Source organism: Rhodococcus sp. DT1 (assembly GCF_049844875.1).
Taxonomy (GTDB): Bacteria; Actinomycetota; Actinomycetes; order Mycobacteriales; family Mycobacteriaceae; genus Rhodococcus.
The window spans coordinates 114,397-172,067 of the sequence record NZ_JBNCLW010000001.1 but is presented as its reverse complement, the minus strand read 5'-3'; the positions used below and the strand labels follow the sequence as shown (position 1 = coordinate 172,067).

Sequence of the window (57,671 nt, the reverse complement as noted above, 5' to 3'; positions counted from 1 at the left end):
TGGCCCTGATCCTTCAGCCACTTCGCCAGCTTGCCGGCGAGGGTCGTCTTACCGGCACCCTGCAGACCGGCGAGCATGATGACCGTCGGAGGGGTCTTCGCGAAGCGCAGCCGGCGCGTCTCACCGCCGAGGATCGTGACGAGTTCCTCGTTGACGATCTTGACGACCTGCTGCGCGGGGTTGAGCGCGCCGTGCACCTCGGCACCCTTGGCGCGTTCCTTGATCTTCTTGATGAACTCGCGCACAACGGGAAGGGCGACGTCGGCCTCGAGAAGCGCGAGGCGGATCTCGCGGCACGTGGCGTCGATGTCTGCGTCGGACAGGCGTCCCTTGCCCCGCAGGTCCTTCAGGACCCCTGTCAACCTGTCGGAAAGGGATTCGAACACCGAATGCGCTCCTGGGCTATGACGAAGATGCGGACAATTCTGCGAACCAGGGTAGCCGCTCCCGATCCACAAGCATCGAGTGCGGCCACCCAGCCGGCAGGATCACGGTCGTTCAGGACTCCGTTGCGGGCTTCTTCGGCTCGGCCGTAGGCAGGACGGCGAGGAGCTCACGCTCGAGGCGCTCACGCGACGCTCGTGTGTCGAGCCCGGTCAGGTCCACTCCGAAGGCGTCGACCACGGTCGTGCCGAGCGTGGTCACCCGCGCCCAGCGCACATCGGCGCCGACCCGTTCGAACACATCGGCCAGCCGGCACAACAGTCCGAGGCGGTCCTCCGCGCGCAGTTCGAGCACCACCTGTCCGGGCTCGGACGCGTCGAACCAGATCAGGCGCGGTGGCGCCTGCGCGTACATGCCGGGCACGGCGTGCTCGGCCCGCTCCGGAGTCCGGCCTTCCCGCGCGGCGCGGTCTTTCGCGTCGAGTTCGGAGAGCAGGTCCAGGTCTCCGGATCGAGCTCGGCCGAGTTCCTGCCGGAGCAGGCTCGCCTCCGGTGGTGCACCGAATCGGGGCACCACCACGAAGGTGTTGACCGTGCTGCCGGCATGGCTGCCGATCGACGCGGACAGCACCCGGAGTCCGTGCAGGGCAAGGACACCCGCCTCGTCCGACAACACGCCTCGTTCGTCGGGAGCGATGAAGGTGGCCGAGTAGCTGCGGCCGTCCTCGCGGGGATCGAGCGCGACATGCGTGGCGCCCTCCGCGGCGAGCGCCGCCAGTTCCGGATCGATGGGGTCGGGAACGGGAAGCTCCTCACCGGCCATCATCATGCGGCACCGCCGCACCAGTTCCCGCATCAGCGACGCCTTCCAGTCACCCCACACCCCGGGGCCGGTGGCCTGTGAATCGGCTTCCGCGAGCGCGTGGAGCAGTTCGAGCAGGACGGGGTCACCGTCGAGCGCCTCGACCACCGACGCCACCGTCTCGGGGTCGTCGAGGTCGCGCCGGGTCGCGGTGTGCGGCAGCAGCAGGTGGTGGCGCACCATCGCGGTGAGCATGCCGAGATCCGACGGCCACAGTCCCATGCGCCTGCCGATCTGCTGGGCCAGTTCGGCCCCGACGACGCTGTGGTCTCCGCCCCTTCCCTTGCCGATGTCGTGCAGGAGCGCGCCCAGGACGAGCAGGTCGGGGCGTGCGACGCGCGTCGTCAGTTCGCTCGCATACACCGCGGTTTCGACGAGGTGCCGGTCGACGGTCCACGTGTGGATGGCGTCGCGCGGCGGCAGGTCGCGCACCGCACCCCATTCGGGTAGGAGTCGGCCCCACAGGCCCGTCCGGTCGAGCGACTCGATCACGTCCACTGCGCGTCGCCCGGAACCGAGCAGCACGAGCAGGTCGTTGAGCGCTTCCCGCGGCCACGGTTCCCGGAGTTCGGGTGCGTTGTCCGCGAGCCTGGTCAGGGTGGCCGCGGAGATCGGCAGGCCGGACTGCGCTGCGGCGGCAGCGACCCGCGTGATCAGTCCCGGGTCGCGTCGCGGATGTGCGTCCCGCGCGAGAGCGACCTCTCCCCCGTGCTCGACGACGCCCTCGTCGAGTGGCCTGCGCACCGGTCCGCGCCGCAACCTCGACAGGCCCTTGCGTGGAAGCGAGTTCGCGGCGGTCCGGAGCCCGACGTCCACCGAATAGCTCACTGTTCGCGCGGATTCGGTGAGCACGCGCGCGAGGTCGAAGCGGTCGCCGATGCGGAGCGCCGCCCCGATCTCGTCGGCATCCTGCGCACGGAGCTGGTCGCGGCCGCGTGCCGCGACGCGGTGGAGTTCGGTACGCACGTCGAGGAGCCGGCGGTGCGCGGCGGCGAGACCGCCACCGGGCACGTCCGGACCGAGTCCCGGCATGCCGTCGGTGAGCTGCGCGACGGACAGGGCATTGAGCAGCTGTACGTCCCGCAGCCCTCCGCGGCCGCTCTTGAGGTCGGGTTCGGCGCGGTGCGCGATCTGCCCGCTGCGCCGCCATCGGGTCTCTGTCATCTCGAGCAGTTCGTCGAAGCGGGAGCGGATCCCGGTACGCCACTGGCGCCGCACCCCGCCGATCAGCAGGTTGCTCAGCTCCACGTCACCGGCGATGTGCCGGGCTTCGAGCATCCCCAGCGCCGCCGTGAGGTCCGAGGAGAACACCTGCAGCGCCTGCGGGACCGTGCGCACACTGTGGTCGAGTTTGATGTGGGCGTCCCACAGCGGGTACCAGAGCTTGTCGGCGACCTGGGACACCACGGCGCTGTCCATGTCGTCGTGAAGGAGGATCAGGTCCAGATCCGAGTACGGCAGCATCTCGCGACGGCCCAGACCACCCACCGCGACGATCGCGAATCCACAGTCGTGCTTGATGCCGAGCTCGGCACCCTTCGTGGTCAACCAGAATTCGTGCAGGTCGACCAGTGCGTGCCGGAGTGCGGGCGTATCGAGGCGCCGGTTTCGGGAGGTGCCGGCCAGGAGGGCATCGCGGGCGGCGGCGAGGTCGGCCGCTCCGGAGTGTGCGGTGTTGTGGCCCGAAGACACCGAGGGCCCCGGTCCCGCCGCCGAAGCGGCGGGGCCAGGGCCTCGAGTTCCGGACCCGTGGGGGTCAGAGTGCATCCGTTCCTCGTTCTCCGGTACGAACTCGGACCACCGACTCGACGGGGGTGATCCACACCTTGCCGTCGCCGATCTTGCCGGTGCGGGAAGCCTCGACGATGGTCTCGACGACCTTCTCGACCGCCGAGTCGTCCACGACGACCTCGACGCGCACCTTGGGCACGAAATCGACGGAGTACTCGGCGCCGCGGTACACCTCGGTGTGACCCTTCTGGCGCCCGTAGCCCTGCACCTCGCTGACGGTCATGCCGAGCACGCCCGCCTGTTCGAGACCCGCTTTGACATCCTCGAGCGTGAACGGCTTGATGATTGCCGTGATCAGCTTCATATCCTCATCCTTCCCAGTGCCCACTGGCTACTGCGATCACTGCCCGCTGTCTTGGTCTTCTTATCACTTCGGTGCGTTGGAGAAGTCGTTCACTTCAACGCGGTGGCGAAGTCGTATGCGGATTCCGCATGCTCGGCTTCGTCGATTCCGCGGGCTTCTTCCTCGTCCGTCACACGCCAGCCGAGCGGCTTGAGGGCGTATGCGATCACGAGCGTGACGACACCGGTGAACACCAGGGCGACGACCGCGATGACGATCTGGACCACGAGCTGCTTGTAGTCGCCGCCGTAGAACAGGCCGGTCTCGGTTCCCAGGAACCCGATGGCGACGGTGCCCCACAGGCCGGAGACGAGGTGCACGCCGACGACGTCGAGCGAGTCGTCGTAGCCGAACTTGTACTTCAGGCCGACGGCCAGGGCGGACAGCACACCGGCGATGACACCGAGGGCGATCGAGCCGACCGGGCTCAGCGAGCCGGCTGCCGGAGTGATGGCGACCAGGCCGGCGACGGCACCCGACGCGGCACCGAGGCTGGTGGCCTTGCCGTCACGCAGTCGTTCGGTGAGGAGCCAGCCGAGGATCGCGGCGGCGGTTGCGGTGGTGGTGTTGACCCAGGCGAGACCCGCGGTTCCGTCTGCGGCGAATGCCGAACCGGCGTTGAAGCCGAACCAGCCGAACCACAGCAGGGCGGCGCCGAGCATGACGAACGGGAGGTTGTGCGGGCGGAACGCGGTGCGTCCGAAGCCGGCGCGCTTGCCGACCACCAGCGCCAGCACGAGGGCTGCGACACCGGCGTTGATGTGGACCACGGTGCCACCGGCGAAGTCGATCGGTGAGACCGTGGCAACGAGCCCACCTTCACCGTCGTCCGACGTGCCGAACAGCTTGGCCGCGAGTCCGTCTTCCGAACCGGAGAGCAGGCCGCCACCCCACACCATGTGGGCGAGCGGGAAGTAGGCGCAGGTGACCCAGATCGCCGCGAACGCCATCCAGGTTCCGAACTTGACGCGCTCCGACAGAGCACCGCTGATCAGCGCGGTGGTGATGATCGCGAAGGTCACCTGGAAGCCGATGTCGATGATCTGCGGGTAGTTTCCGAGACCGGGCAGGAACTCGCCGCTCTCGTCGTAGATCGCACCCTGCAGACCGAAGTGCTGGAACGGGTTCGCGAAGATGCCGGCGATGTCTTGCGAGCCGTAGGACATCGACCAGCCCCACAGGACGTAGACGACGCCGATCACGGCCATCGCCCCGAACGACATCATCATCATGTTCAGGACGGATTTCGCCCGGGACATTCCGCCGTAGAAGAACGCCAGGCCCGGTGTCATCAACAGCACGAGCGACGCTGCCATCAGCATCCATGCTGCGTCCCCGGTGTTCACCACTTCCTCCACTTGCAACCTCCCTGTTGGTCGCGCCGGACGGCGCGTCGTCATCGAGGGAAAGCTTGGCGGCGTCATGTTTCATCGGAAGCGCCGCACTGTTTCGGAGGTGTGAACGACGAACCGGACTGTGTTTCGTCTGTGTTTCGCCTGTGGAGAACAACGGCGCGCGCACGGCGTATTCGCCGATTTCGCCCGATTCATGCGAGGCCCGACATGCGAGTGGCCGCTCCCCTCTGTGGAGGGAAGCGGCCACATCGAGCGTGTCGCAGCGGGACTGTCAGCCGAGCAGAGCGTCCACGAATGCCTCCGGCTCGAACGGCGCGAGGTCGTCGGCGCCTTCTCCGAGACCGACGAGCTTGACCGGCACACCGAGCTCGTGCTGAACCTGGAACACGATGCCACCCTTGGCGGTGCCGTCGAGCTTGGTGAGGACGACACCGGTGATGTCGACGACGTCGGCGAACACCCGGGCCTGCATGAGACCGTTCTGGCCGATGGTCGCGTCGAGCACGAGCAGTACCTCGTCGACCGCGGCCTTCTTCTCCACGACGCGCTTGACCTTGCCGAGTTCGTCCATCAGGCCGATCTTGGTGTGCAGGCGCCCCGCGGTGTCGATCAGGACCGCGTCGACACCGTTCTCGATCCCCTTCGCCACCGCATCGAATGCGACGGCGGCCGGGTCGGCGGAATCCTTGCCGCGCACCACTTCGGCGCCCACGCGTTCCGCCCAGGTCTGCAACTGATCTGCCGCAGCGGCACGGAAGGTGTCTGCGGCGCCGAGGAGCACCCGGCGGCCGTCGGCGACGAGCACGCGGGCGAGCTTGCCGGTGGTGGTCGTCTTTCCGGTGCCGTTGACGCCCACCACGAGCAGCACGGCCGGATGGTCCTTGTGCGGCAATGCGCGGATCGAACGGTCGAGTTCGGGTCGCAACTCGTCGACGAGGACGCTGCGCAGCAGGGCGCGCGCCTCCGCCTCGGTACGGACCGTGTTCAGTGCGATCTGCTCACGCAGACGATCGACGATCTTGGTCGTGGTCGCGGCACCGAGGTCTGCGACGAGCAGCGTGTCCTCGATCTCCTCCCACGAGTCCTCGTCGAGGTCGCCGCCGCCGAGCAGCCCGAGCAGGCTCTTGCCGACCGCGGACTGCGAGCGGGCGAGGCGCCCGCGCAGGCGCACGAGCCGGCCGGCTGTGGGGTCGATCTCGTCCAGGTCGGGCGCGGCCGGTGCGGCAGGCTCGACCGGTGCCGGCGCCAATTCCGTCTCGACGGTCGTCTCGGTCGTCGGCTGCGTCACGACGACGGGCTCGACGGGCTCCGTGGTCTCGGGAACTGCCTCGGGTTCGACGGTCTCCGGCGCCGTCTCGGGTGCAGGAGCGGTCTCGGGAGCGGTCTCGGGAGCGGTCTCGGGAGCGGTCTCAGGTGCGGGAGCGGTCTCGGGAGCTGCTGCGGGCTCGGCCGGACCGGTTTTCGGCGGGGTCGGCGTGGTCGGCGGCGCCGGAGCCTCCGTGACCTCCTCCGGCAACGGCACCGTGGGCGGTGCGGGCGCCTTGTCGGGCACCGGCCGCTCGACAGGCTGCGGCGGCGCCGTGGCGGTGGGCCCCTGGGTGAAACTGAACCCGCTCTGCGCCGTGTAACCGCCGGAGCGGTCCTTGGTGTCGGCGGCGTCGAGCTCAGGCGTGTCCTTCACCTGGAGCGACACCTGTCGGCGCCGGTACAGCGTCAGACCGACGACGAGCGCAACGAGAACAACCGCCAGGGCGGCCGCGATGATTATCCAAGCTCCGGTACTCACGCCCCCATACTGTCAGGCTTGCGCCTCTTCCTCCGGCCCGGGGACGGGTGTCGGGACGTTCTGGCCGCGCATGCGCTGGGAGATGACACGGGTGATGCCGTCGCCGCGCATGCTGACCCCGTAGAGCGCGTCGGCCACTTCCATCGTGGCCTTCTGGTGCGTGATCACGATCAGCTGGGATTTTTCCCGCAACTGCTCGAACAGTCCGATCAACCGCCGGAGATTGGTGTCGTCCAGTGCGGCCTCGACCTCGTCCATGACGTAGAACGGGGACGGCCGGGCCCGGAAGATCGCGACGAGCATCGCCACTGCGGTCAGCGACTTCTCGCCACCGGACAGCAACGACAACCGCTTGACCTTCTTGCCCGGGGGCCGGGCCTCGACCTCGATGCCTGTGGTGAGCATGTTGCCGGGCTCGGTGAGCACCAGCCGGCCTTCACCACCGGGAAACAGCTTCGCGAACACCTGCTCGAACTCGCGTTCGACGTCGACCCACGCCTCGGTGAAGATCTGCAGGATCCGGGCGTCCACTTCGTCGACGACGGCCAGGAGGTCCTTGCGGGCATTCTTGACGTCCTCGAGCTGCGTGGCCAGGAAGTTGTACCGCTCTTCGAGGGCTGCGAACTCTTCGAGTGCGAGGGGATTGACCTTGCCCAGCGTGGTGAGATCCTTCTCGGCGCGCTTGGCTCGCCGCTCCTGGGTCGTCCGGTCGTAGGGCATGGGTTGAGGCGCGACCACCTGCTCCCCCCGCTCACGAGCTTGCTCGTACTCCGCGATCTCGACGTCGCTCGGAGGCAGCGGCACATCGGGTCCGTATTCCGCGACCAGATCCTCGAGCGCGATGCCGTACTGCTCGAGAATCGTCTGCTCGAGCTGCTCGATTCGCAGCGCCGCCTGAGCACGGGCCACCTCGTCGCGGTGAACGGAGTCGGTGAGCTGGTCGCGCTGCGTGGTGAGTTCCCGCACGAGTGCACGCGCGTGTTCCAGTTTCTCGGTGCATTCGGTGCGCAGGCGCGTGAGTTCCTCGCGGTGGGCGAGTGCCTCTGCGACAACCGTTTCGAGATGCGCCGAGACCCGGCCTCCTGCTTCCGCGACCGCCGCGGCGACCGCAGCGGCCTGTCGCCGGCTGCGGCGGGCACGCTCGGCCCGGGCGCGGGCCTCCCGCTCGGCCTGGGCGGCGCGCCGCAGAGAATCTGCTTTACCGCGAAGGGATTCCGCGCGTTCCTCTGCCGTACGGGCCGCGAGCCTGGCTTCGACCTCGACTGCGCGCACTTCGGCGAGGGCCGCTGCGGTCATCTCCCGCTCGGCCGCGGTCGAGTCGGTGCCGCTGCCGTCTCCGGTGCCGGACTGTTCGTCTTCCGCGAGCCGCAGCCGCTCTTCGAGCTCGACGAGCTTCTCCCGCGCGGTGTCGCGTTCCTTCTCTGCCGCCGAACGCTGAGCGGCGAGCCGTTCCGATTCGGCGTGGGCGTTTCGCGCCACCTGCCCGAGCCGCCCCAGCTGCTCGTACACCGCCGACATCGCGGCATCCGACTCGTTGAGAGCGGCGAGGGTCTGCTCGACGTGCTCGGCGCGATCCTTCTGTTCGGTGAGCGCGCCGGCGAGCGCCGCCGCGAGTTCTTCGGACCGCCGGACCGCGCGGTCGAGACCGTCGCGCGACGTATCGATCGCGGCCTGGATCTCGAGGGTGCTCGGTGCACGATCCGATCCGCCGATCACCCAGCCGGAACCGGCGAGATCTCCCCCACGGGTCACCGCACGCAGGTCGGGGCGCTGGGCACACACGTGTGCCGCCGCGTCGAGATCGTCGACGACGACGGTGCGGGCAAGCAGGGCGTCGAGCGCTCCACGTAGGTCCGGGGGGCAGTCGACGACGTCCCGGACCCAGCGCGCGCCGCTCGGTGGATCGCCCGCGTCGCCGGGGCCGGACGCGTCGGCGGCGACGAACGCGACCCGCCCTTGGTCGGCTGCCGCGAGTGCGGCCACCGCGTCGTTCGCGGACCGCACCGACGCCACCGCGAGGGCATCGGCGGCGGGGCCGAGCGCGGCCGCGACCGTGGCCTCGTACCCGGGTGTCACCCGCAAGCGCTCGGCGAGGGATCCGAGCAGTGCTCCTCCGGTGTCGTTGCCGAGCAACCAGGCAGCGCCGTCCTTACGTTCGAGTCCCATCGACAGTGCGTCGATGCGGGCCTCGAGCGAGGCGACCTCCTTGCCGGCCGCACGTTCGGCTTCCTGCAGTTCGGTGACCCGCGCGTCGGCGAGGCGCTGCGCAGCGACTGCCCGTTCGTGTTGCGCGTCCGCGTCGATCTCCCCGGCGTCGAGGTCGGCGATGCTGCGTTGCGCGGTTTCGAACTCAGCCTGGGCCTCGACGCCGCGCAGGCGTGCTTCTTCGATCGCGACGGTCAGGCGCGCGATCTCCGAGTCGACGGAGTCCGCCCGGGTGCGGAACGTGTCGACCTGCCCGGCGAGGCGTGCGAGCCCCTCGCGTCGGTCGGCGATGGCACGCACCGCCGCCATGTGTGCCCGTTCGGCGGCAACTGCGAGTTCTTCCTGCGCGGCGAGTTGTTCCCGTGCGGCCTCGAGCGTTCCGTGCGCGATCTCGACGGCTTCGACGAGTTCGGCTTCCTCGGCGGCGATCCGGTCGGCGCGGGCCTCCATCTCGTCGGGGTCCTGCCCGGAGCGGTCCTCGGGTTCACTGTGCAGGTGGCGGGCGCGTTCCTGCGCGACCCGCACTGTCGCCGACACCCGTTCGGCGAGCGCGGACAGCCGGAACCACGCCTGCGACGCGGCCTCCGCGCCCGGAGTGAGCTGGGCGAGCGACTGCTCGAAGTGGGCAAGTTCGATGTTGGCGTCGTCGAGGGCGGACAGGATGTGGTCGAGGCGCTCCCGGATGGTGCGTTCCTGCTCGTCTTGGCCGGCGAGTTCCGCGCGCCGGGTGACGAGGTCGTCGGCGGCGAGCCGCAGCCGCGCGTCGCGCAGGTCGGCCTGGATGCTCTGTGCACGGCGCGCGACCTCCGCCTGCCGGCCCAGCGGTTTGAGCTGGCGGCGCAGTTCCGCGGTGAGGTCGGTGAGCCGGGCGAGGTTGGCCTGCATCGAGTCGAGCTTGCGGACGGCCTTTTCCTTGCGGCGGCGGTGTTTGAGAACCCCGGCAGCCTCTTCGATGAAGGCGCGGCGATCTTCCGGGCGCGATTCGAGGATGGCGGCGAGGCGTCCCTGGCCGACGATGACGTGCATCTCACGGCCGATGCCGGAGTCGGAGAGCAGTTCCTGCACGTCCATGAGCCGGCACGAACTGCCGTTGATCTCGTATTCGCCGGCGCCGTCGCGGAACATGCGCCGGGTGATGGAGACTTCGGAGTATTCGATGGGCAGTGCGCCGTCGGCGTTGTCGATCGTGAGGGTCACTTCGGCGCGGCCGAGTGCCTGCCTGCCCGCGGTGCCCGCGAAGATGACGTCCTGCATCTTGCCGCCGCGCAGAGCTTTGGCGCCCTGCTCCCCCATGACCCAGGTGAGGGCATCGACAACGTTGGATTTGCCGGAGCCGTTCGGTCCGACGACACAAGTGATACCGGGCTCGAAGCGCAGAGTCGTCGACGACGCGAAAGACTTGAAGCCCTTCAGCGTCAGACTCTTCAAGTGCATGGGAGAGAACCTTACCGGCGACTCAGCGCTCGACGAACCCGGTCAGGCCGCCCCGTGCAGGTTCCCAGCTCTCGACGACGAGCCGGACCTCGCCCGGCGTCCCCGGCGAGCGGAGCAGGTCGAGGAGCCGTTCCAGGTCGGCGAGCGGACCCTCGGCGATGACGAGGACCCGCCCGTCGGGGTGGTTGGTGGCGTGACCGACCAGACCGAGTTCGAGTGCGCGCGCCCGCGTCCACCAGCGGAATCCGACGCCTTGCACGCGTCCGTGCACCCACGCGGTCAGGCGCTGCGGTGTCTCGGTCACGGTATCCCTACGCGTCCGGGGTGACGGTCAGCGTCACCTGGGTGCCGCGCTCGAGAGTGCGTCCGACGGTGCACACCTTGGCGATGGAACGCTCGACGAGTGCGATGAGGCGTTGCTGCGCGTCGGCGTCGAGTTCGGACATGTCGACCTCGAGGTTCTCGGCCAGGTGCGGGTAGACCTCGTTCTCACGATCGGCGGCACCCGCGACGCGGATGGTCGCGTCGTAATCGTCGCCGAGCCTGCGGGAGAGCGGAAAGTCCGAGCTCATCCCCGAGCATGCGGCGAGTGCGATCTTGAGCAGTTCTCCGGGGGTGAACACCCCTTCGACGCCCTCGGAACCGATGGCCACTTCGGCGCCGCGTGAACTGCGGCCGGTGTAGCGACGAGTGCCGGTGCGCTCCACCCACAACTCGGTGGGCGCGGTATCAGGAGTCGGGTCAGCCATACGGAGAATCCTGCCATGCGCGGCCGACACGGACCGCACGCAGGACCTCGGATCCGCTCACCGCCCGGCGCGCGGCCGCGGCTGGCACTTGGGGCAACTGTACGAGGAGCGGTTCATGAACTTCTCACGCCGGATGGGAGCCCCGCACCGCCTGCACGGCAGGTTCTCCTGGCCGTACACGTTGAGCGACCGCTCGAAGTAGCCCGATTCACCGTTCACGTTGACATACAACGCATCGAACGAGGTGCCGCCCTGGTCGAGCGCCTCCCCCATCACCTCTCGCGCTGCCTCGAGGACCGATTTCAGTTTCGGTCCGGACAGGCTGTCGGTGAGGCGGTTGCCGTGGATCTTGGCGCGCCACAGCGCTTCGTCGGCGTAGATGTTCCCGATGCCGGACACCACCGTTTGATCGAGGAGTGCTCGTTTGATCTCGGTGTGCTTGCCGCGCAACACCTTTACGACCGCATCAGGGTCGAACCGCGGATCCATGGGGTCGCGCGCGATGTGCGCGACCGGCAGCGGGACGCGTGCTCCGTCGACGTCGAGGAGCGGCGCGAGCGCCCATCCCCCGAACGTCCGCTGGTCGACGAAGCGCAGTTCTGCCCCGTTGTCGAGGACCGCCCGGATGCGTAAATGCTTCTCCTGGGGCACCGTCGGGGGTTGCACGAGCATCTGACCGCTCATCCCGAGGTGTACGACGAGTGCGATGTCGCCGGGCTCGAGCACGAGCCACATGTACTTGCCGCGCCGCTCCGCTGCGGTGATGTGCTGCCCGGTCAGTTGCAGCGCGAGATCACGCGGTCCCGGTTCGTGCCGGCGCACCGCGCGCGGATGCAGAACCTGAACGGACTCGATGGTCGCGCCGAGGATGTGCGCCTCGAGACCCCGACGGACCACTTCCACCTCGGGGAGTTCGGGCACGTGCTCAGGCGTCCTCGGAAGAAGCGTCCGTCTCTGCGGTCTCGCCGGCGGACTGATCGGAGAGCGCCTGCCACGCCGTGGCTGCCGCCTTCTGCTCTGCTTCCTTCTTGGTCCGGCCTATGCCGACACCGAGTGGAGTACCGCCGATGATCGCGGTGGCGGTGAATTCCTTGTCGTGATCGGGCCCGGTCGCGGTGATCTCGTACACCGGAACACCGAGGCCCCGCTCCGCAGTGAGTTCCTGCAGGCTCGTCTTCCAGTCGAGACCGGCGCCCAGGCGCGGGCCGCGCTCGAGGAGATCACTGAACAGACGCAGTACCACCTCGCGGGCCACGTCGATGCCGTGCTGCAGATGCACGGCGCCGAGCAGGGATTCCATGCCGTCGGCGAGAATGCTGGCCTTGTCCTTGCCTCCGGTGAGTTCTTCACCCTTACCGAGAAGCAGGTGTGCGCCGAGTCCGCCGGGGCCGAGCTTGCGCGCGACCTCCGCGAGAGCGTGCATGTTGACGACGCTCGCACGGATCTTCGCGAGCTCACCCTCGGACTTGTCCGGGTGGGTCAGATAGAGCTTTTCCGTGACGGCGAGTCCGAGGACCGCGTCGCCGAGAAACTCGAGACGTTCGTTGGTGGGAAGACCGCCGTTCTCGTACGCGTACGAGCGGTGCGTCAACGCCAGGATCAATAATTCGGGTTCCAAAGTCACGCCGAGGGCGACGAGGAGAGGTGTGTACTGCTCCTCGTCGCCCACGGGTGGTGTATTGGTCGACTTGCTCGTCACGTGAATACCGTTACTAGACGGGCGCGGTCACCTGACGGCCGTTGTACGTACCGCACGACGGGCACGCCACGTGGGGCAGCTTCTTCTCGCCGCAGCCACGGTTCGGGCAGGTAACGAGCGTCGGCGCAGTGGTGTTCCACTGGCTGCGCCGCGACCGGGTATTGGAACGCGACATTCTGCGCTTGGGGACGGCCACGTCTACTTCTCCTCGTTGTTCATGCTGACGATTTCACTGCTGGATTTTTCGGAGCCTGCACCGAACTTGGCTGCCAACCCAGCCCAGCGAGGATCCATTATCTCATGCCCGTGCCCGGATTCCGCAATCGCCAGGCGAATGCCGCATTCGGGACACAAGCCCGCACAGTCGTCGCTGCACAGCGGCTGGAGCGGAAGCTCCAGGCCCACGGCATCGACGAGGACGGGTTCGAGGTCGATCAGGTCGTCTTCGACCCGGTAGACCTCATCTTCGGCGGAAGTCTGATCCGTGACGCTGTTCGGGTAGGCGAACAACTCGGTGAGAAACAGATCGACAGGTTCGGTGAACTGCTCGAGACAACGCGAGCACTCACCGACAGCCTCGGATCGAACTGTACCCGTGACCAGAACACCTTCGGACACCGCCTCCATCCGAAGATCGAGTGCGATATCGGTTCCTGGCTCGATCGCGATCAGATCGAGCCCGATCCGAGAGGGAGACGGAACGACGCGCTCTACCGTACGCATGGAGCCTGGGCGCCTGCCCAGGGAGAGCGTATCCAGAACCAGACCGCCCTCTCGATCGCGACGAGACGCGTTGGTATGGCGGGAGGACACGAAAACTCACTTTCGGATAGACGGCACTGCCAAGTGATTGGGCAACCGTTCTATAATACGCGATCACGCCCCCGGCAGGAAACCGTCGGATACTCCGGCTCGCTGCGTCGGTCAGCGCCGGCGTACAGCGCGATGATCGGCTTCCGCGTAGTCGGGAACGCCGGAGGTACGCAACTGCTGACGTCCGCGGCCTACCGACCGCAGCGTGCCTCCGAGGAGTTCCTCGAACTCCGCGAGCTTGCTGTCGATGTATTCGTCGCATTCGGTGCGCAACCGGTCCGACTCGGCGTGGGCGGAGTCGATGACCCGGGCCGACTCCGCGTGCGCGGCCTGCACCACTTCGGTCTGCGACACCAGGCGTGCCTTCTCCGCCTCACCGTCGGCCACCGACCGCTCGTACGAGGCCTGCCCGGCCTCGGCCAGACGTTCGGCGTCGGCGCGTGCCCTGCCGGTGAGAAGTTCGTACTGCTGCTTGCCGTCGGTGATGAGATCGTCCGCTTCGACCCGCGCGTCCTGCACCAGTTCGTCGGCGTGCGCACGCGCCTCCCCGACCATGCGATCGGCCTGGGCCTTCGCGTCCGCGAGCATCCGGTCGGCGTCGGCGCGCGCGTTCTCGAGGAGCGCGCGGGCCTCCTCGTCGGCGTCTCCGACGGTCTTGTCGGCTTGCGCACGCGCGTCGTCGATCAGCTTGTCGCGATGGTCGAGGACGTCCTGTGCATCGTCGAGTTCGGGCGGCAGTGCGTCGCGGACGTCGTCGAGAAGCTCGAGTACGTCACCGCGGGGAACCACACAGCTCGCGGTCATCGGGACGCTGCGCGCCTCTTCGACGATCGCGACCAGTTCGTCGAGTGCCTCGAATACCCGGTACACGTTCTACCCCAATCACTCGCTTCACCCGGCCGCTGCGACCGTGCCGCATCCAGTCTGCCGCAGCGCGGCCCCAGCAGGTGTTCCCCGCGCCGGTGTGTCGAGAAACCGCGAGAAACCGGAGAGAGTGTGAGAAGTCTCGCTCAGCGGCCGCCGTTGCGGGCAGCGGCCCGTTCCGCGATGCGGGCGAGCAGCCGTTCGTGGACGGCCGCGGGCAGCATGTCGTGCACGTCTCCCCCGTACGTCGCGACCTCTTTGACCAGTGAACTGGAGAGGTAACCGAATGCGGGATTGGTCGCTACGAACAGGGTGTCGACACCGGTGAGCTTGTGGTTCATCTGGGCCATCTGCAACTCGTAGTCGAAGTCGTTGGCGCCGCGCAGGCCTTTGACGATCGCGGAGATGTCGTTCGCCTTCGCGTAGTCGACGAGAAGGCCCTGCCACGAATCGACGGTCACGTTCCCCAGATGCGATGTCGCTTCGGCGAGCATGTCGAGTCGCTCCGGAACGGTGAACATCCCCTGTTTGTTCGGGTTGATCACCACCGTCACCACGACCTCGTCGAACTGGAGGGAAGTCCGTCCGATGACGTCGAGGTGCCCGTTGGTCACCGGGTCGAAGGATCCTGGGCAGACCGCGCGGCTCATGACCCAGCACCGTAGCAGGTAGCGATTTCGATCCTGCTCTCCCCATATCTACGTGTACGTCCCGGCTCGAATGCGTCCGGCCACACCGTTTCCGGTGATCGTGACGACCGCTCGAGCACCACGACGGAGTCCTCCCCTACCCAGCCGCCGGCAAGGAGCGCGTCCAGTATCGCCGCGATCTGCTGCTCGTCCACGGCGTAGGGCGGGTCGGCGAGCACGAGGTCGTACACCCGGTCGGCGGGAGCGGCGAGCACCGCCGCCACCGGTGCCGTGCGCAAGACGGCTCCCGGCACCCGCACGGTCGCGATGTTCTCCCGGATCACCGCGGCCGCTTTCGCATCCGATTCGACGAGCAGGGCATGAGCAGCGCCCCTCGACAGTGCTTCGAGGCCGAGTGCGCCCGACCCGGCAAACAGGTCCAGGACCGCGGCGCCGTCGAGGTCCATTCGTGCTTCGAGCGAACTGAAGAGCGCCTCGCGCACCCGCTCCGAGGTAGGCCGGGTCCCGCGGGGCGGCACCTTCAGGCGCCGCCCCCCGGCCGTCCCGGCAACGATGCGTGTCACTCGGCGCTGTCCGCGGTGGACACCTCCACGAGGAGGTCGCCGCCTTCGACCTGCTGCACAGGACCGATCGCGACCCGCGCGACGCGGCCTCCGCGAGGAGCGGTGATCGCCGCTTCCATCTTCATCGCCTCGATGGTCGCGACGGTGTCGCCGGCCGAGACGGTCTGGCCTTCGGAGACCACCAGGGTCACCATTCCGGCGAACGGCGCCGCGACGTGGCCCGGGTGGTTCCGGTCGGCCTTCTCCGCCGCGGGCACCTCGGACGCGACGGAGCGGTCACGCACCGCCACCGGGCGCAACTGCCCGTTGAGAATGCACATCACCGTGCGGAAACCGCGCTCGTCGGCGTCCGAGATCGCCTCGAGGCCGATGAGCAGTTCGACGCCCTTGTCCAGGCGCACCCGGTGTTCGTCACTCTGCCGGAGCCCGTAGAAGAACTGGTTGGCGGACAGCTCTGTGGTGTCCCCGTACTGCTCGCGGTGGTTCTCGAAGTCCTTGGCGGGGCCGGGGAACAGCAGCCGGTTGAGCGTGCGCCGGCGTTCGGACGACGACGCGACCAGGCCTTTTTCTTCGTCCGCGGTCAGCTGCTTTTCCGGCTTCGCGTCGGCACGGCCGGCCAGCGCCTTGCTGCGGAACGGCTCGGGCCATCCGCCCGCCGGCGTGCCCAGGTCGCCGCGCAGGAATCCGATCACCGAATCCGGGATGTCGAACTTGCCCGGGTCCGCCGCGAACTCGTCGACCGACACGCCCGCACCGACGAGGTGCAGCGCGAGGTCGCCGACCACCTTCGACGACGGTGTGACCTTGATGAGCCGCCCGAGCAGGCGGTCGGCTCCGGCGTACGCCGCCTCGACGTCTTCGAAGCGGTCGCCGAGACCCAATGCGATGGCCTGCTGACGCAGGTTCGACAGCTGACCACCCGGAATCTCGTGGGTGTAGACGCGACCGGTCGGAGCCGGAAGGCCCGACTCGAACGGCTTGTAGACCTTGCGCAGCGCCTCCCAGTACGGCTCGAGGTCGCACACGGCCTGCAGATCCAGGCCTGTGTCGAACTCGCTGTTCGCCGCTGCGGCCACGATCGCCGACAACGCCGGCTGGCTCGTCGTTCCGGCCAACGCCGCCGACGCACCGTCGACCGCGTCGGCACCCGCGTGCCACGCCGCGAGGTAGGTCGCCAGCTGGCCACCCGGGGTGTCGTGGGTGTGCACATGCACCGGGAGGTCGAAATTCTTGCGCAATGCCGACACGAGAGTGGCCGCGGCGGGTGCGCGCAGAAGTCCGGCCATGTCCTTGATGGCGAGCACATGCGCGCCGGCCTCGACGATCTGCTCGGCCAGCTTCAGGTAGTAGTCGAGGGTGTAGATCGTCTCGTTCGGGTTCGACAGATCACCGGTGTACGAGAGGGCGACCTCGGCGATCGTCGTGCCGGTCTCCCGGACCGCGTCGATCGCGGGCCGCATCTGATCGACATTGTTGAGTGCGTCGAAGATGCGGAAGATGTCGATGCCCGTGGCCGCGGCTTCCTGCACGAAGGCACGGGTCACGGCCTCGGGGTACGGGGTGTAGCCGACGGTGTTGCGGCCCCGCAGGAGCATCTGGAGATTGATGTTCGGGATCGCTTCGCGCAGTGCGGCGAGCCGTTCCCACGGATCCTCGTGCAGGAAGCGCAGTGCCACGTCGTAGGTCGCGCCGCCCCAGGCCTCGATCGAGAGCAGTTCGGGCGTCATGCGGGCGACGTGCCCGGCGACGGTGAGCAGGTCCTTGCTGCGGACCCGCGTCGCGAGCAGCGACTGGTGCGCATCGCGGAAGGTGGTGTCGGTGACGCCGACCGCCTTCTGCTCGCGCAGGGCGCGTGCGAACCCCTCGGGGCCGAGTTCGAGAAGCCGTTGCCGCGAGCCTGCCGGCGGCGGGGTGCTCAGATCGATGTCCGGCAGCTTGTCGTGCGGGTAAACCGTCGTCGGCCGCTCGCCGTGCGGTTTGTTGACCGTGACGTCGGCCAGGTAGGTGAGGATTTTCGTTCCGCGGTCCGCCGACGAGCGCAGCGTCAGAAGCTGCGGGCGCTGCTCGATGAACGAGGTGTTGACGCGCCCGGCCCGGAAGTCCTCGTCGACGAGGACGGCCTGGAGGAACGGGATGTTGGTGGAGACTCCGCGGATACGGAACTCGGCGACCGCGCGGCGTGCACGCGCCACCGCCGCGTCGAAGTCGCGGCCGCGGCAGGTGAGCTTGACGAGCATGGAGTCGAAGTGCGCCGAGATCTCGGCACCCACCGAGGTGCCACCGTCGAGGCGGATACCTGCACCGCCGGGAGTCCGGTAGCCGGTGATGCGTCCGGTATCGGGCCGGAACCCGTTGGCGGGATCCTCCGTCGTGATGCGGCACTGCAGCGCGGCACCGCGGATGGTGATCTTGTCCTGGCTCAGCCCCAGGTCCTCGAGCGATTCGCCGGCTGCGATGCGCAGCTGTGCCTGGACGAGGTCGACGTCGGTGATCTCCTCGGTGACCGTGTGCTCGACCTGGATGCGCGGGTTCATCTCGATGAACACGTGGTTGCCGCGCTCGTCGACGAGGAATTCGACCGTGCCGGCGCACTGGTAACCGATCTCCCGTGCGAACGCGACCGCGTCCGCGCAGATGCGATCGCGGAGGGCGGGGTCGAGGTTCGGCGCGGGCGCCAACTCGATCACCTTCTGGTGGCGGCGCTGAAGCGAGCAGTCGCGCTCGTAGAGATGGATGACGTTGCCGTAGTTGTCGGCGAGGATCTGCACCTCGATGTGCCGGGGGTTGACCACGGCCTGCTCGAGGAACACGGTCGGATCGCCGAAGGCGGCGTCGGCTTCACGCGACGCGGCTTCGATGGACTCCCGCAACTGGTCGGGCTCGGCGACGCGGCGCATGCCTCGTCCGCCACCACCGGCGACGGCCTTGACGAAGATCGGGAAATGCATGTTCTCGGACGCGGCCACCAGAGCGTCGACGTCGGCGGAGGGTTCCGACGACGCCAGCACCGGCAGACCGGCGGCTTTCGCCGCTGCGATCGCGCGCGCCTTGTTTCCGGTCAGCTCGAGGATCTCGGCGGGCGGGCCGACGAAGGTGATGCCGGCGTTCGCGCATGCCGCTGCCAGTTCGGGGTTCTCCGAGAGGAAGCCGTAACCGGGATAGATCGCGTCGGCCCCGGCGGACACGGCGGCGTCGACGATCCGGTCCACGGACAGGTACGTCCGGACGGGATGGCCTTCCTCACCGATCTGGTACGCCTCGTCCGCTTTCAGGCGGTGGAGCGAGTTGCGGTCTTCGTACGGGAACACCGCGACAGTTCCGGCGCCCAGTTCGTAGGCGGCACGGAACGCCCGGATCGCGATCTCGCCACGGTTGGCGACAAGCACTTTGGAGAACATTGGACGACGGTACCGCGACGTAACAATCGAATCGCTGCCCCGGTTCCATATCCTGGGAAAGTGTGGCTACCTGTGACGACTGGAACAATTCAGACGTCTCAGAGGTAACACGCCGGCAATCCCCACAGCCCTGTCGCCGTAACCTCTCGGCCCGCTCCCGGAGACGGTGCGCGAAACGTAACACCGAAATCCCGGCTCAGGACTTGTCCAGATACTCGATGCTCTCGGTGTCGAGCGCGGCCGTCACCATGCTCGCCAGACCCGGGTGCTCCCGTAGTCCCGGGTCCTGATCGGTGACGGTCCGCGCGAACGCCCGGGCGGCTTCGATGACGTCCCCGTCGTCGACGAGCGAAAGCAGACGCAGCGTGGTCACCGTGCCTGACTGCGCCTTGCCCAGAACATCGCCCTCGCGGCGCAACTGCAGGTCGAGTTGCGCGAGTTCGAACCCGTCGGTCGTTCCCGCGACCGCCTGGAGGCGGGTCATCGTCGGGGATCCCGGCTTCGTGTCCGTCACCAGCAGGCACAAGCCCTGGTGACCACCTCGGCCGACGCGCCCGCGCAACTGGTGCAACTGGCTCACACCGAATCGGTCGGCATCGACGATCACCATCACGGTCGCGTTCGGCACGTCGACGCCGACCTCGACGACGGTGGTGCAGACGAGCACGTCGACGGCACCGTCGTTGAACTCGCGCATGACCGCGTCCTTGTCGTCGGCGGGCAACCGGCCGTGGAGGAGCCCGACGTTCAGATCGCGGAGAGGGCCGGAGGCGAGCATCTCGTGAAGTTCGAGCACGGAGGTGGTCTCGGGAGGCTCCTGCGCACCGGACGCGCGTGCGCGTGACTTGCCGGCCGGTGCGGCACCCTGCTCGCCCGGGTCGACGGGGAGGTCCTCGTCGGTATCTCCGTCGCCGATCCTCGAGCACACCACATAGGCCTGCCTGCCGTCCGCGACCTCTTCCCGGATGCGTTCCCAGGCGCGGTCGACCCACGTCGGATGCACTTTCGCCGGCACCACCCGGCTCACGATCGGCGAACGACCACGCGGCAGTTCCCGGAGGGTGGAGACCTCGAGGTCGCCGAGCACCGTCATCGCGATGGTGCGCGGGATCGGTGTCGCGGTCATCACGAGCACGTGCGGGGACGCGCCGTCGCGGCCGCGGGAACGCAGCGAATCACGCTGTTCGACACCGAAGCGGTGTTGCTCGTCGACGACGACCAGTCCCAGGTCGAAGAAGTTCACACCGTCCTGGATCAGCGCGTGCGTGCCGATGACGATCCCGGCGTCGCCGGTGACCGCCTCGTTGAGCGCCTTCCGCTTCCGGGCCGTACTCATCGAGCCGGTGAGCAGAGTCACGCGGGTCGCGAGTTCATGAGCTCCGAGTTCTCCGGCCGACGCCAGATCGCCGAGCATCGCGGTCAATGACCGGGCGTGCTGCGCCGCGAGCACCTCGGTGGGTGCGAGCAGCGCACACTGGTGTCCCGCGTCGATCACCTGCAGCATCGCCCGCAACGCCACGATCGTCTTACCGGAACCCACCTCGCCCTGTAGCAACCGGTTCATCGGGTGCGGACGCGACACGTCGGCGGAGATCTCTTCGGCGACGGCGAGCTGGCCCGCGGTCAGCTCGAAGGGCAGACGCCGATCGAACTCCTCGGCCAGTCCCCCGTCGCGGCGCGCGCACGCCGGTGCCGAGCGCACCTCCACGTCGTGGCGCCGTTGCGCCAGCACGAGCTGCACGGCCGTGGCTTCGTCGAACTTGAGCCGGTCGCGGGCGCGGTCCACCTCCTCCTTGGTGTCGGGGAGATGGACCGAGCGCAGCGCCTCGTCGAGGCCGATGAAACCCCGGTCGGCCAGCACCCAGTCGGGCAGCGGGTCTTCCACGGGATCGAGCTGGTCGAGGACTTGGCGCACACAGCGCATCACCGTCCACGACTCGACGTCGCGGGTCGCGGGGTACATCGGGATCAACGCGCGGTCGAACACCGACATGTCGACACCCGCCGCGTCCTGCGCGGTACGTGCGAGGCCGGCGAGCGCACCCGCACCTCGGACGCGCGCGGGGGCTGCGGAGACGAGGTCGTCGGCGGTGCGAGGTTCGGGCAGAACCACGTAGCTGGGGTGGGTCAGGCTCCACTTGTCGCGGAAGTACTTGACGGTGCCGGAGAACATCGCCCGGACGCCCGGTTTGATGTTGTGCTTGACCTTGTGCGGGTTGAAGAACGTGACGTCGATGGTGTGCCGGTCGGATCGCAGCCGGACCGCGAGTCGCTTGCCCGCGCGCGATTTCATCGGCACTTCCTGGGCGGATTCGACACGCGCGATGATCGTGATGTGCTGGCCTTCGACGGGGCGGCTCTCGCCGAGTTCCGCTCCTTGCGTCGCGTAACGGTGCGGGTAGTGCCGCAGCAGGTCCTCGACGGTGGTCATCCCGAACGCGTCGGACAGGGCATCCGCCGTCTTGTGCCCGAGGAGATGATCGAGCCGGTCCGCGAGTGTCGCCACTGCCGTCCCTTCCGCATTCCGTGTGGTGGCCCTCGCGGCGCACCGACTACTCGACGCCGAGCTGCAGCAGGTCGCTGCACTGGCCGCCCCGGTACACCACAACCTCCAGCGCGGGATGACGGCGATCGAGGTGCTCGGTCAGCTGCTCGGCAAGTCCGTCGGGAGCGTCGGAGCCGACCAGCATCGTCACGAGCTCTCCGCCCGCGGCGAGGATCTTGTCGAGCAGAGACACTCCCGCTGCCACCAGATCATGCTCGATGACTACGACATCATGTCCCGACAAGCCGAGGCTGTCGCCCGGCTCGCACGTTCCCACCCAGGTCAGAGCCCGTTCCTCTGCTATGCGCAACGAACCCCACCGGACGGCGGCCGCGGCTTCGGACATCGCGAACGCGTCGTCGACCGTCGCGCGGCCGGGATCGTGGACGGCCAGCGCCGCCAGCCCCTGCACCATCGACGAACTCGGCAGGAACATCACGTTCCGGTTCTCGGACCGAGCCTGCACACCCACGGCGACGACGTCCTGCGCCGACAGTGAACCGTTCGGCAGGACCAGCACGTCACCGCTGGGCAGGGCGCGAATCGCCTCGAGGAGGAGGTGCGGACCGAAGTCCGTGTCCGCGTGCAACACGGCGGCACCTTCGGATTCGAACAACTCCCTCGTGCCGTGGCCTGCCACCACAGCGAGTACAGCCCGCGGCGCGGTACCGACTGCCGTGAGCGGCACCACCGTGGCGGGAATACCGGGCTGCGCCGAGCACGCGTCGCCTGTCGCGGCGTCCAGCGCGAAGCACGTGATGTCGATGCGGATCAGGGAACCGGCGGCGAGTCCGGCTTCCACCGCAGCGCCGGGATCGCAGCAGTGCACATGGACCGACCAGGACCCGGCGCCGTCCCCGACGACCGCCACCGAGTCGCCCAGCGCGTCGAGCCGGACCCGGAGGACGTCGATGTCCTCGATCTCGGCGCGCTCGACGACGTACATCACTTCGTAGTCCTGCTGCGTCTCGGTCCGCGGTGCACGGGAGGGTTCGGACGCGGAACTCGCCGCCGCCGGGACGGGTGGTCCGGTGACCTGGATGCGACGGCGGGGCCGTTGCCCGGTGGTGACTTCGACCAGGCAGTCGAGGAGTATCACGAGTCCGAGGCCGCCGGCATCGACGACTCCCGCTTCGGCCAGTACGTCGAGTTGCGCAGGGGTTCGCTGCAGGGCGTCCGCTGCAGCGTCGGCGGCGGCCACCGTGACGTCGCAGACCGTGGCACCGGGGTCACGGGCCGCACGTTCCGCACCGTCCGCCGCGGCGTCGAGGACACTGACGATGGTGCCTTCGGCGGGCGTGCTCAGCGCTTTCATCACCAGTGTCGACGCCCGCGCCAGTGCGTCCGCGAGTCCGCGGCCGTCGACGGTGGTGTGCCCGGACATGGCGTCGGCGACTCCTCGCAAGGCCTGGGCGACGATGACTCCCGAGTTCCCCCGGGCGCCGAGGAACGCGCCGCGTGCCAGGCGCTCCGACACGTCCCACGCGGTGAGCGCACCGTCGACGGGGCCACCGATGTTCTCGACGGCGGACTGGAGAGTGAGCACGAGGTTGGTGCCGGTATCGCCGTCCGGAACAGGGAAGACGTTGAGGGTGTTGATCTCGTGGCGGCGCTCTTCGAGGGCTTCGAGCGCGATCTCGGCCCATCGCCGCAGCGCGCGCCCGCCGACCGTGTCCCCGACCTCGAGCACCAGCTCACACCCCTCTACGTCGCTGTTCATCCTCTGCCCGAAAGAGTAGCCGGGGGTCGTGCATACGTCCGGTTTGGTCATCCGCCGTGGAGTTCGCTAAGCTGATTGGGTTGCCTCGCACGGGTGACCCTGTTCCCCGTGTTTGTAGGACGCGAAGCAAGACCAGAGAAGATGCATTATCCACTAGACACACAAGGAGTTCGCGACATGGCTGCCGTCTGCGACGTATGCGCCAAGGGCCCCGGCTTCGGGAAGTCGGTCTCGCACTCGCACCGGCGTACCAATCGTCGCTGGAACCCGAACATCCAGAGCGTCCGCGCTCAGGTTGCCCCGGGCAACACCCGCAAGATCAACGTGTGCACCTCCTGCCTGAAGGCAGGCAAGGTTACGCGCTGACCTAGGTCGAGCTGCAGACGAAGGCCCCCGGCGCGAAAGCGCAGGGGGCCTTCGTCGTTCGCGTCGGGTGCCGGATAGTGTGCCGGAATGAGCGAAAACAATAAGTCCCTCGTGCAGATCGAGGACGGCGTGCTGCAGATCGCCGTGGCCACCGCCGAGCACGGCACTTCCCTGTCCCCCGCGGGGATGGAACAGGGCACCGCGGCACTCCGGGCCGCCGGTCCCGAGATCGGTGCGGTCCTGCTCGTCGGCGAGGGCAGCAATTTCTGCGCGGGCGGCAACGTCCGCGGCTTCGCGGGTGCCGAGGACCGGGGCGCGCATCTGTTCGACATCGCGAACCTGTTCCACGATTTCATCCGGGAGATCGACGCGATCGGCGTTCCGGTCGTCGCGGCTGTGCACGGCTGGGCCGCCGGCGCCGGCATGAGCATCGTTCTGCATGCCGACATCGCGCTCGCCGGTCCCGGCACCAAGATGCGTGCCGCCTACCCGTCGATCGGATTTTCCCCCGACGGCGGCATGTCGTGGACCTTGCCCCGGATCGTCGGTCCTGCACGCGCGCGGGAGATCATCATGACCGACGCGGTGATCAACGCCGACGAAGGCGTCCGGCTCGGACTGCTCAGCAGGTTGGTGGCCGACGACGAGATCGGGAGCGAGGCGCTGCGTATCGCCCGGACCCTCGCTCACGGTCCGACCCAGTCGTACGCGTCCATCCGGAAACTCGTCGCCGAGTCCGATTCCCGGTCGCTCTCCGATCATCTCGACGCCGAAGCCGCTGCCATCTCGGCAGCCGCGACCACACCCACGGGCATCGAAGGCGTCGACTCGTTCGTCGAGAAGCGCCGCCCCGACTGGTCTGCTGTGCGCGCTCGCTCCTGACGACGTGCGGTGCGGTGCCGGTGGTCAGGCCAGTCGCCAGTCCACCGGCTCCGCGCCCTGTTCGACGAGCAGCGCGTTCGCCCGGCTGAAGGGCCGCGACCCGAAGAATCCGCGCGACGCCGACAACGGCGACGGATGCGCCGACTGCACCGTGGGCACATCACCGAGCATCGGTACGAGAGTCCCGGCGTCGCGACCCCACAGGATGGCGACGAGCGGTGCCCGACGGGCAACCAGCGCGCGGATCGCTTGCTCGGTGACTTTCTCCCAGCCCTTGCCCCGATGTGAGGCGGCCTGTCCCGGAGCTACGGTGAGAACCCGGTTGAGCAGCAGCACGCCGCGTTCGGTCCACGGTGAGAGATCACCGTTCGGGGGCAGCGGCAATCCGAGATCCTCGGTGTACTCGCGATAGATATTGGTCAGGCTGCGGGGAATGGGCCGTACCGCCGGATCCACCGAAAAGCTCAACCCCACAGCATGTCCCGGAGTCGGATACGGATCCTGTCCGACGATGAGCACCCGCACCTCGTCGAAGGGTTGCGCGAATGCCCGCAAGACATCGGCCCCGGCCGGAAGGTAGGAACGCCCCGCTGCCAGTTCCGCCCGCAGGAACTGTCCCATCGAGGCGATGTCGTCGGCGACCGGAGCGAGCGCCTGCGCCCAGCCGGGCTCGATGATCTCGGACAACGGCTTGCTCACTCGGGCGGCCTGCTCTGTCACGTTCTCCTGCTCCTGATTCGTGCTTGTTGTCGCGGGTCGTTGCACTGGTTTCCCCCGACACGATGGTGGCCCGGTCAGTCGAGGCGACGCAGTGCGGTGCGGTAGTACTCGGCGTTGGCCGCATACATCTTCGCGTTCGCGTCGAAGTGGCCTTCCGGGATCTCGACTCCGTCGCGAACCTTTGCGGGCACGCCCATCGCCATCCGGCGGGCCGGCAACTCGAATCGCGGCGGGATCAGCGCTCCGGCGGCAACCTGGGCGCCGGCGCCGATGGTCGATCCGTTGAGGACGAGCGATCCGGATCCGATGAGAGCGCCGTCGCCGATCGTCGCGCCCTCGATGTGCACGTTGTGCCCCACCACACACCGCGCGCCGATGACGGTGGGCTCGATCGCGGTGCAGTGGACGATCGTTCCGTCCTGGATGTTGGTTTCCTCACCGATGGTGATCGTCCCGTAGTCCGCGCGCAGGACCGCCGTGGGCCATACCGACGCGCGGGCACCGAGTGTGACGTTTCCGATCACGACCGCATCGGGATGAATCCAGGCATCGGGGTGGATATCGGGAACGCGATCACCGAGTGCATAGAGAGCCATGTCGCCCAACCTATCTCGAGGTACCGGGCGAAAAGCTGTGCCACCCTCCGGGACCGGCCGGAGGCCTGCCGTCGACGGTCACCCCGCGCCCCTGCCGCACGGTTCCGATGCGCCGCCACCCGCTGGGCAGCATCACGCCCGGCGGGAAGCACGCTGCCAGCGCGTGATCCTCGCCGCCTGCGAGCACCCATTCCCACGGGTCCGCGCCCAACTCCGCCCCGGCGGCGACGAGACGCTCGTCGGGTGTGATCGCGGCGCGATCCACATCGATCGCAACGTCCGACGCGGTGGCGATGTGCCCGAGGTCGGCGACGAGACCGTCGGAGATGTCGGTTCCGGCGCGGGCACCGGCATCGGCGGCGGCGGGGCCGGCGTCGTACGGGGGTGAGGGCACGCGGTGCGCGTCGACGAGATCCCGATAACCGTCGAGGCCGGCGACGAGCACGGCGAGACCTGCTGCCGACCGCCCCACATTCCCGGCGAGAGCCACGACGTCCCCGGGGCGGGCACCCGAGCGCAGCAACGGCGCACGACCCTCCAGGTCACCGAGGACCGTGACCGACACGATCACCTCGCGCGCCTGGACGAGATCGCCGCCGACAACTCCTGCTCCGAGCGCTTCGGCTGCTTCACCGATGCCTGCGGAGATCTCGTCGAGCACGGCGGCGGGCGTCTCCGGCGGGCAGCCGAGTCCCACGACGAACGCGACCGGCCGGGCCCCGATCGCGGCGACATCGGCACCGTTCTGCGCGACGGCTTTGCGTCCGACCTCGTGCGGGCTCGACCAATCGAAGCGAAAGTGCCGGCCCTCGACCAGCATGTCGGTGGATACCGCGATTCTCCCGTCGGCCGCGGCGACGACCGCAGAGTCGTGCCCCGGTCCTACCAGGGTCGTGCGGGGTTGCCGTCGTCCCGCGATCGCACGGGCGATGGCGGGAAACTCGCCGATGTCGGAGACGGTGGGGCCGGTCTGATCTGCCACGGTGATGGGCGCCTCTTTCTCGGTCGGCAGCGGATACGGGCCGGTACGCCCCCTGCTACGTTCGTTCCACGCTACCGTTGCCGACATCATCCCTCCGACGCTGGACACCATGAACAACACACATTCTTTCGAGCAGGAACCCGGCGACCAGGGTCCTGACGAGCAGGAACCCGCCGACACCGCCGGGTCCGAGCAGGCGACACCCTCCGAACCGCGTCGCCATCCCGCACTGATCGCGACTGCGATCGCGCTGCCGGTGGCACTGCTGGTGGGCGTGGTGGTTGCCGCCGTGTTCGTCGCGCGCACCCCGGTCAACTCTCCGGTCGGGCTGGGTCCGGTGCCCGCCCCCGACGCCGAGTCGGAATCCTGCACCTCACTGCTCGGCGCGCTGCCCGAGGATCTCGGCGACTACACGCGCGCCGAACTCGCCGATCCCGCACCGGCCGGCGCCGCGGCGTGGCAGTCCGCAGACGGCGGGGAGGTCGTGTTGCGATGCGGACTCGAGCGGCCCGCCGAATTCGATCAGGCCGCGGCGCTGACGGTCATCGACCAGGTCCAGTGGTTCGAGATCTCGGGCGCACAGCAGGGCATCGACGCGAGCACGTGGTTCGCCGTCGACCGTCCCGTCTACGTCGCGCTGACGGTACCCAACGGGTCGGGACCGACACCGCTGCAAGACGTTTCGGCATCCATCGCCGAGACGCTCCCCCAGCAGGAGATCGATCCCGCCCCGATCGGCGGGCCCTGAACCGTCACCCGCTGCCGATGAGGCGGTGCCGTTACTGCCCGGCGGCCGCGCGCATCGTGCCGGTGCGCTGGAACCGGCTGTGGAACGAGAACGCCTCGTCGAGAAGGTGTGGCGTCTGACCGGCCCCGGGCAGCGCCTCGGCCCGATCGACGTAGTCGTGTAGTTCTGCCCGGAAATCGGGATGGGCACAACGCTCGATGACCACCCGGGACCGCCGGCGCGGCGACAGGCCGCGCACGTCGGCGAGGCCCTGTTCGGTGACGATCACCTGGACGTCGTGTTCGGTGTGGTCGACGTGCGGCACCATCGGCACGATCGAGGAGATCGCTCCGTTGCGCGCGGTCGACGGGCTGAGGAACATCGACAGGTAACCGTTGCGGGTGAAGTCACCCGAGCCACCGATGCCGTTCATGATGCGCGTGCCCATGACATGGGTGGAATTGACGTTGCCGTAGATGTCGGCCTCGAGCATCCCGTTCATGGCGATGATGCCGAGCCTGCGCACGATCTCGGGATGGTTGCTGATCTCCTGGGGGCGCAGCACGATGTGGTTGCGGTAGAAGTCGATGTTGCGCACGAACTCGTCGAGGCCCGCCTCGGACAGCGCGAGCGCGGTGGACGACGCGTAGCGCACCGTCCCGTTCGCGATGAGTTCCAGCATGCCGTCCTGGATGACTTCCGAGTAGCACGTCAGCCCGCGGTACGGCCCGCTGGAGAGTCCGGCGAGCACCGCGTTGGCAACGTTGCCGACACCGGACTGCAGCGGCAGCAGAGTGTCGGCGGGGAGACGCCCGGCCGCCACCTCGTGCGCGAAGAAGTCGAGCACGTGCCCGGCGATGGCCTGGCTGGTCGCGTCCGGCGCGGTCAGCGGGTTCGCGCTGTCCGACACATCGGTCTCGACCACCGCGACCACGCGCGCCGGGTCGACCCGGAAGGTCTGCTGCCCGATCCGGTCCTCGACATCGGTGAGGTGGATCGGGGTGCGGTGCGGCGGGAGCGCGGTGCCGTAGTAGATGTCGTGGACACCGGCCATGGCATCGGGGATCCAGGAATTGACCTCGAGCACGATCTTCTCGGCGACATCGAGCCACGTCTTGTTGTTTCCCACGGAGGTGGCGGGGATCAGTTCACCGGACTCGGTGATGCCGGAGACTTCGACGACCGCGACGTCGACGTGCCCGTAGTAGCCCTCCCACACCTGCTGCGCCACGTGCGACAGGTGGATGTCGACGTAATCCATGCGGCCGTCGTTGATACGTCCGCGCGCGGTCGGCTCGGCTTGGTACGGCATGCGCAGAGCGATGCCGTCCGCCTCGGCGAGCAACCGTTCGGTCTCCGTCGACACCGAGGCTCCGGTGAGAAGATTGATCGTGAAGTCGTCACCGCCCGCCCGAGCACGGCGAATGTGCTCGGCCAGTGCCGGAGTGACCCGCTTGGGGGTACCCGCGCTCGCGAAGCCACTGATCGCGACGGTGTCGCCGGAGCGAATGTGCCGCACCGCCTCCTCTGCGGAAACGATCTTGCGCCTGAAGGATTCGTTGCGGATGCGGCCCGCGGAGGTGACTCCGGCGACTGTCTCCGCCTTCGACGGCGCAGAGGAAAGGGTGGGTGCGTGCATGGCGATGAGGATAGAGGGGCCGAGAGACTCGCCGATCACACTCGCCGAACGGGCGCGATCCCGATCACGTTGCGGCCGGCGTCCGGCGTCGTATCGTATACGCCACCTTGTCGGGCAAACATCTTGTGTGACAGATACTTTCGGCTCTGCGCACAAGGTTCCCGGGCGCCGCGCGTCGCGCGGACGGTGGCGCAGGGCAGGCGGACGGAGGACAACCGTTGGATGCGTTCGTCGCTCACTCGGCACCGCTCACCGAACGAACGCGCCACTCGTCGTGAAAAAACGCGTACCCGACCCGCCGACGGTGGGCCGCTCCGATTCGCAGTGCCACCGTACGAGTCGGTGATGTCGGGCACGATGGGGCAATGAGCATCCCCACCGACGGTCTGCGCGACGACGCCGAACACCTCCTCCGAGAGCTTGCCGGACCGGACGCCCGCTTGCGCGACGACCAGTGGACCGCGATCGAGGCGCTCGTCGTCCAGCGCCGCCGGGCACTCGTGGTCCAGCGCACCGGTTGGGGAAAATCCGCCGTCTATTTCATCTCCGCCAAACTGCTGCGGGCGCACGGACACGGCCCGACGGTGATCGTGTCCCCACTGCTGGCACTGATGCGCAACCAGGTCGCCGCCGCCGAACGAGCAGGTGTGCGGGCCGCGACCATCAACTCCGGCAACATGACGGAGTGGGACGAGATCCACGAACGGATCCGGTCCGGTGATGTCGACGTCCTGCTCGTCAGTCCGGAACGGCTCAACAACCCCGACTTCCGCGATCAGGTGCTCCCGGCTCTCGCACGCGACGCGGGTCTCGTCGTCGTGGACGAAGCGCACTGTGTATCGGACTGGGGCCACGATTTCCGTCCCGACTACCGGCGTATCCGCACGCTCGTCGCCGACCTCGGCGACGGAGTGCCGGTTCTGGCCACCACCGCGACCGCCAACGATCGGGTGGTCGCCGACGTCGCCGCGCAACTGGGAGTCGGCGCTCAGGTCCGGTCGGGTGTGCCCGGAGAGCCGGCGTCGTCGTCCGACGGAACACTCGTTCTGCGCGGCGGACTGGACCGCCCCTCACTGCACCTGTCGATGGTCCGCATCGACGAACCGGCTCGTCGTGCGGCCTGGCTGGCCCAGCATCTGGACGAGCTTCCGGGTTCGGGCATCGTGTACACGCTGACGGTGTCGGCCGCACGCGATCTCGCGGCACTGCTGTCGGACCACGGCTACGCCGTCGCCGCGTACACCGGTCAGACCGACCCGGCCGAGCGGGAGCAGCTCGAGTCGGACCTTCTGGCCAACCGCGTCAAGGCGCTGGTCGCCACGTCGGCGCTGGGCATGGGGTTCGACAAGCCCGATCTGGGCTTCGTCGTCCATCTCGGGGCGCCGTCCTCTCCTATCTCCTATTACCAGCAGGTCGGCCGGGCCGGCCGTTCGACGGACCGCGCGGAAGTCGTGCTTCTCCCCGGCCCCGAGGACCGGCAGATCTGGCAGTGGTTCGCCTCCGTGGCGTTCCCGGAAGAGTCGCTGGTGCGCCGGGTCATCGAGGCGCTCGACCCGGAACGGCCGCTGTCGACCCAGGCATTGGAGCCGCGTGTCGACCTCAACCGGTCACGGCTCGAGATGGTGCTCAAGGTGCTGGACGTGGACGGAGCGGTCCGCCGGGTGAAGGGCGGTTGGATCGCGACGGGACAACCGTGGGTGTACGACGCCGAGCGGTATGCCCGCCTCGAAGAAGCCCGCACCGCCGAACAGAACGCGATGATCGAGTACGAGCGCACCACCGAGTGCCGCATGGTCTTCCTTCGCCGCCAGCTCGACGATCCGGAACTCACCGCGGACACCCCGGGATGCGGCCGGTGCGACAACTGCACGGGGTCGCGATGGTCCGACGTCGTGGACGAGGCGGAGGTGGCCAGGACGAAGGCTCGCCTCGAGCGCCCCGGCGTCGACCTCCCCCCGCGACGGCAGTGGCCGACGGGCATGGCGACGCTCGGTGTGAAGCTCTCGGGTCGCATCACCGACGGCCCCGAGCCCGGGCGCGTTCTGGGAAGACTGTCGGATCTGGGCTGGGGTCCCCGCCTGCGTGCGCTTCTCGACGCTCCGGACGGTCCCGTTCCCGACGCGGTGGTGCAGGCGTCGGTGGCAGTGCTCGCGTCCTGGGATTGGGCGCAACGACCCACCGCGGTGATGGCCGTCGAGTCCCCGGACCACCCGGTGCTCACCGCCTCGCTCGCGTCGCGTCTGTCACAACTGGGCCGACTTCAGGATTTAGGTGTATTACGTCGCCGAACGGGGCATCCCCCTGCGACGGCCGCGAATTCGGCATACCGGATCGCCGCGCTCGTCGATGCGTGGGAGACGCCCGATCTCAGCGGAGTGCGCGGTCCGATCCTTCTCGTCGATGCGGTGACCGACACCGGCTGGACGCTCACGATGGCGGCGAGGACTCTCGTCGCCGCCGGAGCCGACGCGGTGCTGCCGTTCGCGCTCGCGAGCCCGAAGTAATCGCTACGAGGAGACCAGACGCTACATGTTCGTGACCGGTATCACACCACATGTCCTACCTGCACGAAGCGCGGACTTTAGCACCCGAGCCAGGCGAAACGGGTGAATTCGACATCAAATCTTGTTAAGTTACGAGGACTTATGAAGCCCGTTACGGAAAGTAGTACCCCATCTGTAGAGCCGGCTGAATTGAGTTTCCGGAGTCCGCGCATCGCCGACGGAAAACGGCTGTGGCAGATCGCCCGCGACTCCCAGGTACTCGATGTCAATTCCGGTTACGCGTATGTGTTGTGGTGCCGTGATTTCGCCGAGTCTTCCGTGGTCGCCACCGACGAGCACGACCGCGCCGTCGGTTTCGTGACCGGATACCTGCGACCCGAGTCGCCACAGACGTTGTTCGTATGGCAGGTCGCCGTCGACGCCGATCAGCGCGGTCGTGGCGTCGCAGGCCGCATGCTGGACACTCTGCTCGACAGGCTCGCCCCCCTCGGCGTCACCCGCCTCGAGACCACGGTGAGTCCCGACAACGCAGCGTCGATCGCGATGTTCACCGCATTGGCTCGCCGCCGCGGAACCCATATCACCCGGAGCGATTTGTTCGCGCCCGACGATTTTCCGGATTCTCATCTGGCTGAGGATCTTTACACGATCGGAGAGTGATCACCCGAGATTCGGGTATCGATCACTTCGAGTTTCTTAAATATCGCAGGAGGACCACCACATGACCATCCTGGAACACAAGCCCGGCACGACGGGCGACATGGATATCTTCACGCATCTCGAGTCGGAAGTGCGCAGCTACAGCCGCAGCTGGCCCACCGTATTCGAAAAAGCGTCCGGATCCTGGCTCCGCAGTGAAAGCGGCAAGGACTACCTCGACTTCTTCGCGGGCGCCGGCGCCCTCAATTACGGGCACAACAACCCGATCCTCAAGTCCGCGCTCGTGGACTACATCATGAGCGACGGCATCACCCACGGCCTCGACATGAACACCGTCGCGAAGCGGCGCCTGCTCGAGACGTTCGAACAGCTCGTGCTCAAGCCCCGCGGGCTCGATTACAAGGTCCAGTTCCCCGGTCCTACCGGCACGAACTCGGTCGAGGCCGCACTCAAGCTTGCCCGCAAGGTCACCGGGCGCGAGTCGGTCATCAACTTCACCAACGCCTTCCACGGTATGACGCTCGGCGCTCTGTCGGTCACGGGCAACTCCATGAAGCGCGCGGGTGCCGGCGTCCCGCTGGTGCACGCGACCCCGATGCCGTTCGACAACTACTTCAACGGAGTCACAGAGGACTTCCAGTGGTTCTCCCGCGTGCTCGACGACGCCGGCAGCGGCCTCAACCGCCCCGCCGCGGTCATCGTCGAGACCGTTCAGGGTGAAGGCGGCGTCAATATCGCCCGCCCCGAATGGCTTCGCGCGCTGGCGGATCTGTGCCAGGAACGCGACATCCTGCTGATCGTCGACGACGTGCAGATGGGATGCGGCCGCACCGGCCCGTTCTTCTCCTTCGAGGTCGCCGGGATCACCCCCGACATCGTCACGCTGTCGAAGTCGATCGGTGGCTACGGTCTGCCGTTGGCACTGACGCTGTTCAAGCGCGAACTCGACGTCTGGGGTCCGGGCGAGCACAACGGCACCTTCCGTGGGAACAATCCGGCGTTCGTCACCGCTACCGCCGCCCTCGAGCACTACTGGGCCGACGACAAGCTCGAGCGCGAAACGCTGCGCAAGGGCGAGCGCATCCGCCAGACGTTCATGAACCTGTCCGACATGTTCGACGGCGTCTCGACGCGCGGTCGCGGTCTCGTCCAGGGACTGGTGTTCGAGAAGCACGAGAACGCACAGAAGGTCTGCGAGCTCGCCTTCGAGGAGGGTCTTCTCGCGGAGACCTCGGGGCCGTCCGACGAGGTGGTCAAGCTCCTTCCGCCGCTGACCATCAGTGACGACGAGCTGGAGTTCGGACTCAATATCCTCGCCGAGGCCACCGCGAAGGTGCAGGCCTGAGCGAAGTCCGCTCCCCCTTTCCCGAGAAACCCTCACCCCTAAGGATTTTCGACACCCATGATCGTTCGTACGACTGAAGAGATCTCCGGTACCGATCGCGACGTCACGTCCGAAGACGGCAACTGGACCAGCAAGCGGATCGTGCTCGCCGGCGACAAGGTCGGTTTCTCGTTTCACGAGACGACCATCAAGGCGGGCACCGTCAACGAGTTCCACTACGCGAACCACATCGAGGCGGTGTGGCTGGTGGAAGGCGAGGGCACCCTCCAGGACCTGGACAACGACGTGGAGTACGAGCTGGGTCCGGGTTCGATGTACCTGCTCAACGGCCACGAACGCCACCGCGTCCTGCCGCGCACGACGATGCGGATGATGTGCGTGTTCAATCCTCCGGTGACGGGTCGCGAGGTCCACGACGAGAACGGTGTCTACCCGCTCGTCGAAGAACCTGCCTGATACCCACCCGGGTGGTCGCCGCGCGCGACGCGAGCACGTGACCAATTGCGGGGCGGGCGCTTAGAGTCGAATCATGACTTTCGAGCGCTCGCCCCGCATTGCTGTCGGTCCGGCGCCGGACGAGCGCTTCGTCCGAGCCGTCACCAGTGGCGGTGGGGTGGTGTGCGACCTCGACGACGCGCCCGACGCGCTGGTCTGGACCGGCGGACCCGACTCGTTTCCCGAGTCGCTCCCCCGGTCCGTGCGCTGGGTTCAGCTTCCGGCGGCCGGGGTCGAGCGCTGGCTGTCCGAAGGAATCGTCCGGGCTCATCCGCAAGTGATGTGGACCTCCGCCGCGGGTGCGTACTCGGCGACCGTTGCCGAGCACGCGCTCATGCTGCTGCTCGCCGGGGTGCGGGCACTGCCGGCCCACCTCGAGGCAACCTCCTGGGAGCCCGAGGCCTTCTTTCCCACCCTCGGGACGTTGCGAGGATCCACCATCGGCATCATCGGCGCCGGTGGCATCGGCCGGGCACTGATCCCCATGCTCGCGGCACTGGGCGCACGCGCCCTGGCCGTGACCCGCAGCGGCCGTCCCGTACCCGGCGCTGTCGAAACCTACCCCGTCGAGAGGATCGACGAGATCTGGCACCTCGCAGACCATTTCGTCGTCGCCGCACCCTCGACCACCGAGACCGAACAACTCGTCGGCGCCCCGGAACTTGCCGCCATGAAACCCACCGCGTGGGTGATCAACGTTGCCCGGGGACGCCTCATCGATACCGAGGCACTGGTGGAGGCGCTACGACAGGGCACCATCGCGGGAGTGGGTCTGGACGTCACCGACCCGGAACCTCTCCCCGACGGTCACCCCCTCTGGTCGATGCCGAATGCGATGATCACACCCCACGACTCCAACCCCCCGGCGGTACGCATCCCCGCCTACCTCGAGCACGTCACGGAGAACGTCACCCGGTTCGCGTCCGGGCTCGATCCCGTCGCTGTGATCGACCCGAGCGCCGGGTACTGAGCGCGCCTCGGTGCGGGGTCACGAACCGGCGCGACCGATATCCCCGTTCTCCGCCTCGTCCCGGTCGGCCCATTCGAGAAGAGCGTCGAGCGAGAAGACGGCGTCGTCGATCCCCGCGTGCAGGTCCCCGTATTTCGCGAACCGGTCCGGGACGGTCGCGACCGTGAATTCCCGCGGGTCGACATCGGGCACTTCCTCCCAGCGGACCGGCGTCGAGACACGGGCGTCGGCCACCCCGCGAATCGAGTACACGCTCGCGAGGGTGTGGTCGCGCGCGTTCTGGTTGTAGTCGACGAACACGGCCGACTGGTCGCGGTCCTTACGCCACCAGGTGGTCGTCACATCCCGGGGCGCTCGTCGTTCGACTTCCCGCGCGAATGCCCATGCGGCCCGGCGTACGTCGTCGAACCCCCATCGGGGCTCGATCCGGACGTAGACGTGCAGTCCCCGGCCACCCGACGTCTTCGGCCAGCCGACCGCGCCCAGTTCGGCCAGGACTTCCTGTACCACTCCGGCCACGCGCACCACGCGATCGAATCCGCAGTCGGGCATCGGGTCCAGGTCGATGCGCCACTCGTCGGGACGTTCGACGTCGGCGCGGCGCGAGTTCCAGGGATGGAACTCGACCGTGGACATCTGGACGGCCCACACGACGTCGGCGACGCGGGTGACGCACAACTCGTCCGCGTCGCGGTTGTAGCGCGGAAAGTGGACCCGGACGGTGTCGACCCAGTCCGGCGCGCCATGGGGAAGCCGCTTCTGGTGCACCTTCTCCCCCTCGATGCCGGACGGAAACCGGTGCAGCATGCACGGCCGTTCCCGCAAGGCGCGGACGATGCCGTCGCCCACGGCCAGGTAATAGTTCGCGATGTCGAGCTTGGTGACACCGACTTCGGGGAAGTACACACGCTCGGGATGCGACAGCCGAACCGTACGGCCGTCGGCTTCGAGTTCGACGGCTTCCGACGAGTCCTTCCCCATGCGGTCCCTCCTCGTGTACCCACGGGCCACCGCGTGCGGCCCGCCGGCGTGCACCCATCCTCGCGCGCCGGACACCACACCGCAGCACTTTCCGGTGCCGTGCTCCCTGCCGCGCGTTACCGTCGAGCTGTGTTGCTCGAGAGCGTGGTGGAGACATCGGACGCGGTGGCGGGGACCCGCTCACGGCGCGCGAAGACCGAGGCGTTGCGCGCATTGCTCGTGCGCGCCGATCCGGCCGAAGTCGAATCGGTGGTGTCGTGGCTCTCCGGGGAACTGGCCCAAGGACGGATCGGAGTCGGTTTCCGCACGCTCGCGGGCCTCGATCTGTCGCCGGCCGGCACGGCGACGCTCGAGGTCTCCGAGGTGGCCTCGATCCTCGACTCCCTCGCGACGACGTCGGGCCCGGGTTCTGCTGCGACACGTCGAGCACAGCTCGACGAATTGTTCTCACGCGCAACCGCCGGCGAACAGCATTTCCTCGTTCGTCTGCTCGGCGGCGATCTACGTCAAGGGGCGCTCGAAGGGGTGATGACCGATGCCGTGGCCGCGGCAGCAGACCTTCCCCTCGACGCGGTGCGGCGCGCCTTCATGCTCTCCGGACGGCTCAGCGGCACGGCAGCGGCGGCCTTCGAGGGCGGGCTCGACGCCCTGGCCGCGTTCCGGATCGAGGTGGGCCGGCCGGTACGGCCCATGCTTGCCTCGCCGGCCGAGTCCCTCACCTCCGCGCTCACCGAACTCGGCGGCGAGGTGAGTGTGGAGTACAAACTCGACGGCGCACGCATCCAGGTTCATCGTGCGGGAGACGAGGTACGGATCTTCACGCGTACGTTGCGCGACATCACCGGGTCCGTACCGGAACTGGTCGACCTCGTCGCCGGCCTGCCGTGCACCAGTGTGGTGCTCGACGGGGAGACGCTCGCCTTGACCGATTCCGGCCGTCCCCGCCCCTTCCAGGAGACCATGAGCCGATTCGGCGCACGCAGCGAGCGCGAACTGCTGCTGCATCCGTACTTCTTCGACTGCCTGCACCTCGACGGAGACGACCTCCTCGACGCTCCCCTGTCCGAACGACTGGCCGCCCTCGACCGTGTGGCCGCGCGACACCGGATACCTGCGGTGACGGCGCCCGGCCCGGAGCGTGCGCAGGCGCACCTCGCGGCGTCGCTCGATCACGGGCACGAAGGCGTCATGGTGAAATCCCTCACGTCCCCCTACAACGCGGGTCGGCGCGGACGCGCGTGGCAGAAGGTCAAACCCGAGCACACACTCGATCTGGTGGTGCTGGCCGCCGAGTGGGGTTATGGGCGCCGGACCGGATATCTGTCGAACCTGCATCTGGGCGCGCGCGATCCCGACGGCGGCCCGCCGATCATGGTGGGAAAGACGTTCAAGGGCCTCACCGACGAGTTGCTGCGGTGGCAGACAGCCGAATTCCCGCTACACGAGTCGCACCGGGACGAGCACACCGTCTATCTCGAACCGCGCCTGGTAGTGGAGATCGAACTCGACGGTGCCCAGGTCAGCACGCGCTATCCGGGCGGGGTGGCGCTCAGATTCGCGCGGGTACTGCGCTACCGCCCGGACAAATCACCGGCAGAGGCGGACACGATCGACGCGGTGCGCGCACTGCTCCCCCGCTCGCCGGTCGGCAACGACGGCCTACCGTAGAAGGGGTGATCGACGTTCGACCTTCCCTCGACTCCCTGTGGTCCCTGGTGGACGGCAGACGGGTCGCCGTGCTCACCGGCGCCGGCGTCTCCACCGACTCCGGCATTCCGGACTACCGCGGACCGGATTCTCCGCCGCGTAACCCGATGACGATCCAGCAGTTCGTCGGAGACCCGGTGTTCCGGCGCCGCTACTGGGCACGCAACCACGTGGGCTGGAGGCATATGGACGCTGCCCGCCCCAACGTCGGTCATCGCGCCCTGGCCGCGCTCGAGCGCGCCGGGTGCGTCACCGGCGTGATCACCCAGAATGTCGATCTCCTGCACACCAAGGCGGGCAGTCGCCGCGTCATCGATCTGCACGGCACGTACGCGCAGGTTCGCTGCCTGGCCTGTCAGCATAGGATCTCCCGATTCACCCTCCACGAACGCCTCACCGGCGCCAACCCGGGGTTTGCCGAACGCGCCCGCGCGATCACGGGACTCGAGGTGGCGCCCGACGCGGACGCGGTCGTGGCCGATACCGACGGCTTCGTCGTGGTCGACTGCGAACGATGTGGCGGGATGCTGAAACCGGACATCGTGTACTTCGGTGAGATCGTGCCCCGGCCGCGTGTGGACGACGCCTTCCAGGTGATAGACGAGGCCGACGCACTCGTCGTCGCCGGGAGTTCGCTGACCGTGCAGTCCGGGTTGCGGTTCGTGCGGCACGCCGTGGCACGCGACATTCCGGTGGCGATCATCAATCGGGGACCGACGCGCGGTGACTCTCTCGCCGCACTCAAGATCGAGGCAGGAACGTCGGAATCGCTCGCGGCGTTGACATCCCGCGTCGCCGAGCCGACACCGACTGCGTAACAGCTAGATTCGCACCAGATCGTCCGCGTGCACCACGGGACGATGCAGATCGGCCGGCAGGTTCCGGGTGGAGAAACCGATCATGAAATCGAGTTCGGCCACGTCGTAGGCAACCACGCCGCGGGCCACGGTGCGGCCGTCCGGAGCGATGAGGGCAACAACATCGCCGGCGTGGAAATTGCCACTGGTACCGGTGATTCCGGCGGGCAGCAACGACCGGCGGCGATCGACGACCGCGCGGACGGCACCCTCGTCGAGATGCAGCGCGCCGTGGGTATCGGCGGCGTGCCGCACCCAGAACAGCCGGGCAGACAGACGATCGGGACGCGCCGAGAACGCCGTCCCGACGTCCGCGGTGGTCAGTGCCCGGGCGGCGTCCGATGCCGCGGCGAGCAGCACCGGCACACCGGAGTCCGCGGCGAGCCGCGCAGCGGACAGCTTGGAAGCCATGCCCCCGGTACCGAGTGCGCCGCCCGACCCGGCGACGACACCGTCGAGGTCTTCCGGACTGGTGACTTCCGGAATGAAGTGAGCCCCACCCTTCCGTGGATCACCGTCGTACAGTCCGTCGACGTCCGACAGCAGGATCAGCGCGTCCGCACCGACGAGATGCGCGACGAGAGCCGCGAGCCGGTCGTTGTCACCGAACCGCAGTTCCGCGGTCGCGACGGTGTCGTTCTCGTTCACGATCGGCACGGCCCCGAGGGCGCGCAGACGATCGAGGGTGCGCTGGGCGTTCCGGTGCTGGGTGCGGCGGGCGATGTCGTCCGCGGTGAGCAGCACCTGTCCGACGGTCCGGTCGTACCGGGCGAACGAGGTGCCCCACGCGTGAGCGAGGGCGAGTTGCCCCACGCTGGCCGCCGCCTGCTTCGTGGCCAGATCGCGGGGCCGCGTGGTGAGTCCCAGCGGCGCGAGTCCGGCGCCGACAGCCCCGGACGACACCACCACGACGCTCGAACCCGACCGCATCCGCGACTCGATCGCGTCTGCGAGCCGGTCGAGCCTGCCACGATCGAGGCCGCCCACCAGGCTGGTGATCGCCGACGAGCCGATCTTGACCACCACGCTGCGTGCGTCGGAGATGACCTCTCGCGTGTCGCTCACAACTCTCCTCGAAAAGATCAGAAGTCGTCGTCGTCGGAAGCGAGCCCCCGACGGACCTTCTTGGCATGGCGGCGTTCTTCGGCGCCGACGCGATCGACCTGGTCCAGGCGGGCGTCGGTGCCTCGGCCGGTGCGCACGACGTCGACGCCGGCTGCGGTCTGCGGCTCCCAGTCGAAGCTGACGTCGCCGATGGTGACCGAGGCGCCGGGCTGCGCGCCCATCTTGACCAGCTTGGCCTCGACGCCGAGCCGTGCCAGCCGGTCGGCGAGGTAGCCGACGGCTTCGTCGTTGTCGAACGCCGTCTGGCGGACCCAGCGCTCCGGGCGCTCGCCGCGCACGATGAATCCACCGGGAACTTCGGGATCGGGAACGACGGTGAAGCCGGTCTCGTTGCGCGCGATCGGGCGGATCACCGGACGGGTGGGCTCCGCGGGCGGATGCGCCTCGCGGTACTCCTCGACCATCTTCGCCAGCGCGAACGTGAGGGGCCGCAGACCTTCGTGGGTCACCGCGGACACGGTGAACACCGGCCAGCCGCGCTTCTCGAACTCGGGCAGGACGAACTCGGCGAGTTCGGCGGCGTCGGGAACATCCGCCTTGTTGAGGACGACGATGCGGGGCCGGTCCGCGAGGTCACCGAGGCTGTTGTCGCCGGACAGCGCGGGCTGGTATGCCGCGAGTTCGGCTTCGAGGGCGTCGACGTCGGAGATCGGGTCGCGACCCGGGTCCATGGTCGCGCAGTCCACGACGTGCGCGAGCACCGCGCAGCGCTCGATGTGCCGCAGGAAATCGAGGCCGAGACCGCGGCCCTGGCTTGCGCCCGGGATCAGTCCGGGCACATCGGCGACGGTGAAGGTGGTGTCGCCGGACTGGACCACACCGAGGTTCGGAACGAGCGTGGTGAACGGGTAGTCGGCGATCTTGGGTTTGGCCGCGGACAGCACGGACACGAGCGACGACTTGCCGGCCGACGGGAACCCGACCAGACCGACATCCGCGACGGATTTCAGTTCCAGGACGAGTTCACGTTCTTCGCCCTCCTCGCCGAGCAGCGCGAAGCCGGGGGCCTTGCGCGCCTTGGAGGCGAGGGACGCGTTGCCGAGGCCGCCTCGGCCGCCCTGCGCAGCGATGAACCGGCTGCCGACGCCGACGAGGTCGGCGAGGACGTTGCCGTCGGTGTCGAGCACGACGGTTCCGTCCGGGACCTCGAGCACCAGGTCGTTGCCGTTGGCACCGCTGCGGTTGCCACCGGCACCCTGCGTGCCGTTGGTTGCCTTCGCGTGCTGGTGGAAGTGGAAGTCGAGCAGCGTGTGGACGTTGCCGCTCACCTCGAGGACGACGTCACCGCCGTTTCCTCCGTTGCCGCCGTCGGGGCCGCCGAGGGGCTTGAACTTCTCGCGATGGACGGAGGCGCAACCGTTGCCACCCTTACCGGCGCTGACGTGCAGCACAACCCGGTCGATGAAGCGGGACATGGATGGACCTCTTTCCGTGCGAGAACTGGCGAAGCTTCCCGATATGTACTGGCGAAACGTGCTGTGTGGAAAACCAACAAGGGCGGGACAGGGTGTGTGCGACCCTGGCCCGCCCCTATTGGGAGTATGTCGCGAGGAAACCCTCGCAGTGTCCTGTTCGGACGGCAGATCAGGCGTCTGCCGCGACCGGGACGATGTTGACCGTCTTGCGTCCACGCTTGGTGCCGAACTCGACAGCACCCGCTTCGAGGGCGAACAGCGTGTCGTCGCCGCCGCGTCCCACGTTCACACCGGGGTGGAAGTGGGTGCCGCGCTGACGCACGAGGATCTCACCGGCGCTGACGGACTGGCCGCCGAAACGCTTGACGCCGAGGCGCTGGGCGTTCGAATCGCGACCGTTACGGGAGCTTGATGCACCCTTCTTGTGTGCCATGACGAACCCTCCTGGGGGTTGAAGCTCGAAGCTCGAGTTACTTGATGCCGGTGACCTTGACGACCGTCAGCTTCTGACGGTGGCCCTGGCGCTTGTGGTACCCGGTCTTGTTCTTGAACTTGTGGATGTGGATCTTCGGGCCCTTGGTTTGCTCGACGATCTCGGCGGTGACCGATACCTTCGCCAGCTTGTCGGCGTCGGTGGTCAGCTCGGATCCGTCGACGACGAGGACCGGAGCAAGCGAGACAGCAGCGCCGGGCTCACCCTCGATCTTCTCGACCTTGACGAGGTCGCCTTCAGCGACCTTGTACTGCTTACCGCCGGTCTTGACGATCGCGTACGTTGCCATCGGACGGCTACCCCTTGCTTCTTCGAACGTGCTCGCGCCACAGTCTTGCGGTCGCGACTGGTCTGTATGGTGCTTACTCGGTCCCGCCGCCATCCTGAGTCCAGGCGCGGCTGGGCAGTATCGCCGAGTAGCGACTGAACAAGATTACGGGAAAGTGGCGGCCAGGGTCAAACCGGGCCGAGCTCCCCGGACCGGTCTCTGCCGGTCCGGGGAGACCCGTCATGCTTCGGCGTCAACGGGCGGACCCGCGGGGCGTCCCGCAGCCCGCCGTGAACGTGTCCTGCGGACCACCTTGACGGCAGGTTCGTCGGCGCTCGGAGACGCGTCCTCGGGCGTCGACACCGGCGTGGTGGCCGGAGGCGTCACCGGCGTCGAGTCGGCGGCCGGGGCCGGCAGGACGAACACCGTCGCAGCGGCGTCCGCGTCCCCGGCAGGTGCTGCCGGGCGTGCCACACGGCGCGCGCGACGACGACGGGGAGCGGGCTCCGAGTCGGATTCCGGCGCGGAAACCTGCTCCGCCTCAACACTCTTCGGGGCCGACTTCGCGACCGCAGCCTCGGCGGCAGCGATCTCCTCCGCGACCTCCTCCGGCTCGTCCGCAGGGGTCGTGACCGTAGTCGCGTCCTCTCCGGTGCCGGATTCGCTCCGGGCGGCGTCGGCGATCCGGCCGGGATCGGCTGCCCGCAACGGCTCGGAGATCTTCACCGGGTCGCCCTCCTGGCCGGCCGGTGGCTGCGTCGCCGGAGCGTCTGCTCCCGCGTTCGCGGACTCGGCGACAGGAGCGTCGGTGGAGTCGGCCACAGCAGCATCAGCGGAGTCGGAATCGCTGTGCTCCGGGTGGTGCGAGGCCATGGCGAGCGCCACAGGATGAGCCGCGCGCCTGGCCAGCTCCTCCTGCGAGGGTGCCGGGGCGACGGTCTCTTCCACGACCACCTCGGCGACGGGTTCCGGAGCACTCTTGTCGCGCCCCCGCTTGCGCCGCGAACCGCCGCTCTGCGAACGCGTCGACTCCTCGTGCGGCTTGGACTCGATCGGCTCCGAGTGCACGATGATGCCGCGTCCGTTGCAGTGCTCACAAGTGGTGGAAAACGCCTCGACCAAACCGGTACCGAGACGCTTGCGCGTCATCTGCACCAAGCCCAGTGAGGTGACTTCCGACACCTGATGGCGGGTGCGGTCCCGTCCGAGGGCTTCGGTGAGACGGCGCAGCACCAGGTCGCGGTTGGACTCGAGCACCATGTCGATGAAGTCGACCACGATCATGCCGCCGATGTCGCGCAGCCGCATCTGACGGACGATCTCTTCCGCCGCTTCGATGTTGTTGCGGGTGACGGTTTCCTCGAGGTTGCCGCCCGAGCCGGTGAACTTGCCCGTGTTGACGTCGACGACGGTCATTGCTTCGGTGCGGTCGATCACGAGCGTGCCGCCCGAGGGCAACCACACCTTACGATCGAGCGCCTTCGCCAGCTGTTCGTCGATGCGGTGAGCACCGAACACGTCCACCGAGTTGTTGGAGCGGTACCGCTCCACGCGCGGCAGCAGGTCGGGTGCGACCGTGCGGATGTAGGACTCGACCGTGTTCCAGGCGTTGTCGCCCTCGATGACCAGCTTCGAGAAGTCCTCGTTGAACAGGTCGCGGACGACCTTCACAAGAAGGTCGGGCTCCTCGTACAGCGCCTTCGGCTGCCCGGAGGCCTCGGCCTGCACCTTGTCGGCCTGGGCGCTGATCGTGTCCCACTGCGACTGCAGACGGGTCACGTCGTGCGCCAGTTCGTCCTCGCTGACGCCTTCGGCGGCGGTGCGGATGATGACCCCGGCTTCTGCCGGAACGATCTCCCGCAGGATGTCCTTGAGGCGCTTGCGCTCGGTGTCCGGCAGCTTCCGGCTGATCCCGGTCGACGATCCACCCGGGACGTAGACGAGGAATCGGCCGGCCAGGCTGATCTGGGTGGTCAGACGCGCGCCCTTGTGGCCGACGGGGTCCTTGCTGACCTGGACCACCACCATGTCGCCCGGCTTGAGCGCCTGCTCGATCTTGCGGGAGTTTCCTCCCAGGCCGGCAGCCTCCCAGTTGACCTCACCGGCGTAGAGCACGCCGTTGCGGCCGCGTCCGATGTCGATGAAGGCGGCTTCCATGGACGGCAGCACGTTCTGCACGCGACCGAGGTAGATGTTGCCGACCATCGACGCCGACCCGGAGGTCGTGACGAAGTGCTCGACGAGGATGCCGTCTTCGAGCACGGCGACCTGCGTCATTCCCGCATGGGCACCGGAGGTGCGCTCGCGGACCACCATGACCCGGTCCACGGACTCACGGCGTGCCAGGAACTCCGACTCGGTGAGGATCGGGGGACGGCGACGGCCGGCTTCCCGACCGTCCCGGCGACGCTGTCGCTTGGCTTCGAGGCGCGTCGAGCCGCTGATGCCCTGCACCTCGTCCTTGACGCGCGCCTTGGGCCGCGGCTCCCGCTCGTGCACGACGGTGGGAACTGCATCGTCGTCGCCCGACGTGTCGGTGTCGGAATCGGCCGATCCGCGGCGGCGACGACGGCGGCGACGGCGACGCGACGTGCCGTCGCTGTGCTCGTCGTCCTCGGAGTCGTCGTCCGAGTCGGCGTGGTCCGACTTGCTCTGGTCCGTCTTGGTCTGGTCCGTCTTGGTCTGGTCCGACGGTTCCTCGTCGGCGGCAGCCGGCTTGCCGTGCCGGTCGTCGCCCGAGTCGGCCGCGGGGCCGGTCTCGGTCCGGTCGTCGTCCTTGCCGCTCTTCTCCTCGTGTTCGGAGGAGGTGTCGTCGTGCTGATCGTTCTCGCCGCTGTCACCGCGTCCACGGCCACGGCCACGACGTCCACGGCGGCGGCGACGGGGATGCTCGTCCTGATCGTCATCGTCCGGGCCCTGGGCCCGGCCGCCGTCGGAGCCCGTATCGCGGGCGGGCGCCTCGTCGACCTGCTCGGCCGGCGCCTCGGCTCCGGCGACCTTGTCGGACGTGGTCTCGGATGCTTTCCCGGAAGTCTTCTCTGCGGTCTTCTCTGCGTTCTTCTCGACGGTCTGCTCGTCGATGTCCTTCGCCGCTGCGCCTCGGCGGGCGCGGCGGCGGCGCGGACGAACCGGTTCGTCGTCGGCGTCCTCGTCCGCAGGCGCGGGCGCGACCGGTTGCAGGAACAGCGGTGCGGCGACCGTGTCGGCTACCGGCTCCGGCGGCGCGAACAACGGGGTGTGCTGTTCCGGGGATGTGAACAGACCGGTGGGTCCACCGATCGACGTCTCCTGGACGGGCTCGTCCTTGTCCGCGACCTTCGGCTCCGGGGAGAGCACCGGCTCTTCGATGTGCGCGAGCGTCGTGTCGCCCGGCGCCTCGGCGGCCGGATCCTCGGGTGCCTGGGCCTCAGGTGCCTGAGCCTCGGTGCGTCCGTCAGGAGCGGCAGGCTCGGAAGCGCCGCTCAGTGCGGCGTACACCTCTCGGGCGGCGTCGCGGTGCAGCGTTGCGTGCGCACTGCTGAGCGCAGTCCCGAGTTCGGTGGCCTTTGCGATCACCTGCTTGCTGGTGAGTCCCAGCATCTTGGCGAGCGCGTGCACGCGAATCTTCGCGGGCAGGTTCGGTACCTCGGTGCCGTCGGCGACGACGTCCGCGGATTCGATGGAATTGTTCTCCGGCGGCTCTTGATCGGCCACGTAAGTCTCCTAAGCCCCCGGGCGCGTCCATCACCGACTCGTGCGATGTGAGCGGCCACGCGAGGGCGCTGCTTGTATGCCCGCGCCTGGGGGCGCGAGATCATCCGGTCTCGCATCACACGGCCGTCCGGTGCCCGTTATCACTGCACGGCCGAGCGATGCCTGGCTTGATCGCGGTTCGAGCGCCGGAACATCCAGCATGTCGCGGAGCGAGGTGGTTCCTTCGTCCTCGGCCACAGCGATGTCGGGCATCGATCCGTGATGTCGTTCGGTCGCCCCGGACGGGTTTCGCACGGTGCAACCTTCCCCAGTATCCCACACAGGCGTGCGCGGATACGCCAACGGCGCCCCGCGGGGCGCCGTCGGTCGATATCGGGAACGTTGATTCGTGTCGTCGCGGACGGTTTCCGCACGACACCGGGGCGCCAGCAGAACGGCCGCCACCGTGGGTGGACTAGTTACCGGCGAGGGCCGGGAACCACAGTGCGATCTCGCGTTCGGCCGACTCGGCGGAGTCGGATCCGTGGACGAGGTTCTCACCCGGATCGAGGCCGAGATCGCCCCGGATCGAGCCCGGAACGGCCTTCTCCACCGGATCGGTTCCGCCGGCGAGCTGACGGAACGCCGCGATCGCGCGCGGGCCCTCGAGCACCGCGGCCACGAGGGGGCCACCGGTGATGAACTCGATCAGCGAGTCGTAGAAGGGCTTGCCCTCGTGCTCCGCATAGTGGGCCGCCGCGACCTCGACAGGGGCGACACGGAGCTCGAGAGCCACGATGTCCAGCCCCTTGCGCTCGATGCGCGACAGGATTTCTCCGACGTGACGGCGGGCAACGCCGTCGGGCTTGATCAGTACAAGGGTGCGCTCAGTCACGCGACAAGCGTAGAGGTCAGCCTCGCTGGCCCGGTAGCAGACCCCTCGATTCACGATCCTTGATGTCTTTCCGCAGGTAGAGCAGGTATGCCCAGACCACACCGAAGAGCACGCCGACCGCGCCGAGCGCGGGGTCGATGAGGAATCCGAGCAGGACGAGAGCCTGCAGCGTGAGGTTGAACGGAATCGCCCACGAGCGTCCCTGCACCCCTGCCCCGAGGATCATGAGCACCGCGAGTCCGACGACGTACCCGCCCGACAGCGCGGTCAGGCCGCCGCCGAGGGTCGCGATCACCGGCAGCACCAGCAGTACGACGATCGCTTCGAGAACGAGGGTTCCGGCCATCACACCCCGGAAACCCTTCCAGGGGTCCTTGGTCGGCGGTCCGAACTCCGGTTCCGCCGGGTTCTGGTTGGTCACGCGGGTTCCTTTCCGAACAGACTGCGGGCAGCACCTGCGGTCACCACCGAGCCGGTCACCACGACGCCCGCACCCGATACTGCCTCACCGGGTTCGCCGACTTCCTCGGCAATCGCGATCGCGGTCTCGATCGCGTCGGGCAGTGTCTCCGCGGTGACGACCCGTTCGTCGCCGAACCGCGCGACAGCGATATTCGCGAGATCCTCGACGTCCATCGCCCGGGGCGAGCCGTTATGGGTGACGACGATTTCGTCGAAGACCGGTTCGAGCGCCTCGATGAGACCTGCCACATCCTTGTCGGCCATGACGCTGACCACGCCGACGAGTTTGCGGAAGTCGAACTCGTCGGCGAGCGCGGCCGCGAGCGCCTTCGCGCCGTGCGGGTTGTGGGCTGCATCGAGGAAGACGGTCGGAGCGTTGCGCACGCGCTCGAGGCGTCCGGGATTGACGACCGAGGCGAAGGCCTCGCGCACCGCGTCGACGTCGAGTTGCTTCTGCGGGCCGGCGCCGAAGAACGCTTCGACGGCAGCCAAGGCCACCACGGCGTTGTGCGCCTGGTGCTCGCCGTGGAGCGGCAGGAAGATGTCGGTGTAGACACCGCCGAGCCCCTGGAGGTCGAGTTGCTGACCTCCGACGGCCACGGCACGCCGCGCCACCGCGAACTCGGAGCCTTCACGAGCAACGGCCGCATCCGCTTCGACGGTCTGCCGGAGCAGGACGTCCATCGCTTCGGGCTCCTGTTGCGCGATGACGGCGACCGTGTCGCGCGGGACCAGGTCGTCGCCCCGGGCCTTCTTGATGATTCCGGCCTTCTCCCCCGCGATCTCGGTGAGCGTCTCACCGAGGTATCCGGTGTGGTCGATTCCGATCGGGGTGATCACCGCGACCTGACCGGTGACCACGTTGGTCGCGTCCCAGCGTCCCCCGAGGCCCACCTCCACGACTGCGACGTCGACCGGTGCGTCCGCGAACGCCGCGAACGCCATCGCGGTGGTCACCTCGAACTTGCTCATCTTCGGTCCGCCGGCCGCCTCGGATTGCTCGTCGACCATGCGCACATACGGTTCGATGTCGCGGTAGGTGTCGACATAGGTGCGCGGTGACACCGGCGCGCCGTCGATACTGATGCGCTCCGTCGCGAGTTGCAGGTGCGGACTCGTGGTGCGGCCCACGCGATGATGCATCCGGGTCAGCAGGGCGTCGATCATCCGGGCGACGGAGGTTTTGCCGTTGGTGCCCGCCACGTGGATGGACGGATAGTTGTTCTGCGGCGAGCCGAGAATGTCCATCAGCGCCGCGATACGCGCCAGCGACGGTTCGATCTTGGTCTCGGGCCAGCGCTGGTCGAGTTCCGCCTCGACCAGCGCCAGTTCGGCGACGTCGACCGGGGACGGTCCCCCGGAATTATCGGTGGTCACGCCTGGCCCAACTCCTTCAGTCGCGCGTCGATGCGAGCGATCTCTTCCTCGGCGACCTGCTTGCGCGCGCGGATCTTCGCAACGACCGGTTCGGGCGCCTTCGCCAGGAACGCATCGTTGGACAGCTTGCCGGAGGTCGCCGCGAGATCCTTCTCCGCCGCGGCGAGATCCTTACGCAGACGTGCGATTTCGGCTCCGATATCGATACTGCCGGAGGTGTCGAGCTCGACGGTGACGGTCGCGCGGGACAGACGGACCTCGATGGACGCCGTCGCTGCGAATCCGTCCTCGGGATCGGTGAGACGCGCCAGTGACCGCACCGCGGGAACCTGGGCGACGAGGTCGGCACCGTCGATCCCCTCGAGCCGGGCCGCGACCTTCTGCGACGGCTTGAGGCCCTGGTCGCTGCGGAACCGGCGGATCTCCGTGATGAGCTTCTGCATGTCCTCGACGCGGCGCAGGGCGTCCGCATCGGCGGGCACGCCACTCGCGACCGGCCAGGATGCGATCACCAGCGACTCGCCGCCGGTGAGCACCTTCCAGAGCGTTTCGGTGACGAACGGGATGACCGGGTGCAGCATCCGCAGCAACTGGTCGAGCACGGTTCCGAGCACGGCCTTGGTGTGCGCGCTCCTGACGTCACCGTCCGCGAACTGCACCTTGGCGAGCTCGAGGTACCAGTCGCACACTTCGTCCCACGCGAAGTGGTACAGCGCCTCGCACGCCTTGGAGAATTCGAACTTCTCGAAGGCCTCGTCGACCTCGGCGCGCACCTGGTCGAGCCGGTCGAGGATCCACCGGTCGGCGTCGGTGAGGTCGTCGCGGGCCGGGATCTCGCTCACCACGGCGCCGTTCATGAGCGCGAACTTGGTGGCGTTGAACAGCTTGTTGGCGAAGTTCCGGGAGGACTGTGCGTGGTCCTCGCCGACGGAGAGGTCGGCACCCGGGTTCGCGCCGCGCGCGAGGGTGAAGCGCAGTGCGTCGGCGCCGAAGCGGTCCACCCAGTCCAGCGGGTCGATGCCGTTGCCACGCGACTTCGACATCTTCTTGCCGAACTGGTCGCGGACCAGTCCGTGCAGGAACAAATCCTTGAACGGCACCTTGCCGCCGTTCACCGCGTCGTCGTCGGCGACGTAGGTACCGAACATCATCATGCGGGCGACCCAGAAGAACAGGATGTCGTAGCCGGTGACGAGAACGCTGGTGGGATAGAACTTTTCGAGTTCGGGCGTCTTGTCGGGCCAGCCCATCGTCGAGAACGGCCACAGTCCGGAGGAGAACCAGGTGTCGAGGACGTCGGGATCCTGCTCCCAGCCTTCGGGTGCGGTTTCGTCCGGGCCGAAGCATTGCACTTCGCCGTCGGGGCCGTACCAGATCGGGATGCGATGACCCCACCACAACTGCCGCGAGATGCACCAGTCGTGCATGTTGTCGACCCAGGCGAACCAGCGCGGTTCCTGGCTCTTGGGATGAATGACCATGTCGCCGTTGCGCACTGCGTCGCCGGCGGTTTCGGCAAGCTTGTCGACCTTGACCCACCACTGCATCGACAGGCGCGGCTCGATGGTCTCACCGGACCGCTCGGAATGGCCGACGCTGTGGACGTACGGACGCTTCTCGGCGACGACGCGGCCCTGTTCGGCGAGTTCCTCACGGATCTTCACACGTGCTTCGAAACGGTCCATCCCGTCGAAACGTGTTCCGCTGTCTGCGATCTTGCCGGTCTTGTCCATGATGGTGGGCATCGGCAGGTTGTGCCGCAGACCCATCTCGAAGTCGTTGGGATCGTGCGCGGGGGTGATCTTCACAGCGCCGGTGCCGAACTCGGGATCGACGTACGCGTCGGCGATCACCGGGATCTGGCGTCCCGTGATCGGGTGGTAGATCGTGGTTCCCACAAGGTGCTTGTAGCGCTCGTCTTCGGGATGCACCGCGACCGCGGTGTCACCGAGCATCGTCTCGACACGGGTGGTGGCGACGATGACGTGCGGCTCGGCGTCGTCGAGCGAGCCGTAGCGCAGCGACACGAGTTCGCCTTCGACCTCCTCGAACTTGACCTCGATGTCGGAGATCGCCGTCTGCAGCACCGGTGACCAGTTGACCAGGCGCTCGGCACGGTAGATCAGGCCGTCGTCGTACATGCGCTTGAAGATCGTCTGCACGGCGCGGGAAAGACCCTCGTCCATCGTGAAGCGATCACGCGACCAGTCGACGCCGTCGCCGATACGTCGCATCTGCCCCTGGATGGTGCCGCCGGATTCGCGCTTCCACTCCCACACCTTGTCGATGAACAGTTCGCGGCCGAAGTCTTCCTTCGTCTTGCCGTCGACGGCGAGTTGCTTCTCCACCACGGTCTGGGTCGCGATGCCCGCGTGGTCCATACCGGGGAGCCAGAGCACCTCACAGCCCTGCATGCGCTTGCGGCGGGTCAGCGCGTCCATCAGGGTGTGGTCGAGCGCGTGACCCATGTGCAGGCTGCCCGTGACGTTCGGGGGCGGGAGCACGATGGAGTAGCCGGGCTTGTCGCTTCCCGGGTCCGCCTCGAAGTAACCGGCGTCCACCCACCCCTGATAGAGCTCGGCCTCGACAGCGCTGGGGTCCCAGCTCTTGGGGAGGGCATCTGCGGGATTCTGGGGGTTCTCTGGCGCACTGGTCACCAGGCAATCGTAAGCGTCGAGCACAAACCGCCTGGACACGGGCTGTCGGCCGCTGCCGGTATCCCGGACCGCCGCCGGTGCCCGCACAGGAACGGCCCTCAGCCCAGCAGCTCCGGTAGTTCGACCGGCCGGCCCAGCACGTGCTCGGACAGGAACGCCTCGACCACCCGGTACCAGAGCTTGGCGTGCTGGGGGCTGAGGACCCAATGGTTCTCGGACGGGAAGTACAGGAACCGGTGCACCGTGGTCCCGTCGTCCTCCGCGGGCAGCCCCGACTCGTCGAGCAACTCGTACCAGAGCCGTAGCGCCTCTCCGATGGGCACGCGATAGTCCTTGTCACCATGGATGACCAGCATCGGAGTGACGATGTCGGCGACGAACAGGTGCGGAGAGTTCTCCACGGCCATCTCGGGAGTCATCTCCCGCTGCCAGTACCAGGCGACGTCGGTGGTCGGCGTGAACTGGTCGAGCGCCCACAAACCCGCGTGGGTGACGATCGCGCGGAACCGATCGGTGTGCCCGGCCACCCAGTTCGCCATGTAGCCGCCGAACGATCCGCCCATCGCCGCGGTGCGGTCGGCGTCGATGTCGCTACGCGCGACGGCCTCGTCGGTGATCGCCATGAGGTCGGTGTACGGTTCGGCTCCCCACCGGCCCCAGCCCCGCCGGACGAACTCCTCGCCGTACCCGGTGGACAGTGCCGGATCCGGCAGCAACACGGCGTAACCCCGCGCCACCAGCAGCCACGGATTCCATCGCCACGACCAGGTGTTCCAACTTCCCAGCGGCCCACCGTGAATCCACAGCAGGAGTGGGACGGGCGTGCCCTCCGTCGCGTCGTGCGGCAGCACGAGCCATCCACGCAGCGGGGTTCCGTCCGCGGCGGTCGTGGTGATCTCGGCGTGCCTACCGGGAAGCTCCGGTAGGTCCGCGGGGGCTCGCAACGGGGTCACGGTGCCCGCGTCGGGTCCGGTCAGGGCGATGCGAACGGGGTGCGGCGGCATGCGATACGAGGCGCGCAGCGCGTACAGAGCAGTGCCGTCGGGTGCGACACGCACATCGGTGTAGGCCTCGTCCCCGCCGGTGAGAGCGTCGGGACGGTCGGCTCCCGAGCGAAGTACGAAGATGGGGGCGCGTCCGTGGTCGTCTGCGGTGAGGACGAGTCCGGACCCGTCGGGAAGCCATGCGATCGAGGTAGGCCACCGGTCCCATCCGGGTGCCGCGACGGTGGTGGTGCCGTCCGTGAGGTCGAGTACGCGCACCGTCGTCTTCAGGGGTGTGTCGGGATCGCCCGCCGTCTCGTGCAGGAAGGCGAGCCGGGTCTCGTCCGGTGACACGACGGGGTGGAGCGCGTCCCCGGTGGGATCGTCGACGAGCGGCGTGCGAAGTCCGGTAGCGAGGTCGATCCGCACGAGAGTGGTCCGCCGGGATGCGCGCGGGCCGGATACGACCCAGGTCGACACGGCGAACGACCCGGTGGCGGCCACGTCGAGTTGCGCGTCGCGCAGAGCACCGCGGATGCCGGGTGTCAGGTCGACCAGGTCTCCGCGTTCCCACACGGTCAGCAGATGCGGGCGGTCGGGTCCGAGATCGTGATCCCAGTAGCGGACGGGATATCCGGTGTGCAGGGTCGCGGTCACCTTCGCGTCGTCGCGTGCGGTGCGAATACGTTCGTCGTCGCTGTCCCGGTGCCCGAACACGCTCGCGGTGGCGACGATGCGATCTGCGGCTGCCGCGGCGTGGACCGTCGCGATGCCGCCCTTGCGTGTGGCCACGGGTGTGGCTTCGCCTCCGGCTGCGGGGAGGCTCCACAGCGACGCCGGGTCCCCGTCCCCCCGGGAGGCGATGAACAGCAGGTCGCCGCCGGCTGTGAACGTCGGGTTCGATTCGCCCGTCACGCCGTGCGTCAGCCGGCGGGCGGGTTCGTGGCCTGCGGGATCGATTTCCCACAGTGCCCCGGTGTACGCCGTGGCCTTCTCGTCGAGCACCGATTGCGCGAGTACCAGGCGGGTGCCGTCGGGCGACATCACGAGGCTCGTGGCACGCGGCAGCGCAAGGTAGTCGTCGAGATCGTCGAAGGCGGTCATGCCCGAAACCCTAACGTCGGGGACGCGCCCTGCGGGTGTGTCAGGCCGGAGGTGGGCACAGACCCTCACGCGCACGATTCCAGAAGGGGAACAGCTCCGGGCTCCCCGCCTCCGGGTGCCGGACGCGGGCAAGGTCGACGAATTCGAGTTGCGTCTGCCCCGGCTGACCGATCAGGCTGCACGCTTCGACGACGAGGGCGGCCGTCTCGTCGGAGTCGAGCGTTGCGGCCCACGGACCGAGATCGGCTCCGCGCACGAAGCCGTCGAGTCGGGGCGCGATCCGGTTGTACGTGGTCTGCATCGCCACGCTGCACGGTGCGCCGAGCAGTTCGCCGCACGTGGTGGGAGTGCCGTCGAGGAGCACCCGGGTGTCTTCGACGGTCCTCGTCGAATCCGAGTCGGAGAGGCCGCGCAAGGCGAAATAGAAACCGGCAGCGACGACTGCCACCAGTACCAGCATCACTCCGAAGAAGCGTGTCATCGTCCCTCGCCTACGCCGTCACATGCCTCCATGCTGCCGGACGAGGACCGTACACACCGGGCGTTTCGCCCGATGACCCCTGCGGGCTCCGTAGTCCCGGTTGTTAGGCTGGGACGCCTGCTACACGATCGCTGATGCATCCGCGATCATCCCAGCCGAACGGAGAACTCATCGTGGTCGATCTCGCCTTCGTCATTGCCGGATCGGAAGCCACCGGCGGTGCCGGGCTGCAGGTGGACCTCAAGACGTTCCAGCAACTCGGCGTGTACGGGGTCGGTGCCATCACCTGCATCGTGTCGTTCGACCCCGAGAACAACTGGGGTCACCGATTCGTACCGATCGACCCGCAGGTCATCGCCGACCAGATTCAGGCTGCGACGGCGGCCCACGACCTCGACGTCGTGAAGATCGGCATGCTCGGAACTCCGGCGACGATCGACGTGGTCGCGGACGCGCTGGGCAAGAAGAACTGGCGGCACGTCGTGCTCGACCCGGTCCTGATCTGCAAAGGGCAGGAACCCGGCGCGGCACTCGACACCGACAACGCGCTGCGCACCCAGATACTCCCCCACGCCACCGTGGTGACCCCCAACCTCTTCGAGGCCCGCACCCTGTCCGGCATGGACAGCATCGACTCGGTCGACGACCTGGTCGAAGCCGCGCGCCGCATCCACGACCTCGGACCGCAGTACGTCGTCGCGAAGGGCGGTGTCGAACTCGCCGGTGACGACGCGGTCGACGTGCTGTTCGACGGCCGGGAGGTGACGCTGCTGTCGGCACCCAAGATCGGCAGCGAGCGGGTCTCCGGCGCCGGGTGCACTCTCGCCGCCGCGATCACGGCGGAAATCGCGAAAGGCACCGACGTCACTCGCGCAGTGCAGAATGCGAAGGACTTCGTCACCAAGGGCATCAAGGGCCGGGTGTCGGGGCACACGCCGTTCGACACCGTGTGGCAGGGTGCCTGACCGCCGTAGTCGCGGGGCGTAGTCGCTGGGCCCGCATCGCACAACCGATTCGATCTTGATACCCTGTCGCCGATGTCGCCGACCGGGGGGTCCGGCGTCGCCGACCGATCAGGGGGGATCGTCGTGACCTTACCGTCGCATGCAGTGTCACCACTTCTGCAAAGTCCATGTGGCCGAGCGTTGTACGGCGGCGAAGGCCGACGACCGGGTAACGGGAGCACGCCGCGCCGGCAGGCGACGCGTTGAGCCTGCACGTCGATCCGAACGAACTACTCCGCGCCGCAGCGCGATACGAAGACTCCGCCCGTGTTGTGGCGGCCGCAGTCGACCCGCTTCCCGACACAGTGCAGGCGGGCGCGGCCACCGGCGCGCTTGTCGGCGTACTCGGGCGAGTCGCCGCGGATGCCGCAGGTCTCGTGCACACGCTCGGTATCGCTGCGGGGATGCTCAGCTCCTGCGCCGAGGCGTACCGCGACAGTGACGCCGGCACCGCCGAGCGAATCGTCACTGCATGGCCCGATCAGGGCGAGTGAGCCGTGCCGATCGATACTTTCATCGACGGCGATCCCGCCGATATCTCGCGCGTCGGGCACTCGATCCGCTGCCACCTCGCGGCCGCCCTCGCAGCAACCGGGGACGACGCCGAAGAAGCCCGCCGCATCGCCGATGACGCGTGGGAGGGGGAGGCGTCCGACCGGTATCTACGCGAGGCATCGCGGATCGTGCGGGTCGTCGACGAGTTTCACGCGAGGACGCTCTCCGCTGCGGACGATTTCGACACGCTGTCGGTTGCGCTCGCTTCGGCTCTCGCGGATATGTCGGATATTCGCGACCGCGCGGCGAGTGCCGGACTCCCGGTCGTGTGCAACACCATCGGCGATCCGGGTCCGTATTCGGACGAGTCTCTGCTCCGAATCTATGACGAGTTGGCGGATGCCGCGACAGATGTGCACCGCCGGTGGGCACGCGCCATCGCGGAGGTCACCCATCGGTGGACAAGTGCCGCGTGGGCCGCATTGTTCACCACCACAACCGGATTCGATTATCTCACCGGCGAACTGGCCCAACGTGTCGATCAACTCGCACAGAGAGCGAGCATGTGTCTCGAGCATTCGGTGCGGTCGATGCAGGCCGTAATCGACCTTGCACCGGGCACTCCGTACGACGAGGTGCGGCGGCTCTTCGGGCAGGCGAAAGCATCCACCGACGATTTCGCCTCCACGATCGCGAAGCGCGGCGCTCTGGCGCCCATCCCGACCAGGCTGGCAGTGGGGACCGGCGCCGTGGGCCTTCTTGCCGGTGCGGGAATCGACTACTTCGCCGGTGAGCCTCTCGAGCAGGCTGTGGTGTCGAATTCGGCCGGGCTCGCGGCATCGATTGCGGCGGGAGCCATTGCTGGATCTGCTTTTCCCGGCCTAGGCACTCTGGGCGGTGCACTGGCAGGAACAGCGGTCGGCATCTTCGCCTCCGGAAGTGTCGACCACCTCTACGAGGATTCCTCTGCGACATTTCTCAGCACGCTCGACGCCGGGGTCAGTGAACTGAACGAAGCAAAAGATGCGTTGGCGGACCTCGGTGGGGTCGTCCGAGAGGTGCTCAGCGATGGCAATTGAGGATGCGCCGATGGAGTCGGGTAGCCGGACCCGGTGGAAGGTGTACGGAACCCGCACGGTCTACGGGCATTGTGTAACCGGTGCTGCATTGATTCTTCTCAGCGTCGGCTTTTTTGTTGTCGCCCCGGATGATCCGGTGTCGCTCACTTCGGCCGGGAGGTTCCACAGTCCGACCTACCCGACCGATTGGCTATGGTTCGCGCTCGGATTCGGGGTGTTCACCTGGCTCCTTCCGGTCTTCCTCCTGCTGATGCACAGCCCTCGAACCCGGCATTCCGACATCGCCGTCGGTACCGACGAAGGCGTACCGGCACTCCTGCTCCTTCAATCACGGTTGATCTACAACCTGTCGATGTTCGTGGTACTCCCTGCAATTTCTGTCGCCATCTGGTTCCTGGTCAAAATCAACTTCTCCACCACCGATGTCTATGTGGCCGAGCCTGAGACCGCGCCCTTGAAGTGGGCAATCCTCGCGGTGTTCGCTTTCGGATATCAGGCAGTCGTCGTCATGCAGATCCTGCTCGGACGTGTCCGCCCCGGCCACATTGCCATCCGGCACGACGGAATTCACCTCCGGGGTTACGCCCATGACGCGTGGATACCTTGGGACAGCCTGTTACTCGTCCAACCCAACAGCGATCGGAAATACCTCACGGTCTGGATCCGTGACGGCCATCGCGCAAACTTCTTCCGCCCGGCCCTACTGTGGAAGAAATTCGACAGTACCGTCATCAAAAAGGGTTTCAGCTCAGACGAAGAGGGGTTTTTCGTGCACGTCGACCGCCGACCTTTCAGGATCTCTCCCGAGCTCATCGACGCAGCGGTCGAGCACTACATGGAAAACCCCGACGCCCGTCGCGAATTGCGCGACCCGGAAGCCATCGCTCGCACTGTCGAAGTCCTGCGGTCGCACGCCACAACAGCGTGGTGGCGCTCCCAGCGACGTCCGGTTCCCGTCCCCCGTCTCGTACCGGGGTCCACGGGTCGCGACGAGTTCCTCGGGAAGTGGAGCTTGTGACAGCGCGGTCGAGTCCCCTGTCGCTCAGCGCGGATTCCGCCACATGGCCCAGAGGGTTGGGCCCGCCGCGGGGAATCGCGATCTCGCGGGTGACCTCGAATCCGAAGCGTTCGTAGTAGCCGATGTTCACTTCCTTGCTGGATTCGAGATAGGCGGGCGCGTGCGTCGCGTCGCAGCGGTCGAGTCGGGAGCGGAGTAGGGCGGCACCGAATCCTCCTCCGCGCGAGTGCGACGCGCTACCGAGCGTCGAGAGGTACCAGTGCGGTTCGGCGGGATGAACTGCCTCGAGTGCTGCGCTGACGGCGATTCCGGCGCGCGGGTGACTGCCGAGTGCGACCGCGAGCCGGGGCCACATGCGAAGCGACTGCCATACCGTCGGCTTCCATGCACCGGGGGGCCCCACAATGCGGCACCGCCCACGATTTCGTCCCTCTCCGCAATGTCGGCACCGCCGACCGGCACGGAATGAAATCGGGCTTCGGCAGCGAAATACCGTCGTAGCCCGTGCTCACGACGCCCTTCGTCGGGCCACATCCACGCCATCACCGGGTC

The 57,671-nt window shown here is 67.9% G+C and carries 48 protein-coding genes and 1 pseudogene (2 of these 49 only partly in view); 14 read left to right on the top strand and 35 right to left on the bottom strand.

Annotated elements, in window-relative coordinates; genetic code table 11:
- The 18 genes from ffh to ACLQ3J_RS00685 all read right to left on the bottom strand — a co-directional run.
- A protein-coding gene (gene ffh / locus ACLQ3J_RS00770; protein WP_425901912.1) for a signal recognition particle protein crosses the window boundary here: on the bottom strand, nt 1–386 show its beginning. The gene continues 1,183 nt to the left of window position 1, outside the view; only the first 386 of its 1,569 coding nucleotides appear in the window; it begins with the start codon at nt 384–386; the stop codon falls past the left edge of the window.
- Between the two features lie 112 nt (nt 387–498).
- Complete coding sequence (locus tag ACLQ3J_RS00765) at nt 499–3,012, bottom strand: [protein-PII] uridylyltransferase (RefSeq protein ID WP_169652435.1); 2,514 nt, start codon at nt 3,010–3,012, stop codon at nt 499–501.
- Nucleotides 3,002–3,340, bottom strand: coding sequence for a P-II family nitrogen regulator (locus ACLQ3J_RS00760; RefSeq protein WP_169620532.1), 339 nt, complete (start codon nt 3,338–3,340; stop codon nt 3,002–3,004). The genes ACLQ3J_RS00765 and ACLQ3J_RS00760 overlap by 11 nt, the downstream gene beginning before the upstream one ends.
- An 89-nt stretch (nt 3,341–3,429) precedes the next feature.
- Entirely contained in the window at nt 3,430–4,737 is a 1,308-nt protein-coding gene (locus tag ACLQ3J_RS00755) for an ammonium transporter (RefSeq protein WP_169620531.1), read from the bottom strand.
- Between the two features lie 268 nt (nt 4,738–5,005).
- Nucleotides 5,006–6,520, bottom strand: a complete 1,515-nt coding sequence (gene ftsY, locus ACLQ3J_RS00750) for a signal recognition particle-docking protein FtsY (protein WP_425901910.1) — start codon at nt 6,518–6,520, stop codon at nt 5,006–5,008.
- Between the two features lie 12 nt (nt 6,521–6,532).
- Entirely contained in the window at nt 6,533–10,159 is a 3,627-nt protein-coding gene (gene smc / locus ACLQ3J_RS00745; RefSeq protein ID WP_296550954.1) for a chromosome segregation protein SMC, read from the bottom strand.
- A gap of 22 nt (nt 10,160–10,181) precedes the next feature.
- Nucleotides 10,182–10,463, bottom strand: coding sequence for an acylphosphatase (locus tag ACLQ3J_RS00740; RefSeq protein ID WP_169620528.1), 282 nt, complete (start codon nt 10,461–10,463; stop codon nt 10,182–10,184).
- Between the two features lie 7 nt (nt 10,464–10,470).
- Nucleotides 10,471–10,908 carry an OsmC family protein gene (locus tag ACLQ3J_RS00735; protein ID WP_425901908.1) on the bottom strand — a complete coding sequence of 146 codons (438 nt, stop codon included), beginning with the start codon at nt 10,906–10,908 and terminating at the stop codon, nt 10,471–10,473.
- A 57-nt stretch (nt 10,909–10,965) separates the two neighbouring features.
- Entirely contained in the window at nt 10,966–11,829 is an 864-nt protein-coding gene (gene mutM / locus ACLQ3J_RS00730; protein WP_425901906.1) for a bifunctional DNA-formamidopyrimidine glycosylase/DNA-(apurinic or apyrimidinic site) lyase, read from the bottom strand.
- A gap of 4 nt (nt 11,830–11,833) precedes the next feature.
- Complete coding sequence (gene rnc / locus ACLQ3J_RS00725; protein WP_169620525.1) at nt 11,834–12,607, bottom strand: ribonuclease III; 774 nt, start codon at nt 12,605–12,607, stop codon at nt 11,834–11,836.
- Between the two features lie 13 nt (nt 12,608–12,620).
- On the bottom strand, nt 12,621–12,803 hold the full coding sequence (rpmF, locus tag ACLQ3J_RS00720) for a 50S ribosomal protein L32 (RefSeq protein ID WP_006551208.1): 183 nt from the start codon (nt 12,801–12,803) through the stop codon (nt 12,621–12,623).
- A 2-nt stretch (nt 12,804–12,805) separates the two neighbouring features.
- A complete protein-coding gene (locus ACLQ3J_RS00715; protein WP_240952119.1) occupies nt 12,806–13,330 on the bottom strand; it encodes a YceD family protein in 525 nt (174 codons plus the stop codon).
- A 201-nt stretch (nt 13,331–13,531) separates the two neighbouring features.
- On the bottom strand, nt 13,532–14,290 hold the full coding sequence (locus ACLQ3J_RS00710; RefSeq protein WP_169620523.1) for a DivIVA domain-containing protein: 759 nt from the start codon (nt 14,288–14,290) through the stop codon (nt 13,532–13,534).
- A gap of 140 nt (nt 14,291–14,430) precedes the next feature.
- Nucleotides 14,431–14,934 carry a pantetheine-phosphate adenylyltransferase gene (gene coaD / locus ACLQ3J_RS00705; RefSeq protein WP_169620522.1) on the bottom strand — a complete coding sequence of 168 codons (504 nt, stop codon included), beginning with the start codon at nt 14,932–14,934 and terminating at the stop codon, nt 14,431–14,433.
- The gene (rsmD, locus tag ACLQ3J_RS00700; RefSeq protein ID WP_378527915.1) at nt 14,931–15,497 is read right to left on the bottom strand and encodes a 16S rRNA (guanine(966)-N(2))-methyltransferase RsmD; all 567 of its coding nucleotides are present in this window, start codon (nt 15,495–15,497) and stop codon (nt 14,931–14,933) included. Before rsmD ends, coaD begins: the two co-directional genes overlap by 4 nt.
- Complete coding sequence (locus tag ACLQ3J_RS00695; protein ID WP_296550951.1) at nt 15,494–18,895, bottom strand: pyruvate carboxylase; 3,402 nt, start codon at nt 18,893–18,895, stop codon at nt 15,494–15,496. Before ACLQ3J_RS00695 ends, rsmD begins: the two co-directional genes overlap by 4 nt.
- A gap of 196 nt (nt 18,896–19,091) precedes the next feature.
- Complete coding sequence (gene recG, locus ACLQ3J_RS00690; RefSeq protein ID WP_296550950.1) at nt 19,092–21,401, bottom strand: ATP-dependent DNA helicase RecG; 2,310 nt, start codon at nt 21,399–21,401, stop codon at nt 19,092–19,094.
- A 46-nt stretch (nt 21,402–21,447) separates the two neighbouring features.
- Nucleotides 21,448–23,160 carry a DAK2 domain-containing protein gene (locus tag ACLQ3J_RS00685; protein ID WP_296550949.1) on the bottom strand — a complete coding sequence of 571 codons (1,713 nt, stop codon included), beginning with the start codon at nt 23,158–23,160 and terminating at the stop codon, nt 21,448–21,450.
- 177 nt (nt 23,161–23,337) lie between these two features.
- On the opposite strand from ACLQ3J_RS00685, the gene rpmB reads away from it, so the two are divergent.
- Both rpmB and ACLQ3J_RS00675 read left to right on the top strand, forming a co-directional pair.
- Nucleotides 23,338–23,526, top strand: coding sequence for a 50S ribosomal protein L28 (gene rpmB / locus ACLQ3J_RS00680; protein WP_072698660.1), 189 nt, complete (start codon nt 23,338–23,340; stop codon nt 23,524–23,526).
- 87 nt (nt 23,527–23,613) lie between these two features.
- On the top strand, nt 23,614–24,408 hold the full coding sequence (locus tag ACLQ3J_RS00675) for an enoyl-CoA hydratase/isomerase family protein (protein ID WP_169620517.1): 795 nt from the start codon (nt 23,614–23,616) through the stop codon (nt 24,406–24,408).
- Between the two features lie 24 nt (nt 24,409–24,432).
- Here the strand turns inward: ACLQ3J_RS00675 and ACLQ3J_RS00670 are convergent, their stop codons facing one another.
- From ACLQ3J_RS00670 to ACLQ3J_RS00660, 3 genes are all read right to left on the bottom strand, one after another.
- On the bottom strand, nt 24,433–25,107 hold the full coding sequence (locus tag ACLQ3J_RS00670) for a uracil-DNA glycosylase (RefSeq protein WP_169620714.1): 675 nt from the start codon (nt 25,105–25,107) through the stop codon (nt 24,433–24,435).
- 95 nt (nt 25,108–25,202) lie between these two features.
- On the bottom strand, nt 25,203–25,724 hold the full coding sequence (locus ACLQ3J_RS00665; protein WP_169620516.1) for a gamma carbonic anhydrase family protein: 522 nt from the start codon (nt 25,722–25,724) through the stop codon (nt 25,203–25,205).
- 10 nt (nt 25,725–25,734) lie between these two features.
- The gene (locus ACLQ3J_RS00660) at nt 25,735–26,706 is read right to left on the bottom strand and encodes a thiamine-phosphate kinase (RefSeq protein WP_296550968.1); all 972 of its coding nucleotides are present in this window, start codon (nt 26,704–26,706) and stop codon (nt 25,735–25,737) included.
- 109 nt (nt 26,707–26,815) lie between these two features.
- Here ACLQ3J_RS00660 and ACLQ3J_RS00655 point away from each other — a divergent pair, with 109 nt between their 5' ends.
- Complete coding sequence (locus ACLQ3J_RS00655) at nt 26,816–27,454, top strand: DUF3515 domain-containing protein (RefSeq protein ID WP_425901902.1); 639 nt, start codon at nt 26,816–26,818, stop codon at nt 27,452–27,454.
- A 31-nt stretch (nt 27,455–27,485) separates the two neighbouring features.
- Here ACLQ3J_RS00655 and ACLQ3J_RS00650 read toward each other — a convergent pair whose 3' ends face one another.
- Complete coding sequence (locus ACLQ3J_RS00650) at nt 27,486–29,072, bottom strand: acetyl-CoA hydrolase/transferase family protein (protein ID WP_169620514.1); 1,587 nt, start codon at nt 29,070–29,072, stop codon at nt 27,486–27,488.
- A gap of 365 nt (nt 29,073–29,437) precedes the next feature.
- Between ACLQ3J_RS00650 and ACLQ3J_RS00645 the strand changes: the two genes are divergently transcribed.
- The 5 genes from ACLQ3J_RS00645 to ACLQ3J_RS00625 all read left to right on the top strand — a co-directional run bounded on the left by ACLQ3J_RS00645 (nt 29,438) and on the right by ACLQ3J_RS00625 (nt 35,046).
- On the top strand, nt 29,438–31,576 hold the full coding sequence (locus ACLQ3J_RS00645) for a RecQ family ATP-dependent DNA helicase (protein ID WP_425901901.1): 2,139 nt from the start codon (nt 29,438–29,440) through the stop codon (nt 31,574–31,576).
- 141 nt (nt 31,577–31,717) lie between these two features.
- The gene (ectA, locus tag ACLQ3J_RS00640; protein WP_169620512.1) at nt 31,718–32,236 is read left to right on the top strand and encodes a diaminobutyrate acetyltransferase; all 519 of its coding nucleotides are present in this window, start codon (nt 31,718–31,720) and stop codon (nt 32,234–32,236) included.
- Nucleotides 32,237–32,297: 61 nt separating this feature from the next.
- On the top strand, nt 32,298–33,581 hold the full coding sequence (gene ectB / locus ACLQ3J_RS00635) for a diaminobutyrate--2-oxoglutarate transaminase (RefSeq protein ID WP_169620511.1): 1,284 nt from the start codon (nt 32,298–32,300) through the stop codon (nt 33,579–33,581).
- A gap of 57 nt (nt 33,582–33,638) precedes the next feature.
- On the top strand, nt 33,639–34,037 hold the full coding sequence (locus ACLQ3J_RS00630) for an ectoine synthase (RefSeq protein ID WP_422423605.1): 399 nt from the start codon (nt 33,639–33,641) through the stop codon (nt 34,035–34,037).
- A 73-nt stretch (nt 34,038–34,110) separates the two neighbouring features.
- Nucleotides 34,111–35,046, top strand: a complete 936-nt coding sequence (locus tag ACLQ3J_RS00625; protein WP_169620509.1) for a D-isomer specific 2-hydroxyacid dehydrogenase family protein — start codon at nt 34,111–34,113, stop codon at nt 35,044–35,046.
- 18 nt (nt 35,047–35,064) lie between these two features.
- Here ACLQ3J_RS00625 and ligD read toward each other — a convergent pair whose 3' ends face one another.
- Nucleotides 35,065–36,027 (bottom strand): non-homologous end-joining DNA ligase, encoded by a 963-nt coding sequence (ligD, locus tag ACLQ3J_RS00620; protein WP_425901900.1) that lies wholly within the window; start codon nt 36,025–36,027, stop codon nt 35,065–35,067.
- Between the two features lie 129 nt (nt 36,028–36,156).
- Here ligD and ACLQ3J_RS00615 point away from each other — a divergent pair, with 129 nt between their 5' ends.
- Both ACLQ3J_RS00615 and ACLQ3J_RS00610 read left to right on the top strand, forming a co-directional pair.
- Nucleotides 36,157–37,695, top strand: coding sequence for an ATP-dependent DNA ligase (locus tag ACLQ3J_RS00615; RefSeq protein ID WP_425901899.1), 1,539 nt, complete (start codon nt 36,157–36,159; stop codon nt 37,693–37,695).
- Nucleotides 37,696–37,703: 8 nt separating this feature from the next.
- A complete protein-coding gene (locus tag ACLQ3J_RS00610) occupies nt 37,704–38,552 on the top strand; it encodes an NAD-dependent protein deacetylase (RefSeq protein ID WP_378527937.1) in 849 nt (282 codons plus the stop codon).
- A 3-nt stretch (nt 38,553–38,555) separates the two neighbouring features.
- Here the strand turns inward: ACLQ3J_RS00610 and proB are convergent, their stop codons facing one another.
- From proB to ACLQ3J_RS00555, 11 genes are all read right to left on the bottom strand, one after another.
- Complete coding sequence (proB, locus tag ACLQ3J_RS00605) at nt 38,556–39,656, bottom strand: glutamate 5-kinase (protein WP_296550944.1); 1,101 nt, start codon at nt 39,654–39,656, stop codon at nt 38,556–38,558.
- 17 nt (nt 39,657–39,673) lie between these two features.
- Nucleotides 39,674–41,131 (bottom strand): GTPase ObgE, encoded by a 1,458-nt coding sequence (obgE, locus tag ACLQ3J_RS00600; protein ID WP_169620504.1) that lies wholly within the window; start codon nt 41,129–41,131, stop codon nt 39,674–39,676.
- A 169-nt stretch (nt 41,132–41,300) separates the two neighbouring features.
- Nucleotides 41,301–41,564 (bottom strand): 50S ribosomal protein L27, encoded by a 264-nt coding sequence (rpmA, locus tag ACLQ3J_RS00595; protein WP_169620503.1) that lies wholly within the window; start codon nt 41,562–41,564, stop codon nt 41,301–41,303.
- A gap of 37 nt (nt 41,565–41,601) precedes the next feature.
- The gene (gene rplU, locus ACLQ3J_RS00590; protein WP_072698676.1) at nt 41,602–41,913 is read right to left on the bottom strand and encodes a 50S ribosomal protein L21; all 312 of its coding nucleotides are present in this window, start codon (nt 41,911–41,913) and stop codon (nt 41,602–41,604) included.
- Nucleotides 41,914–42,132: 219 nt separating this feature from the next.
- Nucleotides 42,133–45,585 (bottom strand): translation initiation factor IF-2 N-terminal domain-containing protein, encoded by a 3,453-nt coding sequence (locus ACLQ3J_RS00585; RefSeq protein ID WP_425901898.1) that lies wholly within the window; start codon nt 45,583–45,585, stop codon nt 42,133–42,135.
- 454 nt (nt 45,586–46,039) lie between these two features.
- On the bottom strand, nt 46,040–46,459 hold the full coding sequence (ndk, locus tag ACLQ3J_RS00580; RefSeq protein ID WP_169620501.1) for a nucleoside-diphosphate kinase: 420 nt from the start codon (nt 46,457–46,459) through the stop codon (nt 46,040–46,042).
- A gap of 16 nt (nt 46,460–46,475) precedes the next feature.
- Complete coding sequence (locus ACLQ3J_RS00575) at nt 46,476–46,805, bottom strand: DUF4233 domain-containing protein (RefSeq protein ID WP_169620712.1); 330 nt, start codon at nt 46,803–46,805, stop codon at nt 46,476–46,478.
- A gap of 71 nt (nt 46,806–46,876) precedes the next feature.
- Nucleotides 46,877–48,298, bottom strand: coding sequence for a bifunctional tetrahydrofolate synthase/dihydrofolate synthase (folC, locus tag ACLQ3J_RS00570; protein WP_169620500.1), 1,422 nt, complete (start codon nt 48,296–48,298; stop codon nt 46,877–46,879).
- Nucleotides 48,295–50,958 (bottom strand): valine--tRNA ligase, encoded by a 2,664-nt coding sequence (locus ACLQ3J_RS00565; protein WP_206036802.1) that lies wholly within the window; start codon nt 50,956–50,958, stop codon nt 48,295–48,297. Before ACLQ3J_RS00565 ends, folC begins: the two co-directional genes overlap by 4 nt.
- 95 nt (nt 50,959–51,053) lie before the next feature.
- Nucleotides 51,054–53,042, bottom strand: a complete 1,989-nt coding sequence (locus tag ACLQ3J_RS00560; RefSeq protein ID WP_425901897.1) for a S9 family peptidase — start codon at nt 53,040–53,042, stop codon at nt 51,054–51,056.
- A gap of 40 nt (nt 53,043–53,082) precedes the next feature.
- Nucleotides 53,083–53,523, bottom strand: coding sequence for a hypothetical protein (locus ACLQ3J_RS00555; RefSeq protein ID WP_169652452.1), 441 nt, complete (start codon nt 53,521–53,523; stop codon nt 53,083–53,085).
- Between the two features lie 173 nt (nt 53,524–53,696).
- Between ACLQ3J_RS00555 and thiD the strand changes: the two genes are divergently transcribed.
- The 4 genes from thiD (at nt 53,697) to ACLQ3J_RS00535 (ending at nt 57,119) form a co-directional block, all read left to right on the top strand.
- On the top strand, nt 53,697–54,488 hold the full coding sequence (gene thiD / locus ACLQ3J_RS00550; RefSeq protein WP_296550966.1) for a bifunctional hydroxymethylpyrimidine kinase/phosphomethylpyrimidine kinase: 792 nt from the start codon (nt 53,697–53,699) through the stop codon (nt 54,486–54,488).
- Nucleotides 54,489–54,730: 242 nt separating this feature from the next.
- Entirely contained in the window at nt 54,731–55,021 is a 291-nt protein-coding gene (locus ACLQ3J_RS00545) for a hypothetical protein (protein ID WP_425901896.1), read from the top strand.
- Between the two features lie 3 nt (nt 55,022–55,024).
- Nucleotides 55,025–56,101: a hypothetical protein gene (locus tag ACLQ3J_RS00540; RefSeq protein ID WP_425901895.1), complete on the top strand. Its 1,077-nt coding sequence runs from the start codon at nt 55,025–55,027 to the stop codon at nt 56,099–56,101.
- On the top strand, nt 56,091–57,119 hold the full coding sequence (locus ACLQ3J_RS00535) for a hypothetical protein (RefSeq protein ID WP_425901893.1): 1,029 nt from the start codon (nt 56,091–56,093) through the stop codon (nt 57,117–57,119). The genes ACLQ3J_RS00540 and ACLQ3J_RS00535 overlap by 11 nt, the downstream gene beginning before the upstream one ends.
- Nucleotides 57,120–57,143: 24 nt before the next feature.
- Here ACLQ3J_RS00535 and ACLQ3J_RS00530 read toward each other — a convergent pair.
- A pseudogene (locus ACLQ3J_RS00530) lies at nt 57,144–57,671 on the bottom strand (GNAT family N-acetyltransferase) (it continues 78 nt past the right edge of the window).

What these genes read in the sequence shown, in the direction of transcription:
- ACLQ3J_RS00765 (WP_169652435.1), bottom strand. Translation starts at nt 3,012, where the DNA reads ATGCACTCTGACCCCCACGGGTCCGGAACTCGAGGCCCTGGCCCCGCC.
- ACLQ3J_RS00760 (WP_169620532.1), bottom strand. Translation starts at nt 3,340, where the DNA reads ATGAAGCTGATCACGGCAATCATCAAGCCGTTCACGCTCGAGGATGTC.
- smc (WP_296550954.1), bottom strand. Translation starts at nt 10,159, where the DNA reads ATGCACTTGAAGAGTCTGACGCTGAAGGGCTTCAAGTCTTTCGCGTCG.
- ACLQ3J_RS00735 (WP_425901908.1), bottom strand. Translation starts at nt 10,908, where the DNA reads ATGGCTGACCCGACTCCTGATACCGCGCCCACCGAGTTGTGGGTGGAG.
- ACLQ3J_RS00715 (WP_240952119.1), bottom strand. Translation starts at nt 13,330, where the DNA reads ATGCGTACGGTAGAGCGCGTCGTTCCGTCTCCCTCTCGGATCGGGCTC.
- coaD (WP_169620522.1), bottom strand. Translation starts at nt 14,934, where the DNA reads ATGAGCCGCGCGGTCTGCCCAGGATCCTTCGACCCGGTGACCAACGGG.
- ACLQ3J_RS00695 (WP_296550951.1), bottom strand. Translation starts at nt 18,895, where the DNA reads ATGTTCTCCAAAGTGCTTGTCGCCAACCGTGGCGAGATCGCGATCCGG.
- ACLQ3J_RS00685 (WP_296550949.1), bottom strand. Translation starts at nt 23,160, where the DNA reads ATGAACAGCGACGTAGAGGGGTGTGAGCTGGTGCTCGAGGTCGGGGAC.
- rpmB (WP_072698660.1), top strand. Translation starts at nt 23,338, where the DNA reads ATGGCTGCCGTCTGCGACGTATGCGCCAAGGGCCCCGGCTTCGGGAAG.
- ACLQ3J_RS00675 (WP_169620517.1), top strand. Translation starts at nt 23,614, where the DNA reads ATGAGCGAAAACAATAAGTCCCTCGTGCAGATCGAGGACGGCGTGCTG.
- ACLQ3J_RS00665 (WP_169620516.1), bottom strand. Translation starts at nt 25,724, where the DNA reads ATGGCTCTCTATGCACTCGGTGATCGCGTTCCCGATATCCACCCCGAT.
- ACLQ3J_RS00655 (WP_425901902.1), top strand. Translation starts at nt 26,816, where the DNA reads ATGAACAACACACATTCTTTCGAGCAGGAACCCGGCGACCAGGGTCCT.
- ACLQ3J_RS00650 (WP_169620514.1), bottom strand. Translation starts at nt 29,072, where the DNA reads ATGCACGCACCCACCCTTTCCTCTGCGCCGTCGAAGGCGGAGACAGTC.
- ACLQ3J_RS00645 (WP_425901901.1), top strand. Translation starts at nt 29,438, where the DNA reads ATGAGCATCCCCACCGACGGTCTGCGCGACGACGCCGAACACCTCCTC.
- ectA (WP_169620512.1), top strand. Translation starts at nt 31,718, where the DNA reads ATGAAGCCCGTTACGGAAAGTAGTACCCCATCTGTAGAGCCGGCTGAA.
- ectB (WP_169620511.1), top strand. Translation starts at nt 32,298, where the DNA reads ATGACCATCCTGGAACACAAGCCCGGCACGACGGGCGACATGGATATC.
- ACLQ3J_RS00630 (WP_422423605.1), top strand. Translation starts at nt 33,639, where the DNA reads ATGATCGTTCGTACGACTGAAGAGATCTCCGGTACCGATCGCGACGTC.
- ACLQ3J_RS00625 (WP_169620509.1), top strand. Translation starts at nt 34,111, where the DNA reads ATGACTTTCGAGCGCTCGCCCCGCATTGCTGTCGGTCCGGCGCCGGAC.
- ligD (WP_425901900.1), bottom strand. Translation starts at nt 36,027, where the DNA reads ATGGGGAAGGACTCGTCGGAAGCCGTCGAACTCGAAGCCGACGGCCGT.
- obgE (WP_169620504.1), bottom strand. Translation starts at nt 41,131, where the DNA reads ATGTCCCGCTTCATCGACCGGGTTGTGCTGCACGTCAGCGCCGGTAAG.
- rpmA (WP_169620503.1), bottom strand. Translation starts at nt 41,564, where the DNA reads ATGGCACACAAGAAGGGTGCATCAAGCTCCCGTAACGGTCGCGATTCG.
- rplU (WP_072698676.1), bottom strand. Translation starts at nt 41,913, where the DNA reads ATGGCAACGTACGCGATCGTCAAGACCGGCGGTAAGCAGTACAAGGTC.
- ACLQ3J_RS00575 (WP_169620712.1), bottom strand. Translation starts at nt 46,805, where the DNA reads ATGGCCGGAACCCTCGTTCTCGAAGCGATCGTCGTACTGCTGGTGCTG.
- ACLQ3J_RS00560 (WP_425901897.1), bottom strand. Translation starts at nt 53,042, where the DNA reads ATGACCGCCTTCGACGATCTCGACGACTACCTTGCGCTGCCGCGTGCC.
- ACLQ3J_RS00555 (WP_169652452.1), bottom strand. Translation starts at nt 53,523, where the DNA reads ATGACACGCTTCTTCGGAGTGATGCTGGTACTGGTGGCAGTCGTCGCT.
- ACLQ3J_RS00535 (WP_425901893.1), top strand. Translation starts at nt 56,091, where the DNA reads ATGGCAATTGAGGATGCGCCGATGGAGTCGGGTAGCCGGACCCGGTGG.